Origin of the sequence: Pseudomonas sp. SM4 (genome assembly GCF_051913165.1) — a bacterium.
Lineage (GTDB): Bacteria > Pseudomonadota > Gammaproteobacteria > Pseudomonadales > Pseudomonadaceae > Aquipseudomonas.
The window spans coordinates 1-51,385 of sequence record NZ_JBODOE010000023.1; the positions used below are offsets into that span (position 1 = coordinate 1).

The 51,385-nt window shown below is 54.0% G+C and carries 54 protein-coding genes and 4 tRNA genes; 6 read left to right on the top strand and 52 right to left on the bottom strand.

The window, feature by feature from the left end; translation table 11 throughout:
- The first annotated feature begins 263 nt into the window (after window positions 1-263).
- The 5 genes from ACQ4MY_RS28490 (at window position 264) to ACQ4MY_RS28510 (ending at window position 9,253) form a co-directional block, all read left to right on the top strand.
- Window positions 264-1,931, top strand: a complete 1,668-nt coding sequence (locus ACQ4MY_RS28490) for a hypothetical protein (RefSeq protein WP_440097207.1) — start codon at window positions 264-266, stop codon at window positions 1,929-1,931.
- A gap of 187 nt (window positions 1,932-2,118) precedes the next feature.
- On the top strand, window positions 2,119-4,176 hold the full coding sequence (locus ACQ4MY_RS28495) for a hypothetical protein (RefSeq protein ID WP_440097209.1): 2,058 nt from the start codon (window positions 2,119-2,121) through the stop codon (window positions 4,174-4,176).
- A gap of 623 nt (window positions 4,177-4,799) precedes the next feature.
- Window positions 4,800-6,503, top strand: coding sequence for an ATP-dependent nuclease (locus ACQ4MY_RS28500; protein ID WP_440097210.1), 1,704 nt, complete (start codon window positions 4,800-4,802; stop codon window positions 6,501-6,503).
- Entirely contained in the window at window positions 6,496-7,926 is a 1,431-nt protein-coding gene (locus tag ACQ4MY_RS28505; protein ID WP_440097212.1) for a UvrD-helicase domain-containing protein, read from the top strand. Before ACQ4MY_RS28500 ends, ACQ4MY_RS28505 begins: the two co-directional genes overlap by 8 nt.
- 523 nt (window positions 7,927-8,449) lie before the next feature.
- Window positions 8,450-9,253: a hypothetical protein gene (locus ACQ4MY_RS28510; RefSeq protein WP_124420950.1), complete on the top strand. Its 804-nt coding sequence runs from the start codon at window positions 8,450-8,452 to the stop codon at window positions 9,251-9,253.
- Between the two features lie 325 nt (window positions 9,254-9,578).
- On the opposite strand, the gene ACQ4MY_RS28515 is transcribed toward ACQ4MY_RS28510, so the two are convergent.
- The 3 genes from ACQ4MY_RS28515 to ACQ4MY_RS28525 form a co-directional block, all read right to left on the bottom strand.
- Window positions 9,579-9,866 (bottom strand): helix-turn-helix domain-containing protein, encoded by a 288-nt coding sequence (locus tag ACQ4MY_RS28515; protein ID WP_124420951.1) that lies wholly within the window; start codon window positions 9,864-9,866, stop codon window positions 9,579-9,581.
- 311 nt (window positions 9,867-10,177) lie between these two features.
- Entirely contained in the window at window positions 10,178-10,702 is a 525-nt protein-coding gene (locus ACQ4MY_RS28520; protein WP_008081898.1) for a single-stranded DNA-binding protein, read from the bottom strand.
- Between the two features lie 9 nt (window positions 10,703-10,711).
- On the bottom strand, window positions 10,712-12,109 hold the full coding sequence (locus ACQ4MY_RS28525) for an MFS transporter (RefSeq protein ID WP_008081902.1): 1,398 nt from the start codon (window positions 12,107-12,109) through the stop codon (window positions 10,712-10,714).
- Between the two features lie 191 nt (window positions 12,110-12,300).
- Between ACQ4MY_RS28525 and uvrA the strand changes: the two genes are divergently transcribed.
- Window positions 12,301-15,135 carry an excinuclease ABC subunit UvrA gene (gene uvrA, locus ACQ4MY_RS28530; RefSeq protein ID WP_008081903.1) on the top strand — a complete coding sequence of 945 codons (2,835 nt, stop codon included), beginning with the start codon at window positions 12,301-12,303 and terminating at the stop codon, window positions 15,133-15,135.
- Window positions 15,136-15,202: 67 nt separating this feature from the next.
- Here the strand turns inward: uvrA and bfr are convergent, their stop codons facing one another.
- From bfr to birA, 49 genes are all read right to left on the bottom strand, one after another.
- On the bottom strand, window positions 15,203-15,670 hold the full coding sequence (gene bfr / locus ACQ4MY_RS28535; protein WP_440097216.1) for a bacterioferritin: 468 nt from the start codon (window positions 15,668-15,670) through the stop codon (window positions 15,203-15,205).
- A gap of 149 nt (window positions 15,671-15,819) precedes the next feature.
- The gene (locus ACQ4MY_RS28540; protein ID WP_440097218.1) at window positions 15,820-17,274 is read right to left on the bottom strand and encodes a catalase; all 1,455 of its coding nucleotides are present in this window, start codon (window positions 17,272-17,274) and stop codon (window positions 15,820-15,822) included.
- A 240-nt stretch (window positions 17,275-17,514) separates the two neighbouring features.
- Entirely contained in the window at window positions 17,515-17,901 is a 387-nt protein-coding gene (gene rplQ, locus ACQ4MY_RS28545; protein WP_003176402.1) for a 50S ribosomal protein L17, read from the bottom strand.
- Window positions 17,902-17,943: 42 nt separating this feature from the next.
- Window positions 17,944-18,945 carry a DNA-directed RNA polymerase subunit alpha gene (locus ACQ4MY_RS28550; RefSeq protein ID WP_003186012.1) on the bottom strand — a complete coding sequence of 334 codons (1,002 nt, stop codon included), beginning with the start codon at window positions 18,943-18,945 and terminating at the stop codon, window positions 17,944-17,946.
- A 22-nt stretch (window positions 18,946-18,967) separates the two neighbouring features.
- Window positions 18,968-19,588, bottom strand: a complete 621-nt coding sequence (gene rpsD, locus ACQ4MY_RS28555; protein ID WP_003176404.1) for a 30S ribosomal protein S4 — start codon at window positions 19,586-19,588, stop codon at window positions 18,968-18,970.
- 18 nt (window positions 19,589-19,606) lie between these two features.
- On the bottom strand, window positions 19,607-19,996 hold the full coding sequence (rpsK, locus tag ACQ4MY_RS28560; RefSeq protein WP_002555466.1) for a 30S ribosomal protein S11: 390 nt from the start codon (window positions 19,994-19,996) through the stop codon (window positions 19,607-19,609).
- A 30-nt stretch (window positions 19,997-20,026) separates the two neighbouring features.
- Window positions 20,027-20,383 carry a 30S ribosomal protein S13 gene (gene rpsM / locus ACQ4MY_RS28565; protein WP_003186020.1) on the bottom strand — a complete coding sequence of 119 codons (357 nt, stop codon included), beginning with the start codon at window positions 20,381-20,383 and terminating at the stop codon, window positions 20,027-20,029.
- A gap of 129 nt (window positions 20,384-20,512) precedes the next feature.
- Window positions 20,513-20,629 (bottom strand): 50S ribosomal protein L36, encoded by a 117-nt coding sequence (gene rpmJ / locus ACQ4MY_RS28570; protein ID WP_002555468.1) that lies wholly within the window; start codon window positions 20,627-20,629, stop codon window positions 20,513-20,515.
- A 28-nt stretch (window positions 20,630-20,657) separates the two neighbouring features.
- Window positions 20,658-21,986 (bottom strand): preprotein translocase subunit SecY, encoded by a 1,329-nt coding sequence (secY, locus tag ACQ4MY_RS28575; RefSeq protein ID WP_003228718.1) that lies wholly within the window; start codon window positions 21,984-21,986, stop codon window positions 20,658-20,660.
- Entirely contained in the window at window positions 21,987-22,424 is a 438-nt protein-coding gene (rplO, locus tag ACQ4MY_RS28580; RefSeq protein WP_003228720.1) for a 50S ribosomal protein L15, read from the bottom strand.
- Window positions 22,425-22,427: 3 nt separating this feature from the next.
- A complete protein-coding gene (gene rpmD / locus ACQ4MY_RS28585; protein ID WP_003176408.1) occupies window positions 22,428-22,604 on the bottom strand; it encodes a 50S ribosomal protein L30 in 177 nt (58 codons plus the stop codon).
- Window positions 22,605-22,606: 2 nt separating this feature from the next.
- Window positions 22,607-23,107 (bottom strand): 30S ribosomal protein S5, encoded by a 501-nt coding sequence (gene rpsE, locus ACQ4MY_RS28590; RefSeq protein WP_007943782.1) that lies wholly within the window; start codon window positions 23,105-23,107, stop codon window positions 22,607-22,609.
- A 3-nt stretch (window positions 23,108-23,110) separates the two neighbouring features.
- Window positions 23,111-23,461 carry a 50S ribosomal protein L18 gene (gene rplR / locus ACQ4MY_RS28595; RefSeq protein WP_003186037.1) on the bottom strand — a complete coding sequence of 117 codons (351 nt, stop codon included), beginning with the start codon at window positions 23,459-23,461 and terminating at the stop codon, window positions 23,111-23,113.
- A gap of 10 nt (window positions 23,462-23,471) precedes the next feature.
- Complete coding sequence (gene rplF, locus ACQ4MY_RS28600) at window positions 23,472-24,005, bottom strand: 50S ribosomal protein L6 (RefSeq protein WP_003176412.1); 534 nt, start codon at window positions 24,003-24,005, stop codon at window positions 23,472-23,474.
- Between the two features lie 12 nt (window positions 24,006-24,017).
- Window positions 24,018-24,410, bottom strand: coding sequence for a 30S ribosomal protein S8 (rpsH, locus tag ACQ4MY_RS28605; RefSeq protein WP_007918458.1), 393 nt, complete (start codon window positions 24,408-24,410; stop codon window positions 24,018-24,020).
- A 209-nt stretch (window positions 24,411-24,619) separates the two neighbouring features.
- Window positions 24,620-24,925 carry a 30S ribosomal protein S14 gene (rpsN, locus tag ACQ4MY_RS28610; protein ID WP_003228726.1) on the bottom strand — a complete coding sequence of 102 codons (306 nt, stop codon included), beginning with the start codon at window positions 24,923-24,925 and terminating at the stop codon, window positions 24,620-24,622.
- Between the two features lie 13 nt (window positions 24,926-24,938).
- Complete coding sequence (gene rplE / locus ACQ4MY_RS28615) at window positions 24,939-25,478, bottom strand: 50S ribosomal protein L5 (protein WP_003176415.1); 540 nt, start codon at window positions 25,476-25,478, stop codon at window positions 24,939-24,941.
- 20 nt (window positions 25,479-25,498) lie between these two features.
- On the bottom strand, window positions 25,499-25,813 hold the full coding sequence (rplX, locus tag ACQ4MY_RS28620; RefSeq protein WP_008081905.1) for a 50S ribosomal protein L24: 315 nt from the start codon (window positions 25,811-25,813) through the stop codon (window positions 25,499-25,501).
- 11 nt (window positions 25,814-25,824) lie between these two features.
- Window positions 25,825-26,193, bottom strand: coding sequence for a 50S ribosomal protein L14 (rplN, locus tag ACQ4MY_RS28625; RefSeq protein ID WP_002555479.1), 369 nt, complete (start codon window positions 26,191-26,193; stop codon window positions 25,825-25,827).
- A 23-nt stretch (window positions 26,194-26,216) separates the two neighbouring features.
- On the bottom strand, window positions 26,217-26,483 hold the full coding sequence (rpsQ, locus tag ACQ4MY_RS28630; RefSeq protein WP_003176419.1) for a 30S ribosomal protein S17: 267 nt from the start codon (window positions 26,481-26,483) through the stop codon (window positions 26,217-26,219).
- Window positions 26,484-26,485: 2 nt separating this feature from the next.
- Window positions 26,486-26,677: a 50S ribosomal protein L29 gene (rpmC, locus tag ACQ4MY_RS28635; RefSeq protein ID WP_002555481.1), complete on the bottom strand. Its 192-nt coding sequence runs from the start codon at window positions 26,675-26,677 to the stop codon at window positions 26,486-26,488.
- Window positions 26,677-27,090 carry a 50S ribosomal protein L16 gene (gene rplP / locus ACQ4MY_RS28640; RefSeq protein ID WP_007896757.1) on the bottom strand — a complete coding sequence of 138 codons (414 nt, stop codon included), beginning with the start codon at window positions 27,088-27,090 and terminating at the stop codon, window positions 26,677-26,679. The genes rpmC and rplP overlap by 1 nt, the downstream gene beginning before the upstream one ends.
- A 12-nt stretch (window positions 27,091-27,102) precedes the next feature.
- Window positions 27,103-27,789 (bottom strand): 30S ribosomal protein S3, encoded by a 687-nt coding sequence (rpsC, locus tag ACQ4MY_RS28645; protein WP_003176422.1) that lies wholly within the window; start codon window positions 27,787-27,789, stop codon window positions 27,103-27,105.
- 13 nt (window positions 27,790-27,802) lie between these two features.
- Window positions 27,803-28,135 carry a 50S ribosomal protein L22 gene (rplV, locus tag ACQ4MY_RS28650; RefSeq protein WP_003103908.1) on the bottom strand — a complete coding sequence of 111 codons (333 nt, stop codon included), beginning with the start codon at window positions 28,133-28,135 and terminating at the stop codon, window positions 27,803-27,805.
- A gap of 11 nt (window positions 28,136-28,146) precedes the next feature.
- Window positions 28,147-28,422 (bottom strand): 30S ribosomal protein S19, encoded by a 276-nt coding sequence (gene rpsS, locus ACQ4MY_RS28655; protein ID WP_003228731.1) that lies wholly within the window; start codon window positions 28,420-28,422, stop codon window positions 28,147-28,149.
- Window positions 28,423-28,438: 16 nt separating this feature from the next.
- A complete protein-coding gene (rplB, locus tag ACQ4MY_RS28660; RefSeq protein WP_003228734.1) occupies window positions 28,439-29,263 on the bottom strand; it encodes a 50S ribosomal protein L2 in 825 nt (274 codons plus the stop codon).
- Window positions 29,264-29,277: 14 nt separating this feature from the next.
- A complete protein-coding gene (gene rplW, locus ACQ4MY_RS28665) occupies window positions 29,278-29,577 on the bottom strand; it encodes a 50S ribosomal protein L23 (protein WP_002555488.1) in 300 nt (99 codons plus the stop codon).
- Window positions 29,574-30,176 (bottom strand): 50S ribosomal protein L4, encoded by a 603-nt coding sequence (rplD, locus tag ACQ4MY_RS28670; protein WP_440097241.1) that lies wholly within the window; start codon window positions 30,174-30,176, stop codon window positions 29,574-29,576. The genes rplW and rplD overlap by 4 nt, the downstream gene beginning before the upstream one ends.
- 12 nt (window positions 30,177-30,188) lie before the next feature.
- Window positions 30,189-30,824, bottom strand: a complete 636-nt coding sequence (gene rplC, locus ACQ4MY_RS28675; protein ID WP_003228738.1) for a 50S ribosomal protein L3 — start codon at window positions 30,822-30,824, stop codon at window positions 30,189-30,191.
- Window positions 30,825-30,904: 80 nt separating this feature from the next.
- Window positions 30,905-31,216 carry a 30S ribosomal protein S10 gene (rpsJ, locus tag ACQ4MY_RS28680; protein WP_003186070.1) on the bottom strand — a complete coding sequence of 104 codons (312 nt, stop codon included), beginning with the start codon at window positions 31,214-31,216 and terminating at the stop codon, window positions 30,905-30,907.
- Between the two features lie 159 nt (window positions 31,217-31,375).
- Window positions 31,376-32,569, bottom strand: a complete 1,194-nt coding sequence (gene tuf, locus ACQ4MY_RS28685; RefSeq protein ID WP_007918472.1) for an elongation factor Tu — start codon at window positions 32,567-32,569, stop codon at window positions 31,376-31,378.
- Window positions 32,570-32,600: 31 nt separating this feature from the next.
- On the bottom strand, window positions 32,601-34,706 hold the full coding sequence (fusA, locus tag ACQ4MY_RS28690; RefSeq protein ID WP_008081907.1) for an elongation factor G: 2,106 nt from the start codon (window positions 34,704-34,706) through the stop codon (window positions 32,601-32,603).
- 30 nt (window positions 34,707-34,736) lie between these two features.
- Window positions 34,737-35,210: a 30S ribosomal protein S7 gene (gene rpsG, locus ACQ4MY_RS28695; protein WP_007916467.1), complete on the bottom strand. Its 474-nt coding sequence runs from the start codon at window positions 35,208-35,210 to the stop codon at window positions 34,737-34,739.
- Window positions 35,211-35,316: 106 nt separating this feature from the next.
- The gene (gene rpsL / locus ACQ4MY_RS28700; RefSeq protein ID WP_003186084.1) at window positions 35,317-35,688 is read right to left on the bottom strand and encodes a 30S ribosomal protein S12; all 372 of its coding nucleotides are present in this window, start codon (window positions 35,686-35,688) and stop codon (window positions 35,317-35,319) included.
- A gap of 216 nt (window positions 35,689-35,904) precedes the next feature.
- Window positions 35,905-40,104, bottom strand: a complete 4,200-nt coding sequence (rpoC, locus tag ACQ4MY_RS28705) for a DNA-directed RNA polymerase subunit beta' (protein ID WP_007916472.1) — start codon at window positions 40,102-40,104, stop codon at window positions 35,905-35,907.
- Between the two features lie 64 nt (window positions 40,105-40,168).
- Complete coding sequence (gene rpoB, locus ACQ4MY_RS28710) at window positions 40,169-44,242, bottom strand: DNA-directed RNA polymerase subunit beta (RefSeq protein WP_008081909.1); 4,074 nt, start codon at window positions 44,240-44,242, stop codon at window positions 40,169-40,171.
- Between the two features lie 221 nt (window positions 44,243-44,463).
- Window positions 44,464-44,829: a 50S ribosomal protein L7/L12 gene (gene rplL, locus ACQ4MY_RS28715; RefSeq protein ID WP_003228750.1), complete on the bottom strand. Its 366-nt coding sequence runs from the start codon at window positions 44,827-44,829 to the stop codon at window positions 44,464-44,466.
- Between the two features lie 74 nt (window positions 44,830-44,903).
- Window positions 44,904-45,404: a 50S ribosomal protein L10 gene (rplJ, locus tag ACQ4MY_RS28720; RefSeq protein WP_008081912.1), complete on the bottom strand. Its 501-nt coding sequence runs from the start codon at window positions 45,402-45,404 to the stop codon at window positions 44,904-44,906.
- A 198-nt stretch (window positions 45,405-45,602) separates the two neighbouring features.
- Entirely contained in the window at window positions 45,603-46,298 is a 696-nt protein-coding gene (gene rplA / locus ACQ4MY_RS28725; RefSeq protein WP_007916481.1) for a 50S ribosomal protein L1, read from the bottom strand.
- The gene (rplK, locus tag ACQ4MY_RS28730; protein WP_003228756.1) at window positions 46,298-46,729 is read right to left on the bottom strand and encodes a 50S ribosomal protein L11; all 432 of its coding nucleotides are present in this window, start codon (window positions 46,727-46,729) and stop codon (window positions 46,298-46,300) included. Before rplK ends, rplA begins: the two co-directional genes overlap by 1 nt.
- Before the next feature lie 117 nt (window positions 46,730-46,846).
- Window positions 46,847-47,380, bottom strand: a complete 534-nt coding sequence (gene nusG / locus ACQ4MY_RS28735) for a transcription termination/antitermination protein NusG (RefSeq protein ID WP_007916492.1) — start codon at window positions 47,378-47,380, stop codon at window positions 46,847-46,849.
- Window positions 47,381-47,389: 9 nt separating this feature from the next.
- Window positions 47,390-47,758 carry a preprotein translocase subunit SecE gene (gene secE / locus ACQ4MY_RS28740; protein WP_008081915.1) on the bottom strand — a complete coding sequence of 123 codons (369 nt, stop codon included), beginning with the start codon at window positions 47,756-47,758 and terminating at the stop codon, window positions 47,390-47,392.
- A 45-nt stretch (window positions 47,759-47,803) separates the two neighbouring features.
- A tRNA-Trp gene (locus ACQ4MY_RS28745) sits at window positions 47,804-47,879 on the bottom strand.
- A gap of 53 nt (window positions 47,880-47,932) precedes the next feature.
- Complete coding sequence (gene tuf, locus ACQ4MY_RS28750) at window positions 47,933-49,126, bottom strand: elongation factor Tu (RefSeq protein ID WP_053124324.1); 1,194 nt, start codon at window positions 49,124-49,126, stop codon at window positions 47,933-47,935.
- An 84-nt stretch (window positions 49,127-49,210) separates the two neighbouring features.
- Window positions 49,211-49,286 (bottom strand) — tRNA-Thr (locus ACQ4MY_RS28755).
- A 26-nt stretch (window positions 49,287-49,312) separates the two neighbouring features.
- Window positions 49,313-49,386 (bottom strand) — tRNA-Gly (locus ACQ4MY_RS28760).
- A 25-nt stretch (window positions 49,387-49,411) separates the two neighbouring features.
- Window positions 49,412-49,496: transfer RNA gene (locus ACQ4MY_RS28765), tRNA-Tyr, on the bottom strand.
- 143 nt (window positions 49,497-49,639) lie between these two features.
- Window positions 49,640-50,077 (bottom strand): hypothetical protein, encoded by a 438-nt coding sequence (locus ACQ4MY_RS28770; RefSeq protein ID WP_440097250.1) that lies wholly within the window; start codon window positions 50,075-50,077, stop codon window positions 49,640-49,642.
- A 192-nt stretch (window positions 50,078-50,269) separates the two neighbouring features.
- Window positions 50,270-51,223 (bottom strand): bifunctional biotin--[acetyl-CoA-carboxylase] ligase/biotin operon repressor BirA, encoded by a 954-nt coding sequence (gene birA / locus ACQ4MY_RS28775; protein ID WP_440097251.1) that lies wholly within the window; start codon window positions 51,221-51,223, stop codon window positions 50,270-50,272.
- Between the last annotated feature and the right edge of the window lie 162 nt (window positions 51,224-51,385).

Genomic DNA, 51,385 nt, shown 5'->3' on the forward strand with positions numbered 1-51,385 from the left:
TTGTTTGGTCATCTGACACCTCGATCTGGCGAGCATTCTCGCCTAAATGGGTGTCCGGTTTCATTAGACCACTACAAAAAGACCAGTATGTGTGGCGCCTGCGAAAAGCAAATACGAAGCCATTGTGACATTTTAGAGGAAAATCCATTTTGGCCGCCCTGTGCGCCTTATTTCACGGGGCCTGCGTACGGAATCGCGAAAGATCGACGTTGACTTGTTTACGAGTAGTATAAATAGCGCTGTGTGACATTAAGGTACCCATCATGACCGACAACCCTATCGTGGATCTCCTAAAACATGAAGGGCCGATGCTGAGCAGTGACATATCGAAACTGCTGGAGCAGCGGTATGGCTTGAATGCAACGGCAGCCAGAAAACGCGTTGAACGCGGCGGTGATGGGATTAACAAACTGAGCCAAATCGTATTTCCGCACCGGGCTCGCTTTGTGTATCTAGAACAAAGTTATGGCTCCCCGTACTTTTTCCACAACCTGATGGAAGCTCTGAAGAAAACGCGGAGCGCGTATTACTTGGCTTTGAGGGCGCTAGAACTGCGCGACAACGTGATGCCTCGGGCGCATTTCCTCATTGCGTGCGGCGCTCCCGTCGCGCAGAAAAGACACATCTCAGCCGAAAGCCTGCTGGAACGACTCATTAAAGCTGGGCTGGTGAAGGAAGTTGATCTTCCAGTTGGACAGATTTCCATTATGCGATGCGATAGGGAGCAGCTGTCGGACATTCCATCCATGTGGGGGAAAATGAAAGGCCGCCTAATCGCAGAGAAGGTCACGCTCCTGGCTGTCAAGGACTGGGCGAGAAACCTTGGGATGGTGAGCTATGATTCAGTTGAGACTAGGGAGGATGAGGATCGCGAATCGTTGCCTAAAGTCGGCACTTTCAATTGGGACCTGGCAGGTCCCTCCTACCTACATCCAATGCGGACTTACACCAGCACAGCCTTGAAACCTGGCTTTTTTGTTTGCGATATAGCGCTAAACGGATGGATCTCACCTGACGATATCGGCGCGTTCCTGCACAAATGCGTCACCCTCCGCAGCTTACCGAAAGTCGGCAAATGCCTTCAGGTGTTCGTGGCTGAGGCCTATCAGACCGAGGCATTTGCGCAGCTAAAAAGTGAAGGTGTCATCCCGGCAACCACTGAAAGCCTATTTGGCCACGACGTAGCTCTTGCGTTGAAAAACTTATGCAATGTGCTGAACGACACAGCCAAGCTCATAGAAAGCCCAGCTGCACTAGATAAAATCTTCAACGACCTATCCCGCATAGAGGGGGCGTCCTACTCCTTACGTGGGAGCCTTTTCGAATTTGCAGTGGCACAGATCGCTAGGTCTACGTTCGCCGGCTACGATCAAGAGATGAATCGCATCGTGAAGGACGTTATGGGGAAACAGGCCGAAATCGACGTTCTTGCGGTACGCAAAAATCATGAGGTCATCTTCATTGAGTGCAAGGGTATCCATCCGGCGAGCACCCTTGACGACAAAGAGGTGATCAAATGGCTGGATAAGCGAATCCCTGTCCTAAGGGGAGCTGCGAAAATTCATTCGGACTGGGCAACTCTGACCCAGCGCTATGAGCTGTGGACTAGTGGCAGGTTTTCAGAGGAAGCAATAGCCCTCGTGAGCGCTAGACAGGAAGAAAGCAGCAAGCTGGTGATTCAGATCCGCGACGCTGAATACGTTCTCGCCGAAGCAAAGGCTAGTAAAGAGGCCGGTCTGCTGAAGACATATGAACAACATTTCGTTAGACATCCTATGCAGGAATTCGAAGCCGAGAAGAGACGACAACAGCGCAGGGAAGATCGAGCAGCTAAGCACCGCCTGGCAACCCCTGCCACTCCGCCGCCACTTCCTGCATTGCCTACACTGGCCGAGGCCGCAATGTGCGTTTCTGTGAATCCCGAACGCTAAGGAAGACTCAGCACTTTGCCGTCCGACTTCCGGCCGATATGAAATAGCAAATGTTAGCTTCCGAAGGAAGCTTGGCACCAAATGGCCTTTCAGTAACACGGGTACTCATGCGGTATGCGTTCTAAAAGCAGGTGCTCATAACCGCAGGCCCAGATCTTTATTACCAGTTTTAAAGGAAGGTGACATTATGGAAGTTGAACAAGCCTTAAAAAACTCGCATCAGTTTCTGGACAGCGCTTTTCGTGATGCGCGTCTGGCCGTGTCGATCTCTCATAACGAGGCCCAGCGAATTATTTTTCTTTTGATAGAACATCAACAGAACATGCCAGCTGATCTCCGCCTGATGCCATGCTTTGCCCAATTCATTTTCGCAACCGAGGCGCTTTACAACGCTTACGAAAGTTATGAATTGACTGAAATGGGAGACTGGATTGGTTGGGCATTTTCTGAAGATTTGGTGGAAAGTCATACCAAGGAACTACACATTGGCAGAATAGTCGATTTTTATTCCTCCCCAACACTCATAAGCTGGCCTAGATTCATGCCCACAATGATAAAATTTTTTGGGGCATTTTACTTTTACGCCCGAGAGCGGACAGCGATGAATGATATTGCGCGAGATCTTTGGATCAGCGCAACTTTAAGTTTTAAGAAAATAATGAATACGCCCGCACAGCATATTCATCTTTCTGAGGTTTTTCTTGGATTAAATCTAGCGTGTTGGGCCGCAAAAGAGGCCCCCGAATTGGCTAAGGCATTCGTACCTCAGCTTGAGTCTATCTCTGAAAATGAATCACTTCCCAACCAATTTCGCGCTCTGCTGTACTCTGGTTTGTCTACATCAGCTGGCTTATATTCAAGCAAAACTTCATCTGAATGGGCGCAAAAAGCGCTTGCTGAATGTGCCGACTCCCTAGCGGACGCACATAAGGTACAACTGCTATCAACAGTCTACGCAGGCACTGTAGATGGAGATCCTACCACGCTGCTCAGTCAGATAGACTTGGTACAACGGCACTTGAAATCGCAGCTGGAAGAGATCGCATTTTTCCGAGATGCAGCCATACGAAGCGGTGCAATACAGCCTTTCATCGTCAAAACTATTGACGCCCCCGATACTGAACTAACACTTCAGGGTCTACGGCTTTGGTATCAATTACCGTCAGATGAATTCAGTCTCAATGCAAAACACCTGTATATTTCCATACCATTTGGAGAGCACGGCTACTCGTCAGTGGTGGGTTCTGAAAAAACATTCATTTGTCGGGATTCTCAGGCGCTTCTCGAAGATCTAGTGCATGCGAGTAACAAATTTCTTGGTGTGGCAAAGTCAATCGCTTACGCTGATAATTCAGAATTAAGAATTCCGGATCGTATTGGGATACCCATGTATGGCGACTCCACAGATTACGAATCCGCAATGAAAAAAGGTTATTGCCCAAGTCTTTACTTGTTCGATTCGGAGCCATTGTATCAGTTAATTTTAGACAATGAGTGCAATCCGGTGCAGGCGATCCAGCTTAAAGAATGGGGGAAAACATGGCCGATTGCCTCATCCTTTTCTATCCCAAAACCCGATAGAAAACCGAAGAACGTATTGATATGGTGCGGTGGCGGAAGCCTTACAGAAGAACTTGAAGCTGAGGCGATCAAAAAAATCTTTGAAAGAGCTGAAGCCATAGTTGAAGTAGTTTGCTTTGAAGAGTCAGCGCAACGAGATTTCACCACTGTCTATGGAGACAATCGTTATGACGTGATATGGGTCGCATCCCACGGTACCTACGATCACTGGTCTCCTAAAAAGGTAACTATGCACGTTGCAGAAGGCAGGTCCGTTTCTTTGGCAGATCTTTGGAATAAGGCACCCATTGGTGAAGAGCGCCGCCTGCTGTTTTTAAACATTTGCGACGGAGCGCGTTTTGAAGAAAGAGGATACCTCCCTAAAATCGGACTGGCACCAGGTTTAGCCTGCGCCGATCAAGCGACAATCTCTCATCTATGGCCTGTACTAGGTTACCCAGCTGCCGCATTCGGAGCATACCTCGCATACCACATAGCAGAGGGCACGTCATTTTTTGACGCGTATAAGCTTGCAATGCTCTCAGTCCGAAAAACAACATGCGCGATAGCTGAGGATTTAACATCCAAGATAGGCGACGGATTCGAACTCATCCAACAGCTTAGTCGTAAAGAGGACGATTACTCATCGATTGAGTTCTACGGATCGGCGGCCTTTTATCAATAAGTTCCAGAGGCTCATCTCTGGCATCTGCTAACGAACTGGGTGAGTAAAAAAATGTCATCAACTCCTTGTCTCAGGATGGCTTTCTGGGAACATTAGAATTTCATCGATGACAGACACAAGCTGTACGTTAGTGCATGACGGTCCTGAGGTTCAGGGTAATTGCGCTCGTTTAGAATAAGCGGACACAATGGGCCGGCTCGAAAAGAATGTTCACCGGCCCTTACCCTCCTCATGGCCTAGAGGCCGCTTATTTAGCTTCATAGCCATCCAGGCAGCCTCCGCATCTGTCTTAACGTAATGCCCTTCGACGTCACTCCCCGTAACGGAACATCGTATGGATACGTGGTTCACGGTGCCCAAGAGGGATCGCTTCGTCGCGAACCTTTGCTACGGTGACCATATCTGCTCTTAGGAAGGCTCCAGGCAACCGCCATCCAGCTTGGATCTCACTCTCACGCTGCATGACTCGATATCACAAGTCACGACGCGCAGTGTGAACGCAGGGGCCAGTGACCACGTCACCGTACAGCCGTTAGGGGCACCTCGGCATCACTTTGATATTACGACGGCTCGTACCTCAGCTAAGCTGCTCAAAACAGAAATTAAAGCGCAGCGGAGGCGAAGTGAAGATTAGGAAAATTGTCATTCGAAATTTCCGAGGCATCAAGCTCCTCGATTGGAATGTACCTGATGAACGAATAGTTTGCTTGATCGGGAAAGGAGATTCTGCAAAGACAACAATACTTGAAGGCATACGTTGCATTTTTCATCCTCAATGGAACCTATCCTTTAACGACTCAGACTTTCACCTGTGCAACGTTAACGATCCAATAGACATCACCGTGGTTTTCGGAGAGATACCGAATGAGTTTTTGTCCATACAAAAATATGGAGGACTTTTGCAAGGCTGGGACGCGGCTAAATCCAAGCTGAATGATGAACCTGAAGACAACGACGAGATTGTACTGAGCGCTAATCTAACCGTAGGGCGGGATTTGGAGCCAAAGTGGAAAATCAAAGCTGACCGTAACATTGACGGAGTCGATTTCCGGGCGACAGACCGGGCGAAGCTCAACGTAGGGATCATAGGCTCATATAGCGAGAAACAGCTCACCTGGGGGGCAGGTAGCGCTCTGGCCAGAATTACTGAGTCAGACAACCTTGCGGAATCCCTAGTCGACGCCAGCCGTGCTGCACGCGGATCATTAGATGGTGAACGAGCAAACGCCTTGGTCAAGTTTGACGCCGCCGCCACCAAATCTGAAGCCGTGGCTAGAGGGCTGGGCGTACCTATCCATCAAAACTATCAAGCGCATCTGGATACGGCCTCTATCAACATCCGAGTAGGTGGCCTGAGCCTACATGACGGTGAGATGCCATTGAGGCAACTAGGGTTAGGCTCTAGACGAATGCTAATGTGCGGCATTCAGAAAGAAAACCTTCAGAAGAATCACGTTACCCTTTTTGACGAGCTTGAAATAGGTCTTGAGCCACACCGGATCGCTCGGTTAGTTAAATACATCAAAGAAGACAAAACCGGCCAGTACTTTATAACCACGCACTCACCATCAGTATTAAGAGAACTTAGCACTTCAGATCTCCACATCGTTCATCGTCTGGTAGATATGGTGACAGTCGTGAACACAAACTCCCTAGAACTATCCGAGCTAAATGTTCAGGGACATATCAGATCGAGTGCAGAAGCATTTCTGTCGAAGAAAATTGTAGTTTGCGAGGGGGCCACTGAGGTCGGGTTCCTACGAGGTCTGGACGACTATTGGCTCGGCCAAGACTTGGACGCTTTCTCATACTTGGGCACGGCGGTTCTTGACGCCAAGGGAGCTAGCAAGGTCAAAGGCCTAGCAATGGCGTTTAAAAAATTGGGATATCAGGTCTGCGTTATCGCTGATGGCGATGCGCCAAAGGACTTTTCGGACAAAGACAGCAATGACTTAGAAGTAAATGGCATATCAGTAATGGTGTGGTCAGAGCAGCTAGCCTTGGAGCAAAGAGCAATGTTCGACTTGCCATGGAACTACGTTAAGGCAAGCTTAAAACTCGCCGAAGAATCAGGCAATCCTGTTCGTGATAACGTGCGATCTAAACTTGCTATTGCCCAGCCCCAGGATCTTATGGAATGGCAAGACTCACCGGAGTTGCGTCAAGCTATAGGTGACGCGGCCAAAAGCTCCGCATGGTTCAAGTCCGTCACTGGTGGCGAGGCCTGGGTAGAAGTGATTGCTGACGCTTTTTCCGATGCTAAATTCGTGCTAAGCGATCTTGGCAAAAAACTGTTACAGGTTCGCGCGTGGGCTGATCATGACTGAACATCTGCACACGATACTGGCCGAGACTCAAAAGAAAGGGTATGTCATAGCACCTGCGGGTTATGGTAAGACCCACCTAATAGCCATGGCAGTGGGTGCCGCTACCCATCGGCAGTTGGTCCTAACACATACCTACGCTGGAGTAAGCTCCCTCAAAAAGAAGATGCAGCAGTTGGGGGTTCCGTCATCGCTCTACCAAGTAGATACCATCGCAAGCTGGGCTCTGCGCATGTGCCTTAGTTTCCCCGCTACGTCCAAGTGGTCCGTTGAGTACCCCGACGACGAAGATTGGGACAAACTTTACATAGCATGTGCATCTTTATTGGACAGGCCGTTCATTAAAAAATTATTGGAAAGCTCTTACTCAGGATTATATGTCGATGAGTACCAAGACTGTTCGGTACAGCAGCATATGCTCGTCGAAGGGATCGCTAGAGTTTTACCTTGCAGGATATTGGGCGACCCACTACAAGCGATTTTTGATTTTGCCAATCAGCCTGTTGAATGGGAAAAACATATATATCCCCAATATCAAAAGCTGGGGGAGCTGAGTATACCTTGGCGCTGGCAACTGGCGAAAGCACCGGAGCTAGGTCAATGGCTAGACAACATCGGGACTAGGCTTCGCGCGAACGAACAGTTTTCAATTCAGGCGCCGTTACCAAGGGGTATCACCCGCATTTCAGTGGACCTAAATGACTTCGCAGACCGTAAGAGGCTTAATTTCCTGTATAAGTTTTTGAACGATGAAGACTCTGTGATTGCAATATACTCCGGAGATCAAAAGTCCAAGAATAGAGCACACAAACTTGCGCAAGCTTTAGCCGGAAAATTCTCTAGCATCGAGGAGGTGGAAGGAAAAGACTTGTTTAGATTCGTCAAAAAGATCGAAGCGGCAAAAACACTAAGCGAAAAAATGATCCTGGCAATTGAGTTCACTAAAAAGTGTATGACAGGGGTAGAAGGAATATTGACTACTGGGACTAAACGAGGTGAAGTTGCAAAGGCTACTCAAGCCACCAAGCACCCCCAAATTCTCAGAATTGCGAATAAATTTCTCTCCTCAGCGACAAGCGCTCATCTTCTAGCCTTCCTGCAAGCTATCCAAAAAGTAAAAGAAACGTCGACGTACCGCCGAGACCTTCTTAACAGATTGATTAAAGTCCTACAGAGCAACGTCGACAATCCAGAAAAAACACTTATGGAAAGTGCCAATGATTTCCAGCGTGATTTTCGCCATACTGGCAGACCTGTCCGATATAAGAAGCTCATAGGCACAACTCTACTTGTGAAAGGCTTGGAGTACCAACATGCAATCATTTTAGAGGCGGACACCATGACCCCAAAAGATCTTTATGTTGCACTCACACGCGGGGCAAAGACGCTCACAATCGTCAGTTTGAGAACGGTGCTCCCAAGCTGAATTTGCTCAGGCTAAATGGCGAACGCCTTAAGACTTGTTTGATATCGTCCAGATAGAGTGAATCGCCCCGAATCCCGGTATCACCTGGCCAGATCACTCCGTTGTTAAAGATGGTCGTGTTTTCCGCAAACACGAGCCCTATGCTACGTAGTGCGCGAACCTGTAGTACACGCTATGGGAATCAGTGACGCAGCTCGCTAACACACCATTCGCGTCGATGGTCGACGGAGTCCAAGGAAACCATGATAACGGCTTCGCCGAATCTATCCACGAGGAGCGGTCCTAGCGTTTTGTCGGATGGAGGCTCGGGCGCGTCTGGAGGCAGACTTCGCCAGTGCGGGAACTCGACGACTATGGATCTATACGCCTCGAAGCGCTCCACGCTCGCACCTGCAACACGCCCCCTCTCGTTGAACGGCCACTTCCCTTCACTGTATATTAATACAGCTAATCATCCTCACCCTGCCCTGAAGCGACGATGAGCAAGCCAGCAAGCTGAATCTGCCTTTCAAAATGGAAAATCATGTCGATTTATTTGCCTTTCACAGAAAATAATTTCTTGGAACACGTCGATAACGTGATCAAAAAGTGGGGACGGTGCACGGCGCCGCTGTTCATCGAACAGGTCAGCAAAAGCGGCAAAATCACTGGAGCTGCTGATCTGATCGGATCCAGTTTTTTCGCAGTCCGAAGAGGCCATTATTTTCTAGTGTCCGCAGCCCATGTCTTCGAGGGGCAAGATCCTAAACGGCAGTTTGGCCTTAATATCAATGGCCAGGGAGCATTGCTAAACGGCATGCCAATCGTCAGGTGCATTGTAGATGACATCGCTGTAGCCCTTCTGCCTGAGACTTGGTTTATGAAGGCCAAGATCGAACGAATGAAATTCGTACCTCTTGACGACCTTGTTACCCACTACGTTCCAATCGGGCTTTGGGTTGCCGTGGGGTATCCAGCCTCAAAAAATGGGCTTAACCCGCGTCTTAACCAGACCCAAATCGTTACCCATGGAACGAGCTTCACTGAACGAATTGAGTCTCCTGCTGCAAAGTCGCACATCTCCAATGCTGTGGGCTTCCGCTTCGATAAGAAGCGCGCAATTGATACCAATAAGAAGCGCGCGAACCCTCCATGCTTCAGTGGGACAAGCGGAGGACCAATATTTGAAGTGCTAGCGGACGTAGAGTCTGACGGGGCATTCAGGTGGAAATGCCGCCTGGAAGGTATTTTTCTAGGGTGGCATAACCGAGAGAAAGAAGCACACGCGGCTCGTGTGCAGCCGGTAAAGGATCTGATGGACGCTATTATTGACCACATGAGTACGTAGGAGCAGTTCGATGCATAGTCTGCCAACGAACAGTTCAATACTCATGCCCAAAAATGGAAAAGCATAAGTGACTGGTTCAGACACCGAATTCGGGTGGGGGTAAAGCTTTCACGGAAGAAATCACTCGAATTTGAGTCAGGGGTAGCTCACGGGTGAACGCTATCGCTCAAATTTGACCTAGGGATGGCTCAACCGTGAACGTTATTGCTCAAATGTGAGCTAGGGGTGGCTCACCCTCCCAAATTTGAGCAAGGAAGGCTCAATTTCAGTCATCATCGTTTATGAAGCTTGCGCAGGCTCAACGAAGCGTGGACTCGCCCAAATTTTAGCCAGTTTCCGAAAGAATCCATTCACACTCCCCTTTCACCTGATCCATAAGGGTTTCCAAAGCTGCAGAGTCTTTGATTGTGTATGCAATAGCCAAAACGGTCAGAGGGTGAACATTCAAAAATGCAGCAAGATCTTCGACTTTCTCAATTGTCGGACACTTCAGCCCCCTTTCGAGGGAGCTGAGATAGGTCCTGCTGCTGATTACACTAAAGTCTTCCTGGCTCATCCCCCTTCTGTTGCGTATGAGTTTGAGAGCCGTTCCGAACGCAGGCTTCAGTTCCATGATCCATCCTAAAATGAAACATGAAGCCTCCGAGAACCCTATAGGGCTACAATCTGGCAGGTTCAACCCAGAAGGATGTCGTACCATTTTCACATCCACAGCACACTCCTCCTTTACGTTTAGTAATGTAGACTTTTATCTCTACACTCCTCTCTTGTGTAGTTAAATTATTTGTAGCTTTACACCGGGCAAAAAAAAGCCCTCTTAGCTTTACAGCAAAGAGGGCTTTGGCTTACTCACGTAAGGCAATGATTTAGGTACTTAAACCCGCCGAGCCAATCAATCACCTTTACGCTTTACTTTTATGTAGGTTAGAACGGAATATCGTCATCAAAGCTGTCGAAATCCGGAGCCGGTTGCGGTGCGGCCTGCTGTGGAGCCGGGGCCGAACGCTGTTGTGGAGCCGACTGCTGTGGACGCGGCGCCTGCTGGCGCGGGGCCGGAGCGGACTGCTGGTAGTTGTTGCCACCGCCTTGTTGGTCGCCCTGTTGTGGACGGCCGCCGAGCAGTTGCATGGTGCCTTGCATGTCGACCACGATTTCGGTGGTGTAACGCTTGATACCGTCTTTTTCCCACTCACGGGTCTGCAACTTGCCTTCGATGTAAACCTGCGAACCCTTGCGCAGGTATTCACCGGCGATTTCGGCGACTTTGCCGAACATCGAAACACGGTGCCACTCGGTCTTCTCGACCTTCTGACCGGTTTGCTTGTCGGTCCACTGTTCGCTGGTTGCCAGACTCAGGTTGGTCACGGCGTTACCGTTAGGCAGGTAGCGAACTTCGGGATCCTGGCCGCAAGTGCCGACCAATATGACTTTGTTAACCCCACGGGCCATAACGTTCTCCTAAGCGCCGCAAGCAGCCTCGGCCGGGTTGTTCACCAGGCGTTCGAGGGTGTCGCGATCCACTAATTCTTTGTCCAGTTTGATGTAAACAGCCGCTTCGTCAGCAACTATCACTGCATCGGTTACCCCTACGAGGGCCTTGAGGCGCTCGACCAGACCCGCTTCGCGGATCGCCTCGGGCGACAACGGCAAGCGCAGGCTCGTCACGTAGGGAGGTTCGCGCATGGTAACAGCAAAGGCCAGCCAAAGTGCAGCCAGCCCGGCACATCCAAGGAACACAACCGACAGACCGCCATGCTGAAACAACCAGCCGCCGAGTATCCCGCCGAGAGCCGAACCGAGGAACTGACTGGTGGAATACACGCCCATGGCCGTGCCCTTCCCGCCCGCCGGTGAAACCTTGCTGATCAGCGACGGCAATGAAGCCTCCAGCAGATTGAACGCGGTGAAAAACACCACCGTACCGATCACCAGAGCCCGCAAGCTGTCACCGAACTGCCAGAAGAATAGCTCAGTGAGCATCAACGTCATGACGGCGCCGAGCAAAACTCGTTTCATTTTGCGTTTCTTCTCGCCATAGATGATGAACGGGATCATGGCGAAGAACGAAATCAGCAGCGCCGTGAGGTAGACCCACCAGTGCTGCTCCTTAGGTAGCCCGGCTTTTTCCACCAGCGCCAGAGGCAGCGCGACGAAGCTCGACATCAACATGGCATGTAACACAAAGATGCCCAGATCGAGGCGCAACAAGTCAGGATGCTTGAGCGTCGGCATCAAGGCCTGACGTGCCACACCGGACTCGCGGTGCGTCAGCGGACCAGTGGACTTGGGCACCATGAACATCACGATGACGATACCCACCAACGCCATGCCACCGGTGGCCAGAAACAACCCGGACAAGCCGAACGCGCGGGTCAGCAAAGGCCCGACGACCATGGCCACGGCGAACGACAGGCCAATGGTCATGCCGATCATCGCCATGGCTTTGGTGCGGTGTTGCTCGCGGGTGAGGTCCGACAGTAATGCCATGACCGCCGCCGAAATCGCGCCGGCACCTTGCAGGATCCGGCCGGCAATCACGCCCCAGATCGAATCGGCTTGCGAGGCCAGCACACTGCCGAGGGCGAAGACGATCAGCCCGAGGTAAATCACCGGGCGACGACCGATACGGTCGGAAATGACCCCAAACGGGATCTGGAAAATCGCCTGGGTCAGGCCGTAAGCGCCGATGGCCAACCCGATCAGGGCCGGGGTCGCTCCCGCCAGATCCATGCCATAGGTTGCCAGGACCGGCAACACCATGAACATGCCCAGCATACGGAAGGCGAACACCAGGGCCAGACCGCTCGCTGCGCGGGTCTCGCTGCCACTCATGCGTTCGCTGTGGGGATCATGCATGGAAAAACCTCGTGTGAACCGGCGGCGATTCTACCAGTCCCATCGAAAGACGGGGTAGATCGCGACGCTTTGACGCGTACAGATGAAACACTCTTCATTCAGGGCAAACAACGCTACGCTTGATAGTGTGCATCCATCCAGTATTTGCCCGTATACTCTTACGCTTTCGACGCCCGCCGAGCGAGGCCACTTTGGACAAGATCCTGATACGTGGGGCCCGTACCCACAACCTGAAGAACATCGACCTGACCCTGCCACGGGACAAACTGATCGTCATCACCGGCCTGTCCGGATCCGGCAAGTCGTCCCTGGCGTTCGACACACTGTACGCCGAAGGTCAGCGCCGCTATGTCGAATCGCTGTCGGCCTATGCACGCCAGTTCCTGTCGATGATGGAAAAACCCGACGTCGACACTATCGAAGGCCTGTCGCCGGCGATCTCCATCGAACAAAAGTCGACCTCGCACAACCCGCGATCCACGGTCGGCACCATCACCGAAATCTACGACTACCTGCGCCTGCTCTATGCACGCGTGGGTACGCCGCGCTGCCCGGATCACGACATTCCGCTGGAAGCGCAGACCGTCAGCCAGATGGTCGACCTGGTGCTGGCGCAGCCCGAAGGCAGCAAACTGATGCTGCTGGCGCCGGTGATCCGCGAGCGCAAAGGCGAACACCTTTCAGTTTTCGAAGAGCTGCGTGCGCAAGGTTTCGTCCGCGCCCGGGTCAATGGCCGGATCTGCGAGCTCGACGAGCTGCCGAAACTGGATAAACAGAAGAAGCACTCGATCGACGTGATCGTCGACCGCTTCAAGGTTCGCGCCGATCTGCAACAGCGTCTGGCCGAATCGTTCGAAACCGCGCTGAAACTGGCGGACGGCATCGCACTGGTTGCGCCGATGGACGACGAGCCAGGCGAAGAGATGATTTTCTCCGCGCGCTTCGCCTGCCCGATCTGCGGCCACGCGATCAGCGAGCTGGAACCGAAGCTGTTCTCCTTCAACAACCCGGCCGGTGCCTGCCCGACGTGCGATGGTCTGGGGGTGAAGCAGTTCTTCGACATCAAGCGACTGGTCAACGGCGAACTGACCCTGGCCGAGGGCGCGATACGCGGCTGGGACCGGCGCAACGTCTATTACTTCCAGATGCTCGGTTCACTGGCGTCGCACTACAAGTTCAGCCTGGAAAAACCGTTCAACGAACTGACCGCCGAGCAGCAGAAACAAATCCTCCACGGCAGCGGCTCGCAGAACGTCGACTTCAAATACCTGAACGACCGTGGCGATATCGTCAAACGATCGCACCCGTTCGAAGGCATCGTGCCAAACCTGGAGCGTCGCTACCGCGAGACCGAGTCGGCCAGCGTGCGCGAAGAGCTGGCCAAGTTCCTCAGCACTCAGTCGTGCCCGGATTGCCGTGGTACGCGTTTGCGTCGTGAAGCGCGACATGTATGGGTAGGCGAGAAGACCCTGCCTGCGGTAACCAACCTGCCGATCGGCGATGCCTGCGTTTACTTCGGCGAGCTGAAGATGACTGGTCGTCGCGGTGAAATTGCCGACAAGATCCTCAAGGAAATCCGTGAGCGTCTGCAGTTCCTCGTCAACGTCGGTCTCGATTACCTGTCGCTGGATCGCAGCGCCGACACGCTGTCCGGTGGTGAAGCACAACGTATTCGTCTGGCCAGCCAGATTGGTGCGGGCCTCGTCGGTGTTTTGTACATCCTCGATGAACCGTCCATTGGCTTGCACCAGCGCGATAACGATCGGCTGCTTGGCACGCTCAAGCACCTACGCGACATCGGTAATACGGTGATCGTGGTCGAGCACGACGAGGACGCGATTCGCCTTGCCGACTATGTCGTCGATATCGGCCCGGGTGCCGGTGTGCACGGCGGGCAGATTGTTGCCGAAGGTACGCCGGCCGAAGTCATGGCGCATCCGGATTCCCTGACCGGTAAATACCTGTCGGGCCGAGTGAAGATTGAAGTGCCGGCCAAACGTACGCCACGCAACAAAAAGCTGACCCTGTCGCTCAAGGGCGCACGCGGTAACAACCTGCGCAATGTCGATCTCGAAATCCCGATCGGCCTGCTGACCTGCGTGACTGGCGTGTCCGGCTCGGGCAAGTCGACGCTGATCAACAACACCCTGTTTCCGCTGAGCGCCACCGCACTTAACGGCGCGACGACGCTGGAAGCCGCCGCGCATGACAGCATCAAGGGCCTGGAACATCTCGATAAAGTTGTCGACATCGACCAAAGCCCGATCGGTCGTACGCCGCGCTCCAACCCGGCGACGTACACCGGGCTGTTCACGCCTATCCGCGAACTGTTTGCCGGCGTGCCCGAGTCGCGCTCCCGTGGTTATGGCCCGGGGCGTTTCTCGTTCAACGTCAAGGGCGGTCGCTGCGAGGCGTGCCAGGGCGACGGTCTGATCAAGGTCGAAATGCATTTCTTGCCGGACATCTATGTGCCGTGCGACGTGTGCAAGAGCAAGCGCTACAACCGCGAAACCCTTGAGATCAAATACAAGGGCAAGAACATCCACGAAACTCTCGAAATGACGATCGAGGAAGCCCGGGTGTTCTTCGACGCGGTGCCGGCGCTGGCGCGCAAGCTGCAAACGTTGATGGATGTCGGCCTGTCGTACATCAAGCTCGGGCAGTCGGCGACCACGTTGTCCGGCGGTGAAGCGCAGCGGGTCAAGCTGTCCCGCGAGCTGTCCAAGCGCGATACCGGCAAGACCCTGTACATCCTCGATGAGCCGACGACTGGCCTGCACTTTGCGGATATCCAGCAGTTGCTCGATGTGCTGCATCGCCTGCGCGACCACGGCAACACCGTGGTGGTGATCGAACACAACCTCGACGTGATCAAGACGGCCGACTGGCTGGTGGATCTCGGGCCGGAGGGTGGTTCCAAGGGTGGACAGATCATTGCCGTGGGTACGCCGGAGCAAGTGGCCGAGATGAAACAGTCTCACACCGGCCATTACCTCAAGCCGTTGCTGATCCGCGATCGGGCGTAAACGCCTGGCATGAAAAAGCCCCTGTCACTTCAACAGTGACAGGGGCTATTTTTTGTCTCTACAGCAATCAGGACGTGTGCGATTGCAGGTAGTTTTCGAGACCGATCAGCTTGATCAGGCCTAGCTGCTTTTCGAGCCAGTAGGTGTGATCTTCTTCGGTGTCATTCAACTGAACCCGCAGGATCTCACGGCTGACGTAGTCTTTGTGCTGCTCGCAAAGTTCGATACCTTTGCACAGCGCAGCGCGAACCTTGTACTCAAGGCGCAGATCCGCTTCGAGCATCTCCGGCACGTTGGTGCCGACATCCAGGTCATCCGGGCGCATGCGCGGCGTGCCTTCGAGCATCAGAATCCGGCGCATCAATGCATCAGCGTGACCGGCTTCTTCTTCCATCTCGTGGTTGATTCGCTCGTAGAGCTTGGTGAACCCCCAGTCCTCATACATCCGCGAATGAACGAAATATTGATCACGCGCGGCCAGTTCGCCGGTCAGCAACGTGTTGAGGTAATCGATTACGTCTGGGTGGCCTTGCATCGCCCTACATCTCCCTACTTGAAAGTCTGTAGTTTGAACCAACCTGACTGGAAGGTCACCCGCTTAGCGCAATAAAAGCGAAGATATTCTGAGAAAAGCAGCCTAAATAACGCAAAAACCGCCCAAATGAGGGCGGTTCTGCTTCTCGTTTAGACTTCGTTAAGCTGTACGTTGAGCAGCTTTGCGATTGCTTCTCCATACGCCGGGTCGGCTTTGTAAAAATGCTGCAGTTGGCGATCGACCACATCAGTCGAAACTCCGCCCATCGCACCGGCGATGTTGCTGACCAGCAAGGATTTCTGCTCGTCGCTCATCAAACGGAACAGCGCGCCTGCATGGCTGTAGTAATCGGTGTCTTCGCGATGATCGTACCGATCAGCCGCACCGCTCAGGGCCAACGCCGGCTCAGCGTAATGCGGAGCCTGTTTCGGCGATTCGATGTAGCTGTTCGGCTCGTAATTCGGTGCTGCGCCGCCATTGCTGCCGAACGCCATCGAACCGTCGCGCTGGTAAGTATTCACCGGGCTGCGTGGCGCGTTCACCGGCAGTTGCTGGTGATTGGTGCCTACGCGGTAGCGATGCGCATCGGCGTAGGCGAATACGCGACCTTGCAGCATGCGATCCGGCGAAAGACCAACGCCTGGCACCATGTTGCTTGGGCCGAACGCGGCTTGCTCAACTTCAGCGAAATAGTTCTGCGGGTTGCGGTTCAATTCCAGTTCGCCCACCTCGATCAGCGGGAATTCCTTCTGCGACCAGGTCTTGGTCACGTCGAACGGATTCTCGTAATGCGCTGCCGCCTGGGCTTCAGTCATGATCTGAATGCATACGCGCCATTTCGGGAAGTCACCGCGCTCGATTGCCTCGAACAAATCGCGCTGGGCGTAATCCGGATCGGTCCCGGCAAGACGGGCTGCATCCGCTGGCGCGAGGTTCTTGATCCCTTGCTTGGTCTTGTAGTGCCACTTCACCCAGTGACGCTCGCCTTGAGCGCTGATCAGGCTGTAAGTGTGGCTGCCGAAGCCGTGCATGTGACGGTAGCCGTCTGGAATACCGCGATCGGAGAAGAGGATGGTCACCTGGTGCAGCGCTTCAGGCGAATGCGACCAGAAGTCCCACATCATCTGCGCGCTTTTCAGGTTGCTTTGCGGCAGACGTTTTTGCGTGTGGATGAAATCAGGGAATTTCAGTGGATCGCGAATAAAGAATACCGGCGTGTTGTTGCCAACAATGTCCCAGTTACCTTCTTCGGTGTAGAACTTCAGCGCAAAGCCGCGCGGATCACGCTCAGTGTCGGCAGAGCCGCGCTCGCCACCCACTGTGGAGAAGCGCAGGAAAGTCGGAGTTTGTTTGCCGACCGTTTCGAACAGCTTGGCGCTGGTGTACTCGGTAATGTCACGAGTCACTGTAAACGTGCCGTATGCGCCCGAGCCCTTGGCGTGCACGCGACGCTCAGGGATGTTTTCACGGTTGAAATGGGCGAGCTTCTCGATGAGGTGAAAATCGTCGAGCAGCAGCGGGCCACGTGGGCCGGCGGAGCGAGAATTCTGGTTATCAGCGACAGGTGCGCCACTGGCGGTCGTAAGCGTTTTGATCTGGCTCATACGGTCTTCTTCCTCTGTCAGTCTTGAAACTGCCGGCTAATCGGCTTGCTGGGAAGTATTGATCATCCATGTGACAGCCACAAATTCATTAACTTGCAGACATCGATAGATAATTACTAATTATGATTCCCAGCGCATAGTGACAACAGAACAGGGTCAGATACTTGTACGAACAGCGCATTTTCTTGCGGACACAAAAAACCGGGCACTAGGCCCGGTTCTTCGTTTCAGACTGACGTCTTACTCGGCGGATACAGCTTCGCCAGCAGTAGCACGATCAACCAACTCGACGTACGCCATAGGCGCGTTGTCGCCAGCGCGGAAACCGCACTTGAGGATGCGCAGGTAGCCACCCTCACGGGTAGCGTAACGCTTGCCCAGGTCGTTGAAGAGCTTACCAACGATAGCTTTCGAACGAGTACGGTCGAAAGCCAGACGGCGGTTAGCCAGGCTGTCTGTCTTGGCCAGAGTGATCAGCGGCTCAGCAACGCGACGCAGTTCTTTGGCTTTCGGCAGTGTAGTTTTGATCAGCTCGTGCTCGAACAGCGACACCGCCATGTTTTGGAACATGGCCTTGCGGTGCGAGCTGGTGCGGCTCAGGTGACGACCACTTTTACGATGACGCATGGTTCATTCCTTACCAAACACTACGTTCGGTGATTACGACGATCAGGCAGTCGCCTTGTCGTCCTTCTTAAGACTTGCAGGCGGCCAGTTGTCGAGGCGCATGCCGAGGGACAGACCGCGGGAGGCCAGAACGTCCTTGATTTCAGTCAAGGATTTCTTGCCCAGGTTCGGAGTCTTCAACAGCTCTACTTCGGTACGCTGAATCAGGTCACCGATGTAGTAGATGTTTTCCGCCTTAAGGCAGTTAGCCGAACGTACAGTCAGTTCCAGATCGTCAACCGGGCGAAGCAGGATCGGATCGATCTCGTCTTCCTGCTCGACAACCACCGGCTCACTGTCACCTTTGAGGTCGACGAACGCAGCCAACTGCTGTTGCAGGATGGTTGCAGCGCGGCGAATAGCCTCTTCAGGATCCAGAGTACCGTTGGTTTCCAGATCAATAACCAGCTTGTCCAGGTTGGTACGCTGCTCGACACGGGCGTTTTCCACCACGTATGCGATACGGCGAACCGGGCTGAACGAAGAGTCAAGCTGCAAGCGACCGATGCTGCGGCTTTCGTCTTCATCGCTCTGACGCGAGTCGGCTGGTTCATAACCACGACCACGAGCTACGGTGAGCTTCATGTTCAGGGCGCCGTTAGACGCCAGGTTAGCGATTACGTGATCGGGATTAACGATCTCGACATCATGATCCAGCTGAATATCGGCAGCGGTAACCACCCCCGAACCCTTCTTCGACAAGGTCAGCGTAACTTCGTCACGACCGTGCAGCTTGATGGCCAGACCTTTAAGGTTCAACAGGATTTCAATTACGTCTTCCTGTACACCTTCGATGGCGCTGTACTCGTGGAGCACACCGTCAATCTCGGCCTCGACTACTGCGCAGCCGGGCATTGAGGACAACAGGATGCGTCGCAGCGCGTTGCCCAGGGTGTGGCCAAAACCACGCTCGAGAGGCTCGAGAGTGATCTTGGCGCGGGTTGGACTGACAACCTGCACATCAATATGGCGGGGTGTCAGGAACTCATTTACCGAAATCTGCATGGATGCACCTATTTTCTAGCCCTTACTTGGAGTAGAGCTCGACAATCAGGCTTTCGTTGATGTCGGCGGACAGATCACTGCGAGCAGGAACGTTCTTGAAAACGCCCGACTTCTTCTCAGTGTCTACTTCTACCCATTCTACGCGGCCACGTTGGGCACACAGATCGAGAGCTTGGACAATGCGAAGTTGGTTTTTTGCTTTCTCGCGAACTGCAACCACGTCACCAGCACGAACCTGATACGACGGAACGTTTACGGTCTGACCGTTAACGCTGATCGACTTGTGCGATACCAGCTGACGGGATTCGGCACGAGTCGAACCAAAGCCCATACGGTATACAACGTTGTCCAGACGGCATTCGAGCAGTTGCAGCAGGTTTTCACCGGTTGCACCTTTCTTGCCAGCAGCTTCTTTGTAGTAGCCGCTGAATTGACGCTCGAGAACGCCGTAGATACGACGGACCTTCTGCTTTTCACGCAGTTGGGTGCCGTAATCGGACTGGCGACCGCGGCGTTGGCCGTGGATACCAGGTGCTGCTTCAATGTTGCACTTCGATTCGATCGCGCGCACGCCGCTCTTCAGGAAGAGATCGGTGCCCTCGCGACGAGCGAGTTTGCATTTTGGACCAATGTAACGAGCCATTCTTTACAATCTCCTGGATTACACGCGGCGCTTCTTCGGCGGACGGCACCCGTTGTGCGGGATTGGCGTCACGTCGGTGATGCTGGCGATCTTATAGCCACAGCCGTTCAATGCACGGACAGCAGACTCACGACCTGGACCTGGACCTTTGACGTTAACGTCGAGGTTTTTCAGGCCATATTCCAGCGCAGCTTGACCAGCACGTTCAGCAGCTACTTGAGCAGCAAACGGGGTGGACTTGCGGGAACCGCGGAAACCCGAACCACCGGAGGTAGCCCAAGAAAGCGCGTTACCTTGACGGTCGGTGATGGTCACGATGGTGTTGTTAAAAGAAGCATGGATGTGGGCGATGCCATCAACCACTGTCTTTTTAACTTTTTTACGAGGACGAGCAGCAGGTTTTGCCATGATTAATTTCCTGTCGATTCGCGTGGGCGATTACTTGCGGATCGGCTTACGCGGACCTTTACGGGTACGCGCGTTAGTCTTGGTACGCTGACCGCGTACTGGAAGACCACGACGATGACGCAGACCACGGTAGCAACCGAGGTCCATCAAACGCTTGATTTTCATGTTGATTTCGCGACGCAGGTCACCTTCAGTGGTGAACTTCGCCACTTCGCCACGCAACTGCTCAATCTGCTCGTCGCTCAGATCTTTGATCTTTGCGGCTGGGTTTACCCCAGTCACTGCGCAAATTTTCTGCGCAGTAGTGCGACCAACACCATAGATGTAGGTCAGCGAGATAACAGTGTGCTTGTTATCTGGAATGTTAACGCCTGCAATACGGGCCATTCAGTGGGACTCCAATTGACAGCTACCTACGCCCCGGAAGCCAAGAAATAGGGCGCGAGATAATATCGCTGTAATAACAAATAATCAACCCGGCAGCGCACTAGCTGCCGGGCTTCAAGCGGATCACACTCAGCCTTGGCGCTGTTTGTGACGCGGTTCCGCGCTGCAAATTACTCGAACAACACCTTCGCGGCGAATAATCTTGCAGTTACGGCACAGCTTTTTCACCGATGCACGAACTTTCATCACCAACTCCTCGAACCTTATGGGGTACTCAGCGCAACATGCCGCTGCCGTAGCCCTTCAGGTTGGCTTTCTTCATCAGGGATTCGTACTGGTGCGAAACGAGGTGCGATTGTACTTGGGACATGAAGTCCATCACAACCACGACCACGATCAGCAACGAGGTCCCGCCAAGGTAGAACGGTACGTTTGCTGCGACCACCAGGAACTGGGGAAGCAGACACACGGCCGTCATGTAAAGAGCACCGAACATGGTCAAGCGAGTCAGAACGCCATCAATGTAGCGCGCAGACTGCTCACCTGGACGGATGCCCGGAATAAAGGCACCGGACTTCTTCAGGTTTTCCGCTACGTCTTTCGGATTGAACATCAACGCCGTATAGAAGAAGCAGAAGAAAATAATCCCTGCACTAAACAGCAGAATATTCAACGGCTGACCAGGAGCGATCGACTGCGAGATGTCCTGCAACCAGCCCATACCTTCAGACTGACCAAACCAGGCACCCAGCGAAGCCGGGAACAGCAAAATGCTGCTCGCGAAAATAGCCGGAATAACACCAGCCATGTTCACTTTCAGCGGCAAGTGGCTTGTCTGCGCAGCAAAAACCTTGCGGCCCTGCTGACGCTTGGCGTAATGAACAGCGATACGACGCTGACCACGCTCAATGAACACCACAAAACCGATAATCGCTACTGCCAGCAAACCGATGGCAACCAGGGCGAAGATATTGATATCACCCTGACGCGCAGACTCGAAAGACTGCCCGATTGCTCTCGGAAGACCGGCGACGATACCCGAAAAAATCAACATCGAGATACCGTTACCTACACCGCGCTCAGTAATCTGCTCACCCAGCCACATCATGAACATCGCGCCAGCCACAAACGTGGATACCGCAACGAAATGGAAGCCAAAGTCACCAGTGAACGCAACGCCCTGCCCCGCCAGACCAATGGACATGCCAATAGCCTGAACGAGAGCGAGAACGACGGTGCCGTAGCGGGTGTACTGGCTGATCTTGCGACGGCCAGCTTCACCTTCCTTCTTCAACTGCTCCAGCTGCGGGCTGACGGCGGTCATCAGTTGCATGATGATCGATGCCGAAATGTACGGCATGATCCCCAGTGCAAAGATGCTCATCCGTTCCAGCGCGCCGCCGGAGAACATGTTGAACAAGCTAAGAATGGTCCCCTCATTCTGTCGAAACAGGTCTGCGAGTCGGTCCGGGTTGATACCTGGAACCGGGATGTGTGCGCCTATTCGGTAGACGATAATCGCCAGGAACAGAAAACGCAGACGAGCCCAGAGTTCAGACATACCGCCTTTGCCGAGCGCAGAGAGAGCACCTTGCTTAGCCATTTATTCCTCGAACTTGCCGCCAGCTGCTTCGATAGCCGCACGCGCACCTTTGGTGGCGCCGATTCCCTTGCCGATAGTGACAGCGCGAGTCACTTCACCGGACAGCATGATTTTCACACGCTGTACGTTGACGTTGATCACGTTGGCATCTTTCAGGGACTGCACGGTGACGATGTCGCCTTCCACTTTAGCCAACTCGGACAGACGCACTTCTGCGCGATCCATGGCTTTCAGGGAAACGAAACCGAACTTCGGCAGGCGACGATGCAGCGGCTGTTGACCGCCTTCAAAGCCTGGAGCAATGGTGCCACCGGAGCGGGAGGTTTGACCTTTGTGGCCACGGCCACCAGTCTTACCCAAACCGCTACCGATACCACGGCCCGGACGATGCTTTTCGCGACGGGAACCCGGCGCTGGACTCAGATCATTGAGTTTCATCGATTAACCCTCGACACGCAGCATGTAGTAAGCCTTGTTGATCATCCCGCGATTCTCGGGAGTATCCTGGACTTCTACAGTGTGACCGATGCGACGCAGACCCAGACCCTTAACGCACAGTTTGTGGTTAGGGATGCGGCCGGTCATGCTTTTGATCAGCGTTACTTTAACGGTAGCCATGATCAGAAGATCTCCTTGACGCTTTTGCCACGCTTGGCGGCAATGGATTCAGGAGATTGCATAGCTTTCAAACCTTTGAAAGTGGCGTGAACCACGTTTACCGGGTTAGTCGAGCCATAGCACTTGGCCAGAACGTTCTGAACGCCAGCAACTTCGAGGACAGCACGCATAGCGCCGCCAGCGATGATACCGGTACCTTCAGAAGCAGGCTGCATGTACACCTTCGAAGCGCCGTGACCGGACTTCATTGCGTACTGCAGAGTGGTGCCGTTCAGGTCAACTTGGATCATGTTGCGGCGAGCAGCTTCCATTGCCTTCTGGATCGCAGCAGGCACTTCACGCGACTTGCCACGGCCGAAGCCAACACGCCCTTTACCATCACCAACCACGGTCAACGCGGTGAAAGTGAAGATACGGCCGCCTTTAACGGTTTTGGCTACGCGGTTAACTTGAACCAGCTTCTCAATGTAGCCTTCGTCGCGCTTTTGGTCGTTATTTGACATAACTTAGAACTCCAGCCCAGCTTCACGAGCAGCATCAGCCAGCGCTTTAACGCGGCCGTGGTACTTGAAGCCAGAGCGGTCGAAAGCCACTTGCGAGACGCCAGCGGCCTTAGCACGCGTAGCGACCAGCTGGCCAACCTTTGTGGCCGCGTCGATGTTGCCAGTGGCGCCATCACGCAGTTCTTTATCCAAAGTCGAGGCAGATGCCAGGACTTTGTTGCCGTCGGCCGAGATGACCTGGGCGTAGATGTGCTGCGACGAGCGGAACACGCAGAGACGCACGACTTCTAGTTCGTGCATTTTCAGGCGTGCTTTGCGAGCGCGACGCAGTCGAGTAACTTTTTTGTCGGTCATTTGCTATGCCCTACTTCTTCTTGGCTTCTTTACGACGGACGACTTCGTCCGCGTAGCGCACACCTTTGCCTTTGTACGGCTCTGGTGGACGGAAGTCGCGGATCTCAGCGGCCACTTGACCTACCAGCTGCTTATCGATGCCCTTGATCAGGATATCGGTCTGGCTAGGAGTCTCAGCGGTGATGCCTTCCGGCAGTTCGTAATCCACTGGGTGCGAGAAGCCAAGGGCAAGGTTCAGAACCGTGCCTTTTGCTTGCGCTTTGTAACCAACACCGACCAGCTGGAGCTTACGCTCGAAGCCTTGGCTTACGCCTTGGACCATGTTGTTTACCAACGCACGCGTGGTACCGGCCATTGCGCGAGTTTGTTGATCGCCATTGCGAGCAGCGAAACGCAGCTCACCAGCTTCTTCAACAATCTCAACGGACGAATGGATGTTCAGTTCGAGAGTGCCCTTGGCACCCTTCACCGAAAGCTGTTGGCCTGCGAATTTTACTTCGACACCGGCTGGCAGCTTAACGGGGTTCTTAGCGACGCGAGACATGCTTATCCCCCCTTAGAACACAGTGCAAAGAACTTCGCCGCCGACACCGGCAGCGCGCGCAGCACGATCCGTCATCACACCTTTGTTGGTGGAGACGATAGACACGCCAAGACCGCCACGAACTTTCGGCAGATCTTCAACGGACTTGTACTGACGCAGGCCTGGACGACTAACGCGCTTCACTTCTTCGATAACCGGACGGCCTTCGAAGTACTTCAGCTCGATGGACAACGACGGCTTAGCGTCGGTGGTGATCTGAAAATCCGCGATGTAACCTTCGTCCTTCAGGACTTTTGCTACAGCCACCTTCAACGTGGAAGACGGCATGCTTACGACAGACTTTTCAGCCATCTGGGCATTACGGATTCGAGTTAGCATGTCCGCTAACGGGTCCTGCATACTCATGGGCTAGACGCTCCTAGTACAGAAAAATTAGCCTCGCGGCTACTACTTGTCGCCGAGAACTTCCGGGCATGAAAAACACGGGCTCAGGCGAGCCGGTCATTCTAGACACACCCCAGAAATGAATCAAGCCCCAAAAGGGGCTTGATTCAGATTCAAGGCCACCGATGGTCAGGTTCTTGCGAACCCGAGCATCGAGACTTTGACAGCAATTACCAGCTGGCTTTAACCAGACCTGGCACGTCACCACGCATTGCAGCTTCACGCAGCTTGTTACGGCCAAGGCCGAACTTGCGGTAAACGCCGTGCGGACGACCAGTCAGGCGGCAACGGTTACGCATGCGCGAAGCGCTTGCGTCACGTGGTTGCTTCTGCAGAGCTACGGTAGCTTCCCAACGTGCTTCTGGACTTGCGTTCAGATCAACGATGATAGCTTTCAGCGCTGCACGCTTGGTGGCGTACTTGGCAACAGTGAGCTGACGCTTCAGCTCACGGTTTTTCATGCTCTTCTTGGCCATTTTCCTACTCCAATCAGTTGCGGAACGGGAATTTGAAAGCACGCAGCAGAGCGCGGCCTTCATCATCGTTCTTGGCAGTGGTGGTCAGGGTAATGTCCAGACCGCGGAGAGCATCGATCTTGTCGTAGTCGATTTCCGGGAAAATGATCTGCTCTTTCACGCCCATGCTGTAGTTACCACGACCATCGAAGGACTTGGCATTCAGGCCGCGGAAGTCGCGAACCCGAGGCAGGGAGATCGACAGCAGACGATCCAGGAACTCGTACATACGCTCACGGCGCAGAGTCACTTTGACGCCGATCGGCCATCCTTCACGGACTTTAAAGCCAGCGATGGATTTACGAGCGTAGGTCACAACGACTTTTTGGCCGGTGATCTTTTCCAGGTCAGCAACAGCGTGCTCGATGACTTTCTTGTCACCAACAGCTTCGCCCAGACCCATGTTCAGGGTGATCTTTGTAACGCGTGGAACTTCCATCACGTTCGAAAGCTTAAGTTCTTCCTTAAGCTTCGGTGCGATTTCCTTCCAGTAAATCTCTTTTAGTCGTGCCATGGTCTTCTACCTAGCAGTGTTCAAGCATCAACCGCTTTTTGGGTCGACTTGAAGACACGAATTTTCTTGCCGTCTTCTACTTTGAAACCAACGCGGTCAGCCTTGTTGGTTTCGCCGTTGAAAATGGCGACGTTAGAAGCGTCCAGTGGAGCTTCTTTTTCGACGATACCGCCTTGCACGCCCGACATCGGGTTAGGCTTGGTATGACGCTTTACCAGGTTCAGACCGCTGATAACCAGACGGTTATTAGCAAGAACCTTAAGCACCTTACCGCGCTTACCTTTGTCTTTGCCGGCGATCACGATGATCTCGTCGTCACGACGAATCTTTTGCATGTCGGATCTCCTTACAGCACTTCTGGGGCGAGCGAGACGATCTTCATGAACTTCTCAGTACGAAGTTCACGGGTCACTGGCCCAAAGATACGGGTGCCGATCGGCTCTTGCTTGTTGTTCAGAAGAACAGCAGCGTTGCCATCAAAGCGGATAATGGAGCCATCAGCACGACGTACGCCGTGACGAGTGCGGACTACAACAGCAGTCATCACTTGGCCTTTTTTCACTTTACCGCGAGGAATTGCTTCCTTGACGGTAACTTTGATGATGTCACCGATACCAGCGTAACGACGATGGGAGCCACCCAGCACCTTGATGCACATAACACGGCGAGCGCCGCTGTTATCGGCCACATCGAGCATGGATTGAGTCTGAATCATATAATTTCTCCGACCCCTAGTCCTTAGACTTCCACAGCGCGTTCGAGAACATCAACCAGCGCCCAAGACTTGGTCTTGGCCAAAGGACGAGTTTCACGAATAGTGACTTTGTCGCCGATGTGGCACTGATTGGTTTCGTCGTGCGCGTGCAGCTTAGTCGAACGCTTAACGTATTTACCGTAGATCGGGTGCTTAACGCGACGCTCGATCAGAACGGTGATGGTTTTGTCCATCTTGTCGCTGACAACACGGCCAGTCAGCGTACGGACAGTTTTTTCGGCTTCAGCCATGATCACTTACCTGCCTGCTGGTTGAGCACAGTCTTCACGCGAGCGATGTCACGTTTAACTTGCGAGAGCAGATGAGACTGCCCCAACTGGCCAGTTGCTTTCTGCATACGCAGATTGAACTGGTCGCGCAGCAAGCCGAGCAGTTGCTCGTTCAGCTGCTGTGCGGATTTTTCACGAAGTTCATTCGCTTTCATCACATCACCGTCCGTTTAACAAAGGCGGTGGCGAGCGGCAGCTTTGCAGCAGCCAGGGCAAAAGCCTCACGCGCCAGCTCTTCAGAAACACCCTCGATTTCATACAGGACTTTGCCTGGCTGAATCTGGGCAACCCAGTACTCCACACTACCCTTACCTTTACCCATACGAACTTCGAGGGGCTTTTTGGAAATAGGCTTGTCCGGGAATACACGGATCCAGATCTTGCCGCCACGTTTAACGTGACGGGTCAGTGCACGACGCGCTGACTCGATCTGACGAGCGGTGAGACGACCACGAGCTACAGACTTCAGCGCGAACTCGCCGAAGCTGACTTTGCTACCGCGCTGAGCCAGACCACGGTTGTGGCCTGTCATCTGCTTGCGGAACTTCGTACGCTTAGGTTGCAACATTTGGCGTACCCCTTACTTAGCAGCTTTTTTACGAGGCGCTGGTGCTTGTGGTTTCAGCTCTTCTTGGCGACCACCAATTACTTCGCCTTTGAAGATCCAAACCTTTACACCGATCACACCGTAAGTGGTGTGAGCTTCGTAGTTGGCATAGTCGATGTCGGCACGCAGGGTGTGCAATGGCACACGACCTTCGCGATACCATTCAGTACGTGCGATTTCAGCACCGCCGAGACGACCGCTCACTTGGATTTTGATGCCCTTGGCACCAATGCGCATGGCGTTCTGTACTGCGCGCTTCATCGCGCGACGGAACATTACACGACGCTCCAGCTGCTGAGCTACGCTCTGCGCAACCAGCATACCGTCGAGTTCCGGCTTGCGGATCTCTTCGATATTGATGTGCACAGGCACACCCATTTGCTTGGTCAGGTCCTGACGCAGTTTCTCAACATCTTCACCTTTCTTCCCGATAACGATACCTGGACGAGCGGTGTGGATGGTGATACGTGCAGTTTGGGCCGGACGATGGATATCGATACGGCTTACGGACGCGCTTTTTAGTTTGTCTTGGAGATACTCACGCACTTTCAGATCTGCGAACAAGTAGTCCGCATAAGTCCGACCGTCTGCGTACCAGACGGAGGTGTGCTCCTTGACGATTCCCAGGCGAATGCCAATGGGATGTACTTTCTGACCCATCTCTTCGACTCCGTTACTTGTCAGCAACCTTGACAGTGATATGGCAAGACCGCTTGACGATGCGATCAGCACGGCCTTTGGCACGTGGCATGATGCGCTTCAGCGAACGCCCTTCGTTGACGAAAACGGTGCTGACCTTCAGGTCATCAACGTCTGCGCCTTCGTTATGCTCGGCGTTGGCTACGGCCGACTCCAGCACTTTCTTCATGATCTCGGCGGCTTTCTTACTGCTGAAAGCCAACAAGTTGAGCGCTTCGCCCACCTTCTTCCCGCGGATCTGGTCGGCGACCAAGCGGGCTTTCTGGGCGGAGATTCGAGCGCCCGACAACTTAGCGGCTACTTCCATTTCCTAACCCCTTAACGCTTGGCTTTCTTGTCAGCCACGTGCCCACGATAAGTGCGGGTACCGGCGAACTCGCCCAGTTTATGGCCGACCATGTCTTCGTTCACGAGAACTGGGACGTGCTGACGACCGTTATGTACGGCGATGGTCAGACCGACCATCTGTGGCAGGATCATCGAACGACGCGACCAAGTCTTAATTGGTTTGCGATCGTTCTTTTCCGCCGCCACTTCGATCTTCTTCAGTAGGTGAAGATCAATAAAAGGACCTTTTTTCAGAGAACGTGGCACTGTCGTATCCCTCTATTTACTTGCGACGACGGACGATCATTTTGTCGGTACGCTTATTACCACGAGTCTTCGCGCCCTTAGTCGGGAAGCCCCATGGCGATACCGGATGACGACCACCAGAGGTACGACCTTCACCACCACCATGTGGGTGGTCAACCGGGTTCATGGCAACACCACGAACGGTTGGGCGAACGCCACGCCAGCGTTTGGCACCAGCTTTACCCAGCGAACGCAGGCTGTGCTCGGAGTTCGAGACTTCGCCCAGGGTCGCACGGCATTCAGCCAGGACTTTACGCATTTCACCGGAACGCAGACGCAGGGTAACGTACACACCTTCACGAGCGATCAGCTGAGCCGAAGCACCAGCGGAACGAGCGATCTGCGCGCCTTTACCTGGCTTCAGTTCGATGCCGTGTACGGTAGAACCCACTGGAATGTTGCGCAGTTGCAGAGCGTTGCCTGGCTTGATTGGAGCCAGAGCGCCTGCGATCAGCTGGTCGCCAGCACTCACGCCTTTAGGGGCGATGATGTAGCGGCGCTCGCCGTCTGCGTAGCAGAGCAGTGCGATGTGAGCAGTACGGTTTGGATCGTATTCGATACGCTCGACAGTGGCGACGATGCCATCTTTGTCGTTGCGACGGAAATCGACCATACGATAATGCTGCTTATGACCACCACCGATGTGACGCGTGGTAATACGGCCATTGTTGTTACGACCACCAGTCTTCGATTTTTTCTCGAGCAGCGGTGCGTGAGGAGCGCCTTTATGCAGCTCCTGGTTGACCACCTTGACCACAAAACGGCGGCCAGGGGAAGTCGGTTTGCATTTAACGATTGCCATGATGCACCCCTTCCTTACTCAGCACTGCTGCTGAAATCGAGATCTTGGCCTGGCTGAAGGGAGATAACTGCCTTCTTCCAGTCATTACGCTTGCCCAGACCGCGAGCTGTGCGCTTGCTCTTACCCAGAACGTTCAGGGTAGTAACACGCTCAACTTTCACGCTGAACAGGCTTTCGACGGCCTTCTTGATTTCCAGCTTGGTTGCGTCAGTTGCAACCTTGAAAACGAACTGGCCTTTCTTGTCAGCCAGAACCGTAGCCTTCTCGGAAACGTGCGGGCCAAGCAGAACTTTAAATACGCGTTCCTGGTTCATCCCAGCAGCTCCTCGAATTTCTTCACGGCCGACACGGTGATCAACACCTTGTCGTATGCGATCAGACTAACTGGATCGGAACCTTGAACGTCACGTACATCTACGTGCGGCAGGTTACGAGCAGCCAGGTACAGGTTCTGATCAACAGCGTCCGACACGATCAAAACGTCGGTCAGGCTCATGCTGTTCAGCTTGCCCAGCAGATCTTTGGTTTTCGGAGTTTCAACAGCGAAATCCTGAACCACGACCAGACGATCAGTACGCACCAGCTCAGCAAGGATGGAACGCATTGCTGCGCGATACATCTTCTTGTTCAGCTTCTGGGAGTGATCCTGTGGACGTGCTGCAAAAGTGGTACCGCCGCCACGCCAGATTGGGCTACGGATAGTACCGGCACGAGCACGGCCAGTACCTTTCTGACGCCATGGGCGCTTACCGCCACCACGAACGTCGGAACGGGTCTTTTGCTGCTTGGTACCTTGACGGCCGCCGGCCATGTAGGCCACGACTGCTTGGTGAACCAGCGTCTCGTTGAATTCGCCGCCAAATGTCAGTTCGGAAACTTCGATCGCTTGAGCGTCATTTACATTTAATTGCATGTCAGCTTCCCCTTAACCGCGAGCCTTGGCTGCTGGACGTACAACCAGGTTGCCGCCAGTAGCGCCAGGAACAGCACCCTTGACCAACAACAGATTGCGTTCAGCGTCCACGCGCACTACTTCCAGGGACTGCACGGTCACGCGCTCAGCGCCCATATGACCGGACATTTTTTTGCCCTTGAATACACGACCAGGAGTCTGGCACTGGCCGATAGAGCCTGGGACGCGGTGGGATACGGAGTTACCGTGGGTGTTATCTTGCCCGCGGAAATTCCAACGCTTGATCGTACCCTGGAAGCCTTTACCCTTGGACTGACCGGTTACATCAACCAGTTGACCAGCGGCGAAGATTTCAGCGTTGATCAGATCGCCAGCCTGGTACTCGCCTTCTTCAAGACGGAATTCCATGGTGGTGCGACCAGCGGCAACGTTCGCTTTAGCGAAGTGGCCAGCTTGAGCTGCTGTTACACGCGAAGCACGACGCTCGCCGACAGTGACTTGCACTGCACGATAGCCATCGGTCTCTTCAGTTTTGAACTGGGTGACGCGATTCGGTTCGATCTCAATGACCGTGACCGGAATGGAGACACCTTCTTCGGTGAAAATACGGGTCATACCGCATTTACGACCGACTACACCAATAGTCATGTTGTAAACCTCATGAGTGTACGGGGCTTTCACCCGCTATGGCCGCCCATTTCAGAGCGTTACACGACTAAGACCGAGTCTTAGCCGAGGCTGATCTGCACTTCCACACCGGCCGCAAGATCAAGCTTCATAAGAGCATCAACGGTTTTATCCGTTGGCTGGACGATGTCCAGAACGCGCTTATGAGTGCGGATTTCGTACTGGTCGCGCGCGTCTTTGTTGACGTGCGGAGAAACCAGAACGGTGAACCGCTCTTTACGGGTAGGCAGTGGAATTGGACCACGCACTTGAGCACCAGTACGTTTCGCGGTTTCCACGATTTCCTGGGTTGATTGGTCGATCAGGCGATGGTCAAAAGCCTTCAACCTGATACGGATTTGCTGATTTTGCATTGGATTTCAGACTCCGGCTGCTATTCCCACCGAGCGCAATACGCCCGTTAAAAGGAGGCGCAATTCTATAGACGCCCCATATAGGTGTCAACCCAATAAAAAAAGCCCCCGCTGAGCGGGGGCTTTTTCAAAGCATCAAGCAATCTCTATAAAAGAGAATTACGCGATGATTTTGGCTACGACGCCAGCGCCGACGGTACGACCGCCTTCACGGATAGCGAAACGCAGACCGTCTTCCATTGCGATGGTTTTGATCAGGGTAACAGTCATCTGAATGTTGTCACCTGGCATTACCATTTCAACGCCTTCTGGCAGCTCGCAGTTACCAGTCACGTCAGTAGTACGGAAGTAGAACTGTGGACGGTAGCCTTTGAAGAACGGAGTGTGACGACCGCCTTCTTCCTTGCTCAGAACGTAAACTTCTGCGGTGAAAGTGGTGTGCGGCTTAACCGAACCCGGCTTAACCAGAACCTGGCCACGCTCAACGTCGTCACGCTTGGTACCACGCAGCAGAACGCCGCAGTTCTCGCCAGCACGACCTTCGTCGAGCAGCTTGCGGAACATTTCAACACCGGTGCAAGTAGTAACGGTGGTGTCACGCAGACCAACGATTTCCAGCGGATCTTGAACGCGAACGATACCGCGCTCGATACGACCAGTTACAACAGTACCGCGACCGGAGATCGAGAATACGTCTTCGATTGGCATCAGGAACGGCTTGTCAGTCACACGAACTGGTTCTGGGATGTAGCTGTCCAGAGTCTCAACCAGTTTCTTGACGGCAGTGGTGCCCATCTCGTTGTCGTCTTTGCCTTCCAGAGCCATACGAGCCGAACCGATGATGATTGGAGTGTCATCGCCCGGGAAGTCGTAGGTGGACAGCAGGTCGCGAACTTCCATCTCAACCAGTTCCAGCAGCTCAGCGTCGTCTACCAGGTCAGCCTTGTTCAGGAAAACCACGATGTACGGAACGCCTACCTGACGGGACAGCAGGATGTGCTCACGGGTTTGTGGCATCGGACCATCAGCGGCCGAGCAAACCAGAATAGCGCCGTCCATTTGAGCAGCACCGGTGATCATGTTCTTCACATAGTCAGCGTGACCTGGGCAGTCAACGTGAGCGTAGTGACGGATCTTCGAGTTGTACTCAACGTGTGCGGTGTTGATGGTGATACCGCGTGCTTTTTCTTCCGGTGCGCTGTCGATCTTGTCGAAGTCAACGATTGCCGAACCGAAAACTTCGGAGCAAACGCGAGTCAGAGCAGCAGTCAGAGTGGTTTTACCGTGGTCAACGTGACCGATGGTGCCAACGTTGACGTGCGGTAGGGAACGATCAAATTTTTCTTTAGCCACGACAATTAACTCCTAGCCTAAAGGGGCTGAATCAGCCTTGTTTTTTGGTTACGGATTCGACGATGTGCGACGGAGCCGTATCGTATTTTTTGAATTCCATAGAGTAGCTTGCGCGACCCTGGGACATGGAACGAACGTCGGTCGCATAACCGAACATCTCACCCAGTGGAACCTCGGCACGGATAACCTTGCCGGACACTGTGTCTTCCATACCCTGGATCATGCCGCGACGACGGTTAAGGTCGCCCATCACATCACCCATATAGTCTTCAGGCGTAACAACCTCTACAGCCATGATCGGCTCAAGCAACTCACCACCGCCCTTCTGGGCCAGTTGCTTGGTCGCCATGGAGGCAGCCACTTTAAACGCCATCTCGTTGGAGTCGACGTCGTGGTAAGAACCATCGAACACGGTAGCCTTCAGGCCGATCAGCGGATAGCCGGCAACAACGCCGTTCTTCATCTGCTCTTCGATACCCTTCTGGATAGCCGGGATGTATTCCTTAGGAACCACACCACCTACAACTTCGTTCACGAATTGCAGACCTTCCTGACCTTCGTCAGCAGGAGCAAAACGGATCCAGCAGTGACCGAACTGGCCACGACCGCCGGACTGACGAACGAACTTGCCTTCGATTTCACAGTTCTTCGTGATGCGCTCACGATACGAAACCTGAGGCTTGCCGATGTTGGCTTCGACGTTGAACTCACGGCGCATCCGGTCAACCAGGATGTCCAGGTGCAGCTCGCCCATGCCGGAGATGATCGTCTGACCAGTCTCTTCATCAGTTTTTACGCGGAAAGACGGGTCTTCCTGAGCAAGTTTGCCCAGAGCGATACCCATTTTTTCCTGGTCATCCTTGGTCTTAGGCTCTACGGCAACCGAAATAACCGGCTCCGGGAAGTCCATACGAACCAGGATGATTGGCTTGTCAGCGTTGCAGAGGGTTTCACCAGTGGTGACGTCCTTCATGCCGATCAGGGCCGCGATGTCACCAGCGCGTACTTCCTTGATCTCTTCACGGGCGTTTGCGTGCATTTGCACCATACGACCCACGCGCTCTTTCTTGCCTTTAACCGAGTTGATTACGCCGTCGCCGGAGTTCAACACGCCCGAGTAAACGCGGACGAAGGTCAAAGTACCCACGAATGGGTCGGTAGCGATCTTGAACGCCAGAGCCGAGAACGGCTCCGCATCGTCTGCATGACGCTCCAGCTCAACTTCTTCGTTATCCGGGTCAGTACCCTTGATAGCTGGAATGTCGGTTGGTGCAGGCAGGAAGTCGATAACGGCGTCGAGAACCAGGGGAACACCCTTGTTCTTGAAAGACGAACCGCAAACAGCCAGAACGATTTCGCCGGCGATAGTACGCTGACGCAAAGCAGCTTTGATCTCTTCGATCGACAGCTCTTCGCCTTCCAGGTACTTGTTCATTAGCTCTTCGTTGGCTTCGGCAGCAGCCTCAACCATGTTGTTGCGCCACTCGTCAGCCAGCTCTTTCAGCTCGGCAGGAATGTCCTTGCGAACAGGGACCATACCTTTGTCAGAGTCGTTCCAGTACACAGCTTGCATGTTGATCAGATCGATCTGACCCTGGAAGTTGTCTTCCGAACCGATAGCCAACTGGATCGGCACCGGAGTGTGACCCAGACGCTGTTTGATCTGAGCGATCACGCGCAGGAAGTTGGCGCCAGCACGGTCCATCTTGTTTACGTAAACAAGACGGGGAACACCGTATTTGTTGGCTTGACGCCATACGGTTTCCGACTGAGGCTCAACACCCGAAGTACCGCAGAACACAACGACAGCGCCGTCGAGTACGCGCAGGGAACGTTCAACTTCAATAGTGAAGTCAACGTGGCCCGGGGTATCGATTACGTTGAAACGGTGCTCGTGCGAGTACTGCTTCTCGGAACCTTTCCAGAAGGCGGTGATAGCAGCAGAAGTAATGGTAATACCACGCTCCTGCTCCTGCACCATCCAGTCTGTGGTCGCGGCGCCGTCATGCACCTCGCCCATTTTGTGACTTTTGCCGGTGTAAAAAAGGACGCGCTCGGTGGTGGTGGTTTTACCAGCATCCACGTGAGCGACGATACCGATGTTACGGTAGCGACTAATCGGAGTAGTACGAGCCATAAAGCCCTCGCAAAATTAGTGAAGCTAAAATTAGAAGCGGTAGTGCGAGAAAGCTTTGTTGGCTTCGGCCATACGGTGCACGTCTTCACGCTTCTTAACAGCAGCACCTTTACCTTCAGCAGCATCCAGCAGTTCGCCAGCCAAACGCAGAGCCATAGACTTCTCGCCACGCTTACGTGCGAAGTCTACCAACCAGCGCATTGCCAGAGCGTTACGACGGGAAGGACGAACCTCGACCGGAACCTGGTAAGTAGCACCACCAACGCGGCGCGACTTCACTTCGACCAGCGGAGCGATGGCGTCGAGTGCTTTTTCGAAGAGTTCCAGGGGATCGGTGCCAGCCTTACGGGTCGCAACGGTTTCCAGGGCACCATAAACAATACGCTCGGCAACGGCTTTCTTGCCGCTCTCCATAACGTGGTTCATGAATTTGGCGAGGATCTGGCTTCCGTATTTCGGATCGTCCAGAATCTCACGCTTTGCTGCTACGCGACGTCTTGGCATGATAAGCCCTCAAGCGGTCTTCAGGTTAGCTCGGGACAGATCCAATGGATGCGTGCCCGACCTTACTCTTATCGACTCAATAAAATGAAAATCTGCAAACGGCCGATTACTTCGGACGCTTGGTACCGTACTTCGAACGACCCTGGTTACGACCTTTAACGCCGGAAGTATCCAAAGAACCGCGAACGGTGTGGTAACGAACACCTGGCAAGTCTTTTACACGACCGCCGCGGATCAGTACCACGCTGTGCTCTTGCAGGTTGTGACCTTCACCACCGATGTACGAAGAAACTTCGAAACCGTTGGTCAGGCGCACACGGCATACTTTACGCAGTGCCGAGTTAGGTTTTTTCGGCGTAGTGGTGTACACACGGGTGCACACGCCACGACGTTGCGGGCAGTTCTGCAGCGCAGGTACGTCGGATTTCTCGACGATACGCTTACGCGGCTGACGTACCAGCTGGTTGATAGTTGCCATCTACTAGCTCCACTGTTGTCTTGCGACGCTATTGTCTTGCAAGAAAAGCAAAATGGCAGGAACGAATTCCCGCCAAATTTAGGGGATCAAGAGTCTAAAGAGGATCTTGCCCCCAGTCAAGGCAAGGCCCCGACCTCCCCGCCCCTCGAACCTCGACAAAATGTCTCGATTCGACGAACGGGGTGATCAGGGCCTTACGCTCATTTATCGCAGAACTCAGTTACCGCTCGAGTTCAGCGCTTCGGTCAGTGCAGCTTCCACTTCACTGGCGCTTACGCGCAACGGCTTGTCTGCTTCACGACGACGCTTGCGCTCGCTGTGATATGCCAGGCCGGTACCTGCCGGGATCAGACGACCCACGACAACGTTTTCTTTCAGGCCGCGCAGGTAATCGCGCTTGCCGGTGACTGCCGCTTCGGTCAGTACGCGGGTGGTTTCCTGGAAGGAAGCCGCCGAGATGAACGATTCGGTGGACAACGACGCCTTGGTGATACCGAGCAGAACGCGAGTGTACTTGGAGACGAACTTGTCTTCGCCGCCCAGACGCTCGTTCTCTACCAGTACGTGAGTCAGTTCCATCTGGTCGCCCTTGATGAAACTCGAATCGCCGGATTCAGCGATTTCAACTTTACGCAGCATCTGACGCAGGATGGTCTCGATGTGCTTGTCGTTGATCTTCACGCCTTGCAGACGGTAAACGTCCTGGATCTCGTTCACGATGTACTTGGCCAGCGCGCTCACACCCAGCAGACGCAGGATGTCGTGCGGATCGCTTGGGCCGTCGGAGATAACTTCGCCGCGGTTTACCTGTTCGCCTTCGAAGACGTTCAGGTGACGCCACTTCGGAATCAGCTCTTCGTACGGATCGGTACCGTCGTTCGGGGTAATAACCAGACGGCGCTTGCCTTTGGTTTCTTTACCGAACGCGATGGTGCCGCTGACTTCAGCCAGAATCGACGCTTCTTTCGGACGACGAGCTTCGAACAAGTCGGCAACACGCGGCAGACCACCGGTGATGTCGCGGGTCTTCGAAGTTTCTTGCGGGATACGCGCGATAACATCACCGATCGCGATCTTCGCACCGTCCGCTACACCGACCAGGGCGTTGGCTGGCAGGAAGTACTGAGCGATAACGTCAGTGCCTGGCAGCAACAGATCCTTGCCGTTGTCGTCGACCATCTTCACTGCTGGACGGATTTCTTTGCCCGCAGCTGGACGATCTTTCGCGTCGAGGACTTCAATGTTGGTCATACCGGTCAATTCGTCGGTCTGACGCTTGATCGTGATGCCTTCTTCCATGCCCACGTAGGTCACGGTACCTTTCATTTCGGTAACGATTGGGTGAGTGTGCGGATCCCACTTGGCCACGATTGCGCCAGCGTCGACCTTGTCACCTTCTTTAACCGAAATCACAGCACCGTACGGCAGCTTGTAACGCTCACGCTCACGACCGAAGTCATCAGCGATGGCCAGCTCACCGGAACGGGAAACAGCAACCAAGTGACCATCCACTCGCTCAACATGCTTCAAATTGTGCAGACGAACGGTACCGCCATTCTTCACCTGAACGCTGTCCGCAGCGGAAGTCCGGCTAGCCGCACCACCGATGTGGAACGTACGCATCGTCAGCTGGGTACCCGGCTCACCGATGGACTGGGCAGCGATAACGCCGACCGCTTCACCGATGTTCACCTGGTGACCACGAGCCAAGTCACGGCCGTAGCACTTGGCGCAAATGCCATAGCGGGTTTCGCAGCTGATCGGCGAACGCACGATCACTTCGTCGATGCTGTTCAGCTCGATGAACTCAACCCACTTCTCGTCGACCAGAGTACCGGCCGGAACGATAACGTCCTCGGTGCCTGGCTTGAATACGTCACGGGCAATAACACGACCCAATACGCGCTCACCCAACGGCTCTACAACGTCACCGCCTTCAATGTGCGGAGTCATCAGCAGACCGTGTTCGGTGCCGCAATCGATCTCGGTTACAACCAGATCCTGCGCCACGTCTACCAGACGACGAGTCAGGTAACCGGAGTTCGCAGTTTTCAACGCGGTATCCGCCAGACCTTTACGAGCACCGTGAGTGGAGATGAAGTACTGAAGTACGCTCAAACCTTCACGGAAGTTCGCAGTAATCGGCGTCTCAATGATGGAACCGTCCGGCTTGGCCATCAGACCACGCATACCGGCCAGCTGACGAATCTGTGCTGCGGAACCCCGCGCACCCGAGTCGGCCATCATGTACATCGAGTTGAAAGACTCTTGATCGACTTCAACGCCGTGACGGTCGATAACCTTCTCTTTCGAGAGGTTGGCCATCATTGCCTTGGAAACTTCGTCGTTCGCTTTCGACCAAAGGTCGATCACTTTGTTGTACTTCTCGCCCTGAGTTACCAGGCCGGAGGCGTACTGGCTCTCGATCTCTTTCACTTCGTCGGTGGCAGCACCGATGATGCGGGCTTTCTCGTCAGGGATAACGAAGTCGTTAACACCGATGGAAACGCCGGAGATGGTCGAGTAAGCGAAACCGGTGTACATCAACTGGTCAGCGAAGATAACGGTCTCTTTCAAACCAACCACGCGGTAGCACTGGTTGATCAGCTTGGAGATCGCCTTTTTCTTCATCGGCAGGTTGACGACGTCGTACGACAGACCTTTTGGCACAACCTGGAACAGCAGCGCACGGCCGACAGTGGTGTCGACGATACGGGTACCGCTCACGCTGTTGCCGTCACGGTCGTTGACGGTTTCGTTGATACGAACTTTAACCTTGGCGTGCAGTGCGGCTTCGCCGGCACGGAACACACGGTCAACTTCCTGCAGATCCGCGAATACACGACCTTCGCCTTTGGCGTTGATCGCTTCACGAGTCATGTAGTACAGACCCAATACAACGTCCTGCGACGGAACGATGATTGGCTCACCGTTGGCTGGCGACAGAATGTTGTTGGTCGACATCATCAACGCACGCGCTTCGAGCTGGGCTTCCAGCGTCAGCGGTACGTGCACGGCCATTTGGTCGCCGTCGAAGTCGGCGTTGTACGCGGCGCAGACCAGAGGGTGCAGCTGGATAGCCTTACCTTCGATCAGTACCGGTTCAAACGCCTGGATACCCAGACGGTGAAGGGTCGGTGCACGGTTGAGAAGAACCGGGTGTTCGCGAATCACTTCAGCGAGAACGTCCCAAACCTCTGGCAGTTCGCGCTCGACCATTTTCTTGGCCGCTTTGATGGTGGTCGCGAGACCACGCATTTCCAGCTTGCCGAAAATGAACGGTTTGAACAGCTCGAGAGCCATCTTCTTCGGCAGACCGCACTGATGCAGACGCAGGGTCGGACCTACGGTAATTACCGAACGACCAGAGTAGTCAACACGCTTACCGAGCAAGTTCTGACGGAAACGACCTTGCTTACCCTTGATCATGTCAGCCAGGGATTTCAGAGGACGCTTGTTCGAACCGGTGATAGCGCGGCCACGACGGCCGTTGTCGAGCAGCGCATCGACAGCTTCCTGCAACATACGCTTTTCGTTGCGCACGATGATGTCCGGAGCGGACAGATCCAGCAGGCGCTTCAAACGGTTGTTACGGTTGATCACTCGACGATAAAGATCGTTGAGGTCGGAAGTCGCGAAACGACCGCCATCCAGCGGGACCAGTGGACGCAGATCTGGCGGCAGAACCGGCAGAACGGTCAGCACCATCCACTCTGGCAGGTTGCCGGAACCCTGGAAGGCTTCCATCAACTTCAGACGCTTGGACAGCTTCTTGATCTTGGTTTCGGAGTTGGTTTGCGGAATTTCTTCGCGCAGACGGCCAATCTCGTGCTCCAGGTCGATAGCGTGCAGCAGTTCACGGACAGCTTCAGCACCCATACGGGCGTCGAAGTCGTCACCGAACTCTTCCAGCGCTTCGAAGTACTGCTCGTCGTTCAGCAGCTGACCTTTCTCAAGGGTGGTCATGCCTGGGTCGATAACGACATAGCTCTCGAAGTAGAGAACGCGTTCGATATCACGCAGGGTCATGTCCATCAGCAAGCCGATACGGGACGGCAGCGATTTCAGGAACCAGATGTGGGCAACCGGCGAAGCCAGTTCGATGTGCGCCATGCGCTCACGACGAACCTTGGCCAGTGCAACTTCAACGCCGCACTTCTCGCAGATCACACCACGGTGCTTCAAGCGCTTGTACTTACCGCACAGGCACTCGTAATCCTTTACCGGGCCAAAGATCTTGGCGCAGAACAGGCCGTCACGCTCAGGTTTGAACGTACGGTAGTTGATGGTTTCCGGCTTTTTAACTTCACCGAACGACCATGAGCGGATCATCTCAGGCGAGGCCAATCCGATACGGATGGCGTCGAACTCTTCGACTTGACCCTGGTTTTTCAGCAAATTCAGTAGGTCTTTCAAGGCCTTTCCTCCTGGCGGAGCAGAGAGCGGGCAATCCTGCCCCGCTCTCGATTCGCGTCACGTGTTATTCGGTTTCCAGATCGATATCGATGCCGAGGGAACGAATTTCCTTGATCAACACGTTGAAGGACTCGGGCATGCCCGGCTCCATACGGTGATCGCCATCCACGATGTTTTTGTACATCTTGGTACGGCCGTTCACATCGTCCGACTTCACTGTGAGCATTTCTTGCAGAGTGTAAGCAGCACCGTATGCTTCCAGTGCCCAGACCTCCATCTCCCCGAAACGCTGACCACCGAACTGCGCCTTACCACCCAGCGGCTGCTGGGTAACCAGGCTGTACGAACCGGTAGAACGCGCGTGCATCTTGTCGTCTACCAAGTGGTTCAGCTTCAGCATGTACATGTAGCCAACGGTAACTGGACGCTCGAACTTGTTGCCGGTACGGCCGTCAGTCAGCTGCATCTGGCCGCTTTCCGGCAGGTCTGCCAGTTTCAGCATGGCCTTGATTTCGCTTTCCTTGGCGCCGTCGAACACTGGAGTGGCCATTGGAACGCCGCCACGCAGGTTCTTCGCCAGATCCAGGATTTCCTGATCGGAGAAGCTGTCCAGATCTTCGTTACGACCGCCGATCTGGTTGTAGATCTCGTCCAGGAAGGTACGCAGTTCAGCGACTTTACGCTGCTCTTCGATCATCCGGTTGATCTTCTCGCCCAGACCTTTGGCCGCGAGGCCCAGGTGGGTTTCAAGGATCTGACCAACGTTCATACGCGAAGGTACGCCCAGTGGGTTGAGGACGACGTCGACCGGGGTGCCATTGGCATCGTGCGGCATGTCTTCAACCGGCATGATCACGGAGACCACACCTTTGTTACCGTGACGACCGGCCATCTTGTCGCCCGGCTGGATGCGACGACGGATTGCCAGGTAAACCTTGACGATTTTCAGCACGCCTGGAGCCAGGTCATCGCCCTGCTGCAGTTTGCGCTTCTTGTCTTCGAACTTGTCGTCCAGCAGACGGCGACGATCAACGATGTAGGCCTGAGCCTTCTCGAGCTGCTCGTTCAGAGCATCTTCAGCCATGCGCAGTTTGAACCACTGACCATGCTCAAGACCGTCGAGTACTTCGTCGGTGATGTCCTGACCTTTCTTCAGACCTGCGCCGCCTTCAGCCTTGTGGCCTACCAGAGCGGAACGCAGACGTTCGAAAGTCGCGCCTTCAACGATACGGAACTCTTCGTTCAGATCCTTGCGGATCTCGTCGAGCTGAGTCTTCTCGATCGACAGCGCACGAGCATCACGCTCAACGCCGTCACGGGTGAAGACCTGTACGTCGATGACAGTACCTTTGGTACCGGTAGGTACGCGCAGGGAAGTGTCTTTAACGTCGCTGGCTTTTTCACCGAAGATTGCACGCAGCAGTTTTTCTTCCGGAGTCAGTTGGGTCTCGCCTTTCGGAGTGACCTTACCCACCAGGATGTCGCCTGCGCCAACTTCAGCACCAACATAAACGATACCGGCTTCGTCCAGTTTGTTCAGTGCAGCTTCACCCACGTTAGGGATGTCCGCAGTGATCTCTTCAGGCCCAAGCTTGGTGTCACGGGCCACACAGGTCAGTTCCTGAATGTGGATCGTGGTGAAACGATCTTCCTGAACTACACGCTCGGACAGGCAGATGGAGTCTTCGAAGTTGAAGCCGTTCCATGCCATGAACGCGATGCGCATGTTCTGACCCAGCGCCAGTTCACCCATGTCGGTGGACGGGCCGTCGGCCATGATGTCGCTGCGCTGAACGCGATCACCCTTACGCACCAGCGGACGCTGGTTGATGCAGGTGTTCTGGTTCGAGCGGGTGTATTTGGTCAGGTTGTAGATGTCGACACCAGCTTCGCCGGTTTCAACTTCGTCATCAGCAACACGAACCACGATACGGCTGGCGTCGACGGAATCGATCACGCCGCCACGACGAGCCACGACGCAAACGCCGGAGTCACGGGCTACGTTACGCTCCATGCCAGTACCTACCAGCGGCTTGTCAGCGCGCAGGGTTGGTACAGCTTGACGCTGCATGTTCGAACCCATCAACGCACGGTTGGCGTCGTCGTGCTCGAGGAACGGAATCAGCGACGCTGCAACCGAAACTACCTGCTTCGGCGAAACGTCCATCAAGGTGACTTCTTCAGGCGCCTTAACGGTGAATTCGTTCAAGTGACGTACGGCTACCAGTTCGTCGATCAGGACTTTCTGGTCGTTCATGGTCGCCGAAGCCTGCGCGATCACGTGATCGGCTTCTTCAATAGCGGACAGGAACACGATCTCGTCGGTGACCACACCCTCTTTCACCACGCGGTACGGGCTTTCCAGGAAGCCGTACTGGTTGGTGCGAGCGTACGCAGCCAGGGAGTTGATCAGACCGATGTTCGGACCTTCCGGCGTTTCAATCGGGCATACACGACCGTAGTGAGTCGGGTGTACGTCACGAACTTCAAAGCCTGCGCGCTCACGAGTCAGACCGCCAGGGCCGAGTGCAGAGACACGACGCTTGTGGGTGATCTCGGACAGCGGGTTGTTCTGGTCCATGAACTGCGAGAGCTGGCTGGAACCGAAGAACTCTTTCACCGCTGCAGCCACAGGCTTGGCGTTGATCAGGTCTTGCGGCATCAGGCCTTCGCTTTCAGCCATCGACAGACGCTCTTTGACCGCACGCTCAACACGTACCAGGCCAACGCGGAACTGGTTCTCGGCCATTTCGCCTACGCAGCGAACACGACGGTTACCCAGGTGGTCGATGTCATCGACGATGCCTTTACCGTTACGGATGTCGACCAGAGTCTTCAGTACCGCGACGATGTCTTCCTTGCACAGCACGCCCGAACCTTCGATCTCGGTACGACCGATACGACGGTTGAACTTCATCCGGCCGACCGCAGACAGGTCATAGCGCTCAGGGCTGAAGAACAGGTTGTTGAACAGGGTTTCGGCAGCGTCTTTGGTTGGCGGCTCGCCTGGACGCATCATGCGATAGATCTCGACCAGCGCTTCCAATTGGTTGCTGGTGGAGTCGATCTTCAGCGTGTCGGAGACGAACGGACCGCAGTCGATGTCGTTGGTGTACAGAGTTTCGATGCGAACAACGCCGGACTTGGCAATTTTTGCCAGGACTTCAGTGTTCAGCTCGGTGTTGCACTCTGCCAGGATTTCGCCGGTAGCCGGGTGCACGATGACCTTGGCGGTAGTGCGACCGAGGACGTAGTCCAGAGGCACTTCCAGGGTCTTGATGCCGGCTTTTTCGATCTGGTTGATGTGGCGCGCGGTAATACGGCGGCCCGCTTCAACGATGACCTTGCCCTTCTCGTCCTGAATATCCAGAACCGCAATTTCACCACGCAGACGCGAAGCAATCAGTTCCAGGCTGAGGGTTTCGCCGCTCAGGTGGAAAACGTTGGTGGTGTAGAAAGCGTCCAGCACTTCTTCAGTGGTATAGCCGAGCGCACGCAGCAGTACCGATGCCGGCAGCTTGCGACGACGGTCGATACGCACGAACACGCAGTCTTTCGGGTCGAACTCGAAGTCCAGCCACGAACCGCGGTAAGGAATGATGCGCGCGGAGTACAGCAGTTTGCCGGAGCTATGCGTCTTGCCGCGGTCGTGGTCGAAGAACACGCCCGGGGAACGGTGCAGCTGGGAAACGATTACACGCTCGGTACCGTTGATTACGAAGGTACCGTTCTCAGTCATCAGGGGGATTTCACCCATGTAGACTTCTTGCTCTTTGATGTCCTTGATCGCTTTGTTCGACGATTCTTTGTCGAAAATGATCAGGCGCACTTTTACCCGCAAAGGTACGGCGAAAGTTACACCGCGCAATACGCATTCTTTGACATCAAATGCCGGTTCGCCCAGGCGATAACCGACGTACTCCAGCGCAGCATTGCCGGAGTAGCTGATGATCGGGAAAACGGATTTGAAGGCCGCATGCAGGCCCACGTCGCGGAACTGATCTTTAGTCGCTCCCGCTTGCAAGAATTCACGATACGAATCCAGCTGGATGGCCAGGAGGTACGGCACATCCATGACGTCCGGCAACTTGCTAAAGTCCTTGCGGATACGTTTTTTCTCAGTATATGAGTAAGCCATCAGCGTTCCCCAGCTTGGTCACCTGCTTGTTTGGCCCCTCCCGACGGGAGCAGCCAGAAAATCGTGCAAACCCCATGGTTTGCGCCACCGCATCGGGTGGTTACAGCGCCTTTATCAGCACCGACCCAGTCGGCTGCCAATAACGGAAAAAGGCCGGTGGCAAGAGCCACCAGCCATCAGCCTGTCGCTTGACGCTCGGGCTGGAGGAGCAAAGTCGATGCTTATTTCAGCTCGACTTTAGCGCCTGCTTCTTCCAGCTTCTTCTTGGCGTCTTCAGCCGCTTCTTTCGAAACGCCTTCAGCTACAACCTGAGGAGCGCCGTCTACTTTCTCTTTGGCTTCTTTCAGGCCCAGACCAGTCAGTTCACGAACTGCCTTGATCACGTTAACCTTCTTCTCGCCAGCTTCCAGCAGAACAACGTTGAACTCGGTTTGCTCTTCAACAACAGCGGCAGCAGCAGCTGGACCAGCCGAAGCAGCAGCAGCGGTAACGCCGAAGGTTTCTTCCATCGCTTTGATCAGCTCAACGATTTCCACTACGGATTTCTGGCCGATTGCTTCGATGATTTGTTCGTTAGTCAGAGACATGACTCAATTCCTGAATTGGGGGACGGCCTACGCGACCATCGAAATAAACAAAAAACGCGAGAAGTTGACGAGCCTTAGGCTGCAGCAGCTTCTTTCTGGTCGCGAATTGCCGCCAGAGTACGAGCCAATTTGCTGGTAGCGCCTTGAATCACGCTCATCAGCTGAGAAATTGCTTCGTCACGGGTCGGCAGAGTTGCCAGTACGTCGATCTGATTAGCTGCGAGGAACTTGCCCTCGAACGCAGCTGCCTTGATCTCGAACTTGTCCTGACCCTTGGCAAACTCTTTGAAGATACGGGCAGCAGCGCCCGGATGTTCGTTCGAGAATGCAATCAGGGTCGGGCCGGTGAACACGTCGTTGAGGACACTGTATTGAGTGTCAGCAACAGCGCGCTTGAGCAGGGTGTTACGTACAACGCGTACGTAAACGCCAGCTTCACGAGCCTCTTTACGGAGTCCGGTCATTGCGCCTACTGTTACGCCACGTGCATCAACCACGACAGCGGACAGAGCGACTTTGGCAGCCTCGTTGACTTCAGCGACGATGGCCTTCTTGTCTTCGAGATTAATTGCCACGGGTTTAACTCCTGCTTGTTACCGTTTCATTCGATCGAAACCGAATGTCGTTTTGGTGTCTGATTCGGTAAGGAACCGGGAGCACCATCTGCGTAGGCTGATGGTTTAAGACTTGCGCCGCCTACGGTCTTGGATAGCCCCCGCCAGGCAGGGACCCCAATCTTTCAATTGGTGCGATTACTCGCACCAATTTTTGTCTTACGCGTCCAGCGAGCTCTGGTCGATAACCAGACCTGGGCCCATAGTGGTGCTCAGGGTAACGCGCTTGACGTAGATACCTTTCGAGGAAGCTGGCTTGATACGCTTCAGATCAGCGATCAGGGCTTCAACGTTTTCCTTCAGCTTGACGGCATCGAAGCCCATCTTGCCAACGGAAGTGTGAATGATGCCGTTTTTGTCGGTGCGATAACGAACCTGACCAGCTTTAGCGTTCTTGACCGCGGTAGCTACGTCTGGAGTTACAGTACCAACCTTAGGGTTAGGCATCAGACCACGTGGACCGAGGATCTGACCCAACTGACCTACAACGCGCATTGCATCCGGGGATGCGATCACTACGTCATAGTTCAGGTCGCCGCCTTTCATTTCGGCAGCCAGGTCGTCCATACCTACACGGTCAGCGCCGGCAGCCAAAGCGGCCTCAGCAGCTGGACCCTGGGTGAACACAGCAACGCGAACAGTCTTGCCAGTGCCGTGTGGCAGCACAGTAGCGCTACGAACAACCTGGTCGGATTTACGCGGGTCAACACCCAGGTTTACAGCAACGTCGAACGACTCGCTGAACTTGACAGTCGACAGCTCAGCCAGCAGAGCGGCGGCATCTACAATGTTGTAGGCCTTGCCTGCTTCGATTTTGCCGGCGATAGCCTTTTGACGCTTGGTCAGCTTAGCCATTACACACCCTCCACGTTAAGGCCCATGCTACGAGCAGAACCGGCGATAGTACGCACGGCTGCATCCATATCAGCTGCAGTCAGATCCGCGTTTTTGGTTTTCGCGATTTCTTCCAGCTGAGCACGGGTAACGGTGCCAACCTTAACGGTGTTCGGACGAGCGGAACCGCTGGTCAGACCGGCCGCTTTCTTCAGCAGAACCGAAGCAGGGGTGGATTTTGTTTCGAAAGTGAAGCTACGGTCGCTGTAGACGGTGATGATCACTGGAGTCGGCAGACCAGCTTCCAGACCCTGGGTACGGGCGTTGAAAGCTTTGCAGAATTCCATGATGTTCACGCCGTGCTGACCCAGTGCAGGACCAACAGGTGGGCTTGGGTTAGCCTGAGCGGCCTTCACTTGCAGCTTGATGTAAGCGGTAATCTTCTTGGCCATGAGGCACTCCAATTACGGGTTCGAACGCCTCGAAAGGCTCCCCGGTTACTTGCGCGTTTATCCCAGTGACGACAAAACCCCACAGCCTATGGCTGCGGGGTTGGGATGCTTTTTCAGCTAGACCTTTTCGACCTGACTGAACTCCAACTCTACCGGAGTAGAGCGACCGAAAATGAGCACTGCCACTTGGATCCGGCTCTTTTCGTAGTTAACTTCTTCAACAACGCCATTGAAATCAGCGAATGGACCGTCGTTGACTCGCACCGTCTCGCCTGGCTCGAAGAGAGTCTTCGGCTTCGGCTTGTCGCTACCATCAGCAACACGACGCAGAATTGCTTCCGCCTCTTTATCGGTGATTGGCGCTGGCTTATCAGCAGTACCGCCGATAAAACCCATCACCCGAGGAGTGTCCTTGACCAAGTGCCAAGTACCCTCATTCATATCCATCTGAACCAGCACGTAGCCTGGAAAGAATTTGCGCTCGCTTTTGCGCTTCTGGCCATTACGCATTTCAACCACTTCTTCAGTGGGAACCAGAATCTCGCCGAAGCCATCTTCCATGCCAGCCAGCTTTACGCGCTCGACCAGCGAGCGCATCACATGCTTCTCGTAACCCGAGTAAGCATGCACAACATACCAACGCTTAGCCACGGGACACCCTTAGCCGACAATCAAGGAAACAAGCCAGCCGAGCAGGGAATCAAGCCCCCACAACAGCAACGCCATAACCAAAACAACAGCCACCACAATAAGGGTGGTCTGCGTGGTTTCTTGGCGAGTTGGCCACACGACTTTACGAATCTCGGTGCGAGCTTCCTTAACCAGTACAAAGAAAGACTTGCCCTTCGCAGTCTGCAGGCCTACAAAGGCAGCTACAGCAGCTAAGGCCAGCAAAGCAAGTACACGGTACAGGATCGGCGAAGCAGAGTAATACTGATTGCCAACAACGCCAACAACCACCAAAGCGACAACTACAAGCCACTTGAGCAGATCGAAGCGAGAGCCTTGAGCTTCAGCTTTAGGAGTCATCTATGAAGATCCTGTGAAAAGAAAGCCAGACACACCAAGTGAATCTGGCAGGTCAGGAGGGAATCGAACCCCCAACCTACGGTTTTGGAGACCGTCGCTCTGCCAATTGAGCTACTGACCTAAAACAAAATCAGGCCGACCATTATGCCGGCCCGAAAAATACATTACAACCACTTACTCGATGATTTTGGCTACGACACCAGCGCCGACGGTACGACCGCCTTCACGGATAGCGAAACGCAGACCATCTTCCATTGCGATGGTTTTGATCAGGGTAACAGTCATCTGAATGTTGTCACCTGGCATTACCATTTCAACGCCTTCTGGCAGCTCGCAGTTACCGGTCACGTCAGTCGTACGGAAGTAGAACTGTGGACGGTAGCCTTTGAAGAATGGAGTGTGACGACCACCTTCTTCCTTGCTCAGAACGTAAACTTCTGCGGTGAACTTGGTGTGCGGCTTAACCGAACCCGGCTTAACCAGAACCTGACCACGCTCAACGTCATCACGCTTGGTACCGCGCAGCAGAACGCCGCAGTTCTCGCCAGCACGACCTTCGTCGAGCAGCTTGCGGAACATTTCAACACCGGTGCAAGTAGTAACGGTGGTGTCACGCAGACCAACGATTTCCAGCGGATCTTGAACGCGAACGATACCGCGCTCGATACGACCAGTTACAACAGTACCGCGACCGGAGATCGAGAATACGTCTTCGATTGGCATCAGGAACGGCTTATCAGTCACACGAACTGGTTCCGGGATGTAGCTGTCCAGAGTCTCAACCAGTTTCTTGACGGCAGTGGTGCCCATCTCGTTGTCGTCTTTGCCTTCCAGAGCCATACGAGCCGAACCGATGATGATTGGAGTATCATCGCCCGGGAAGTCGTAGGTGGACAGCAGGTCGCGAACTTCCATCTCAACCAGTTCCAGCAGCTCAGCGTCGTCTACCAGGTCAGCCTTGTTCAGGAAAACCACGATGTACGGAACGCCTACCTGACGGGACAGCAGGATGTGCTCACGGGTTTGCGGCATCGGACCATCAGCGGCCGAGCAAACCAGAATAGCGCCGTCCATTTGAGCAGCACCGGTGATCATGTTCTTCACATAGTCAGCGTGACCTGGGCAGTCGACGTGAGCGTAGTGACGGATCTTCGAGTTATACTCAACGTGAGCGGTATTGATGGTAATGCCGCGTGCTTTTTCTTCCGGGGCGCTGTCGATCTTGTCGAAGTCAACGATTGCCGAACCAAAAACTTCGGAGCAAACGCGAGTCAGAGCAGCAGTCAAAGTGGTTTTACCGTGGTCAACGTGACCAATGGTCCCAACGTTGACGTGCGGCAGGGAACGATCAAATTTTTCCTTAGCCATCGATATCACCCTTAACAGAAGAATTGAGCAAACGACACAAGCCATTAAAACAAAGGCAGATATTTTCATATCTGCCTTGTTATATGGAGCTCTTGAGCGGATTTGAACCGCTGACCTCACCCTTACCAAGGGTGTGCTCTACCAACTGAGCTACAAGAGCAAAACACCTTGCACAACCTGCAAACTTGGAGCGGGTAGCGGGAATCGAACCCGCATCATCAGCTTGGAAGGCTGAGGTTCTACCACTAAACTATACCCGCGGAGCCTGCAGCTCACGCTTAAATCTGGTGGAGGGAGAAGGATTCGAACCTTCGAAGTCGTAGACGTCAGATTTACAGTCTGATCCCTTTGGCCGCTCGGGAACCCCTCCTAATCAGGCCGGCATTCTATACTATGCCAAACCCCTGTCAAGCATTTTCTCATTTAAAAACCTGAGGTTAGCTGCATTGACACCACTTCACTTTGATTCCCTGTTCAGGTCTTCGCTGTGGAGCGGGCGCCATTCTATGCAAACTATTCAGTAGGTGCAACCCCCTCACACAGCATTATTTTATGTTTTAACTCATTGAATTCCTTGGAAAGGTTCTGCAGCTGGATATCCCCCAGCAAACGCTCGCTCGAAGGCGCTATCCGCAACCAGTACTCAACATCAGGAAGATCCTTCGACGCAGGCTGTGCACTTACCCCCATACCAGCCAAACGCCGCTCAAGGCCTTCAATCAGCTCTTGGCGAGAGAACCCTCCGAGGAAAAGGCATTCATTCCCCGCTGTAGAGCCGCTCGTCCTTTCTCGCGATGCAGCTCCGCTCTCGCTGAGCAAACGAATATCTTGCTGCGAACCTCGATACAGATTGAGCGGAGTGACATCTTTCGCACGCAAAGGGGCCTCCTGCTGATGCCAGACGTAATAAAACACATTGAGTACTAACAGCAGCAGGAACATCCAACGCATACAAACCTCAAGTAAAAGGACATGCCATAGCCAGACTTACAAAAAAAACCACCAGGAGCGATCCCATGCCAAGCAACTGCACGCCAGCCCTCATTCAGCAACTGATCCGATTCAACGATCGTCTGCACAATCAAATCCGTCACCTCATTGGCTAACACGCGCCGTTTTATGAAGCCATTACCTTACTCGAGCTCAAGAATCGTCTCGCAGCCTCAGGCTAAGTTCACCACCACTGAAAACCTTTTCAACACCATCCACGGCCAACCGTAGAGCACCTTGATTATCGATACCTTGCACCACGCCATCTATTTGACTGACGCCGGCAATCAGTGAGACAGATCGACCATGCCACAAATGGTTTTCTTCCCACTCCGCTTGCAGAACCGTAAAGCCACCAGCCTGGTGACGCTCTATATAAGCCTGTAATTGCTCACTCAATTCAGCCACAAGAACATTACGATCGCAGGCCTTCCCAGACTCGAGCCGTATTGACGTCCATTTTTGATCCACTTCTGTTGCGACCTGCATGTTTGCATTGATGCCAATGCCTAACACCACATGGCAAACATCTGCAGGGTCGCCGACGAGTTCGAGTAAAATGCCAGCAATTTTCTTGTCACCGACAAGGACATCGTTAGGCCACTTCAACCCTGCCCCACCAACGCCGGATTTCCGCAAGGCCCGCATCACCGCCAAGCCAACGACCAGACTCAACCCTTCGAGCTGGCGCATTCCACCATCGATGCGAAGAACAAGACTGTAATAAAGATTTTCGGCAAACGGGCTAACCCATTTGCGCCCTCTACGCCCACGACCGGAAGTCTGCCTCTCAGCAACGACTAAAAATGGCGCGGCCTGCCCACGACCAATAGCGCGCAAAGCTTCAGCATTCGTCGAGTCGATAGTATCGAACACTGCGAGAGGCCATTGCGGCATCATTTCTGAGATTTTTATAGGGTCGAGTAACGTCAACGGCGCCGCCAACTGATAGCCACGCCCCCGAACCTTATGAATGGACAATCCGAGCTCAGACTCAAGGTGCTGAAGCTGCTTCCATACTGCACTTCGGCTAACTCCGAGCGCTACGCCCAGGGCCTCACCAGAATGAAAGCGCCCATCCTTCAGAAGATTCAACAACGTCAGCATGCAGGTCTCGCCTCGTAATGAGGCCCGAATAATATCTATGCTCAGGACAGTTGCATAGAAATCAAGCGAGCACATTTCCTGCGGACAAAACAAAACCCCAACTGCTTTCGCAATTGGGGTTTCGGAATTTAATCTTGACGATGACCTACTCTCACATGGGGA

What these genes read in the sequence shown, in the direction of transcription:
- ACQ4MY_RS28770 (WP_440097250.1), bottom strand. Translation starts at nt 50,077, where the DNA reads ATGCGTTGGATGTTCCTGCTGCTGTTAGTACTCAATGTGTTTTATTAC.
- rplN (WP_002555479.1), bottom strand. Translation starts at nt 26,193, where the DNA reads ATGATTCAGACTCAATCCATGCTCGATGTGGCCGATAACAGCGGCGCT.
- secE (WP_008081915.1), bottom strand. Translation starts at nt 47,758, where the DNA reads ATGACTCCTAAAGCTGAAGCTCAAGGCTCTCGCTTCGATCTGCTCAAG.
- rpsK (WP_002555466.1), bottom strand. Translation starts at nt 19,996, where the DNA reads ATGGCAAAACCTGCTGCTCGTCCTCGTAAAAAAGTTAAAAAGACAGTG.
- rpsQ (WP_003176419.1), bottom strand. Translation starts at nt 26,483, where the DNA reads ATGGCTGAAGCCGAAAAAACTGTCCGTACGCTGACTGGCCGTGTTGTC.
- ACQ4MY_RS28495 (WP_440097209.1), top strand. Translation starts at nt 2,119, where the DNA reads ATGGAAGTTGAACAAGCCTTAAAAAACTCGCATCAGTTTCTGGACAGC.
- ACQ4MY_RS28505 (WP_440097212.1), top strand. Translation starts at nt 6,496, where the DNA reads ATGACTGAACATCTGCACACGATACTGGCCGAGACTCAAAAGAAAGGG.
- rpsE (WP_007943782.1), bottom strand. Translation starts at nt 23,107, where the DNA reads ATGTCAAATAACGACCAAAAGCGCGACGAAGGCTACATTGAGAAGCTG.
- rpsC (WP_003176422.1), bottom strand. Translation starts at nt 27,789, where the DNA reads ATGGGTCAGAAAGTACATCCCATTGGCATTCGCCTGGGAATCGTCAAG.
- rplX (WP_008081905.1), bottom strand. Translation starts at nt 25,813, where the DNA reads ATGCAAAAGATTCGTCGTGACGACGAGATCATCGTGATCGCCGGCAAA.
- birA (WP_440097251.1), bottom strand. Translation starts at nt 51,223, where the DNA reads ATGCTGACGTTGTTGAATCTTCTGAAGGATGGGCGCTTTCATTCTGGT.
- rpsL (WP_003186084.1), bottom strand. Translation starts at nt 35,688, where the DNA reads ATGGCAACTATCAACCAGCTGGTACGTCAGCCGCGTAAGCGTATCGTC.
- ACQ4MY_RS28520 (WP_008081898.1), bottom strand. Translation starts at nt 10,702, where the DNA reads ATGGCCCGTGGGGTTAACAAAGTCATATTGGTCGGCACTTGCGGCCAG.
- rplD (WP_440097241.1), bottom strand. Translation starts at nt 30,176, where the DNA reads ATGCAATTAAATGTAAATGACGCTCAAGCGATCGAAGTTTCCGAACTG.
- rpsJ (WP_003186070.1), bottom strand. Translation starts at nt 31,216, where the DNA reads ATGCAAAATCAGCAAATCCGTATCAGGTTGAAGGCTTTTGACCATCGC.
- rpmD (WP_003176408.1), bottom strand. Translation starts at nt 22,604, where the DNA reads ATGGCTACCGTTAAAGTAACGCTGATCAAAAGCATGACCGGCCGCATC.
- rplR (WP_003186037.1), bottom strand. Translation starts at nt 23,461, where the DNA reads ATGACCGACAAAAAAGTTACTCGACTGCGTCGCGCTCGCAAAGCACGC.
- rplE (WP_003176415.1), bottom strand. Translation starts at nt 25,478, where the DNA reads ATGGCACGACTAAAAGAGATTTACTGGAAGGAAATCGCACCGAAGCTT.
- rpsM (WP_003186020.1), bottom strand. Translation starts at nt 20,383, where the DNA reads ATGGCCCGTATTGCAGGCGTTAACATTCCAGATAACAAGCACACTGTT.
- rplL (WP_003228750.1), bottom strand. Translation starts at nt 44,829, where the DNA reads ATGTCTCTGACTAACGAACAAATCATCGAAGCAATCGGCCAGAAATCC.
- tuf (WP_053124324.1), bottom strand. Translation starts at nt 49,126, where the DNA reads ATGGCTAAGGAAAAATTTGATCGTTCCCTGCCGCACGTCAACGTTGGG.
- rplA (WP_007916481.1), bottom strand. Translation starts at nt 46,298, where the DNA reads ATGGCTAAGCTGACCAAGCGTCAAAAGGCTATCGCCGGCAAAATCGAA.
- ACQ4MY_RS28525 (WP_008081902.1), bottom strand. Translation starts at nt 12,109, where the DNA reads ATGCATGATCCCCACAGCGAACGCATGAGTGGCAGCGAGACCCGCGCA.
- rpmC (WP_002555481.1), bottom strand. Translation starts at nt 26,677, where the DNA reads ATGAAAGCGAATGAACTTCGTGAAAAATCCGCACAGCAGCTGAACGAG.
- fusA (WP_008081907.1), bottom strand. Translation starts at nt 34,706, where the DNA reads ATGGCTCGTACTACTCCGATTAGTCGCTACCGTAACATCGGTATCGTC.
- rpsD (WP_003176404.1), bottom strand. Translation starts at nt 19,588, where the DNA reads ATGGCTCGTTACATTGGTCCAAAATGCAAACTCGCTCGTCGCGAGGGC.
- rplP (WP_007896757.1), bottom strand. Translation starts at nt 27,090, where the DNA reads ATGTTGCAACCTAAGCGTACGAAGTTCCGCAAGCAGATGACAGGCCAC.
- rplW (WP_002555488.1), bottom strand. Translation starts at nt 29,577, where the DNA reads ATGAACCAGGAACGCGTATTTAAAGTTCTGCTTGGCCCGCACGTTTCC.
- rpsN (WP_003228726.1), bottom strand. Translation starts at nt 24,925, where the DNA reads ATGGCCAAGAAGAGCATGAAAAACCGTGAGCTGAAGCGTCAGCTCACT.
- rplV (WP_003103908.1), bottom strand. Translation starts at nt 28,135, where the DNA reads ATGGAAGTAGCCGCTAAGTTGTCGGGCGCTCGAATCTCCGCCCAGAAA.
- rplK (WP_003228756.1), bottom strand. Translation starts at nt 46,729, where the DNA reads ATGGCCAAGAAGATTACCGCTTACATCAAGCTGCAAGTGAAGGCCGCT.
- ACQ4MY_RS28515 (WP_124420951.1), bottom strand. Translation starts at nt 9,866, where the DNA reads ATGGAACTGAAGCCTGCGTTCGGAACGGCTCTCAAACTCATACGCAAC.
- rplB (WP_003228734.1), bottom strand. Translation starts at nt 29,263, where the DNA reads ATGGCAATCGTTAAATGCAAACCGACTTCCCCTGGCCGCCGTTTTGTG.
- ACQ4MY_RS28540 (WP_440097218.1), bottom strand. Translation starts at nt 17,274, where the DNA reads ATGAGCCAGATCAAAACGCTTACGACCGCCAGTGGCGCACCTGTCGCT.
- bfr (WP_440097216.1), bottom strand. Translation starts at nt 15,670, where the DNA reads ATGCAAGGCCACCCAGACGTAATCGATTACCTCAACACGTTGCTGACC.
- ACQ4MY_RS28510 (WP_124420950.1), top strand. Translation starts at nt 8,450, where the DNA reads ATGTCGATTTATTTGCCTTTCACAGAAAATAATTTCTTGGAACACGTC.
- rplF (WP_003176412.1), bottom strand. Translation starts at nt 24,005, where the DNA reads ATGTCTCGCGTCGCTAAGAACCCCGTTAAGCTGCCAGCCGGTGTCGAA.
- ACQ4MY_RS28550 (WP_003186012.1), bottom strand. Translation starts at nt 18,945, where the DNA reads ATGCAGATTTCGGTAAATGAGTTCCTGACACCCCGCCATATTGATGTG.
- rpoB (WP_008081909.1), bottom strand. Translation starts at nt 44,242, where the DNA reads ATGGCTTACTCATATACTGAGAAAAAACGTATCCGCAAGGACTTTAGC.
- rpsH (WP_007918458.1), bottom strand. Translation starts at nt 24,410, where the DNA reads ATGAGTATGCAGGACCCGTTAGCGGACATGCTAACTCGAATCCGTAAT.
- rplO (WP_003228720.1), bottom strand. Translation starts at nt 22,424, where the DNA reads ATGAAACTCAATGATCTGAGTCCAGCGCCGGGTTCCCGTCGCGAAAAG.
- rplQ (WP_003176402.1), bottom strand. Translation starts at nt 17,901, where the DNA reads ATGCGTCATCGTAAAAGTGGTCGTCACCTGAGCCGCACCAGCTCGCAC.
- rpsG (WP_007916467.1), bottom strand. Translation starts at nt 35,210, where the DNA reads ATGCCAAGACGTCGCGTAGCAGCAAAGCGTGAGATTCTGGACGATCCG.
- rpmJ (WP_002555468.1), bottom strand. Translation starts at nt 20,629, where the DNA reads ATGAAAGTTCGTGCATCGGTGAAAAAGCTGTGCCGTAACTGCAAGATT.
- rplC (WP_003228738.1), bottom strand. Translation starts at nt 30,824, where the DNA reads ATGACTATTGGTGTAGTCGGTCGTAAATGCGGTATGACCCGTATTTTC.
- secY (WP_003228718.1), bottom strand. Translation starts at nt 21,986, where the DNA reads ATGGCTAAGCAAGGTGCTCTCTCTGCGCTCGGCAAAGGCGGTATGTCT.
- ACQ4MY_RS28490 (WP_440097207.1), top strand. Translation starts at nt 264, where the DNA reads ATGACCGACAACCCTATCGTGGATCTCCTAAAACATGAAGGGCCGATG.